General features: G+C 65.0%; 50 protein-coding genes (2 of these 50 running past the window's edge). 15 read left to right on the top strand and 35 right to left on the bottom strand.

Annotation, left to right across the window (positions count from 1 at the left end; genetic code table 11):
• Nucleotides 1–438: the 5' portion of an alpha-2-macroglobulin family protein gene (locus AC56DV_RS19395; RefSeq protein WP_496315877.1), read on the bottom strand. 5259 nt of this gene lie to the left of the window's left edge; only the first 438 of its 5697 coding nucleotides appear in the window; its start codon is at nt 436–438; its stop codon lies beyond the left edge, outside the window.
• A 160-nt stretch (nt 439–598) separates the two neighbouring features.
• Between AC56DV_RS19395 and AC56DV_RS19390 the strand changes: the two genes are divergently transcribed.
• Nucleotides 599–3289: a TonB-dependent receptor plug domain-containing protein gene (locus AC56DV_RS19390; RefSeq protein WP_496315876.1), complete on the top strand. Its 2691-nt coding sequence runs from the start codon at nt 599–601 to the stop codon at nt 3287–3289.
• A gap of 20 nt (nt 3290–3309) precedes the next feature.
• Here AC56DV_RS19390 and rlmD read toward each other — a convergent pair whose 3' ends face one another.
• The 7 genes from rlmD to AC56DV_RS19355 all read right to left on the bottom strand — a co-directional run bounded on the left by rlmD (nt 3310) and on the right by AC56DV_RS19355 (nt 11253).
• Nucleotides 3310–4743, bottom strand: coding sequence for a 23S rRNA (uracil(1939)-C(5))-methyltransferase RlmD (gene rlmD, locus AC56DV_RS19385; protein ID WP_496315875.1), 1434 nt, complete (start codon nt 4741–4743; stop codon nt 3310–3312).
• 115 nt (nt 4744–4858) lie between these two features.
• Nucleotides 4859–5893 (bottom strand): RNA polymerase sigma factor RpoS, encoded by a 1035-nt coding sequence (gene rpoS, locus AC56DV_RS19380; protein WP_496315874.1) that lies wholly within the window; start codon nt 5891–5893, stop codon nt 4859–4861.
• Between the two features lie 6 nt (nt 5894–5899).
• Complete coding sequence (locus AC56DV_RS19375; RefSeq protein ID WP_496316426.1) at nt 5900–6871, bottom strand: peptidoglycan DD-metalloendopeptidase family protein; 972 nt, start codon at nt 6869–6871, stop codon at nt 5900–5902.
• Between the two features lie 32 nt (nt 6872–6903).
• A complete protein-coding gene (locus tag AC56DV_RS19370) occupies nt 6904–7821 on the bottom strand; it encodes a protein-L-isoaspartate(D-aspartate) O-methyltransferase (RefSeq protein ID WP_496315873.1) in 918 nt (305 codons plus the stop codon).
• Nucleotides 7818–8555: a 5'/3'-nucleotidase SurE gene (gene surE, locus AC56DV_RS19365; protein ID WP_496315872.1), complete on the bottom strand. Its 738-nt coding sequence runs from the start codon at nt 8553–8555 to the stop codon at nt 7818–7820. The genes AC56DV_RS19370 and surE overlap by 4 nt, the downstream gene beginning before the upstream one ends.
• A gap of 128 nt (nt 8556–8683) precedes the next feature.
• Nucleotides 8684–10636 carry a KGGVGR-motif variant AAA ATPase gene (locus AC56DV_RS19360; protein WP_496315871.1) on the bottom strand — a complete coding sequence of 651 codons (1953 nt, stop codon included), beginning with the start codon at nt 10634–10636 and terminating at the stop codon, nt 8684–8686.
• An 8-nt stretch (nt 10637–10644) separates the two neighbouring features.
• A complete protein-coding gene (locus tag AC56DV_RS19355) occupies nt 10645–11253 on the bottom strand; it encodes a toll/interleukin-1 receptor domain-containing protein (RefSeq protein ID WP_496315870.1) in 609 nt (202 codons plus the stop codon).
• 199 nt (nt 11254–11452) lie between these two features.
• On the opposite strand from AC56DV_RS19355, the gene AC56DV_RS19350 reads away from it, so the two are divergent.
• Nucleotides 11453–12433, top strand: coding sequence for an NADPH:quinone oxidoreductase family protein (locus AC56DV_RS19350; protein WP_496315869.1), 981 nt, complete (start codon nt 11453–11455; stop codon nt 12431–12433).
• 72 nt (nt 12434–12505) lie between these two features.
• Here the strand turns inward: AC56DV_RS19350 and yoaA are convergent, their stop codons facing one another.
• Both yoaA and AC56DV_RS19340 read right to left on the bottom strand, forming a co-directional pair.
• Nucleotides 12506–14542, bottom strand: coding sequence for a DNA repair helicase YoaA (yoaA, locus tag AC56DV_RS19345; RefSeq protein ID WP_496315868.1), 2037 nt, complete (start codon nt 14540–14542; stop codon nt 12506–12508).
• Between the two features lie 41 nt (nt 14543–14583).
• On the bottom strand, nt 14584–14784 hold the full coding sequence (locus AC56DV_RS19340; RefSeq protein ID WP_056394845.1) for a YdcH family protein: 201 nt from the start codon (nt 14782–14784) through the stop codon (nt 14584–14586).
• Nucleotides 14785–14906: 122 nt separating this feature from the next.
• Between AC56DV_RS19340 and AC56DV_RS19335 the strand changes: the two genes are divergently transcribed.
• Nucleotides 14907–15713, top strand: coding sequence for a PP2C family protein-serine/threonine phosphatase (locus AC56DV_RS19335; RefSeq protein WP_496315867.1), 807 nt, complete (start codon nt 14907–14909; stop codon nt 15711–15713).
• Nucleotides 15714–15741: 28 nt separating this feature from the next.
• Here AC56DV_RS19335 and AC56DV_RS19330 read toward each other — a convergent pair whose 3' ends face one another.
• The 7 genes from AC56DV_RS19330 to AC56DV_RS19300 form a co-directional block, all read right to left on the bottom strand.
• The gene (locus tag AC56DV_RS19330; protein ID WP_496315866.1) at nt 15742–16458 is read right to left on the bottom strand and encodes a hypothetical protein; all 717 of its coding nucleotides are present in this window, start codon (nt 16456–16458) and stop codon (nt 15742–15744) included.
• 13 nt (nt 16459–16471) lie between these two features.
• On the bottom strand, nt 16472–17569 hold the full coding sequence (gene zapE, locus AC56DV_RS19325; RefSeq protein WP_496315865.1) for a cell division protein ZapE: 1098 nt from the start codon (nt 17567–17569) through the stop codon (nt 16472–16474).
• Nucleotides 17570–17665: 96 nt separating this feature from the next.
• Nucleotides 17666–19099, bottom strand: a complete 1434-nt coding sequence (lpdA, locus tag AC56DV_RS19320) for a dihydrolipoyl dehydrogenase (protein WP_496315864.1) — start codon at nt 19097–19099, stop codon at nt 17666–17668.
• Between the two features lie 29 nt (nt 19100–19128).
• Nucleotides 19129–19464, bottom strand: a complete 336-nt coding sequence (locus tag AC56DV_RS19315) for a PspC domain-containing protein (protein ID WP_496315863.1) — start codon at nt 19462–19464, stop codon at nt 19129–19131.
• Between the two features lie 60 nt (nt 19465–19524).
• Nucleotides 19525–20778 carry a 2-oxoglutarate dehydrogenase complex dihydrolipoyllysine-residue succinyltransferase gene (gene odhB / locus AC56DV_RS19310; protein WP_496315862.1) on the bottom strand — a complete coding sequence of 418 codons (1254 nt, stop codon included), beginning with the start codon at nt 20776–20778 and terminating at the stop codon, nt 19525–19527.
• A gap of 114 nt (nt 20779–20892) precedes the next feature.
• Nucleotides 20893–23748, bottom strand: coding sequence for a 2-oxoglutarate dehydrogenase E1 component (locus AC56DV_RS19305; protein ID WP_496315861.1), 2856 nt, complete (start codon nt 23746–23748; stop codon nt 20893–20895).
• 212 nt (nt 23749–23960) lie between these two features.
• Nucleotides 23961–24902: a LysR family transcriptional regulator gene (locus tag AC56DV_RS19300; protein ID WP_496315860.1), complete on the bottom strand. Its 942-nt coding sequence runs from the start codon at nt 24900–24902 to the stop codon at nt 23961–23963.
• Between the two features lie 103 nt (nt 24903–25005).
• Here AC56DV_RS19300 and AC56DV_RS19295 point away from each other — a divergent pair, with 103 nt between their 5' ends.
• The 5 genes from AC56DV_RS19295 (at nt 25006) to AC56DV_RS19275 (ending at nt 32402) form a co-directional block, all read left to right on the top strand.
• A complete protein-coding gene (locus AC56DV_RS19295) occupies nt 25006–25869 on the top strand; it encodes an MBL fold metallo-hydrolase (RefSeq protein ID WP_496316425.1) in 864 nt (287 codons plus the stop codon).
• Between the two features lie 114 nt (nt 25870–25983).
• Nucleotides 25984–27282 carry a leucine-rich repeat-containing protein kinase family protein gene (locus AC56DV_RS19290; RefSeq protein WP_496315859.1) on the top strand — a complete coding sequence of 433 codons (1299 nt, stop codon included), beginning with the start codon at nt 25984–25986 and terminating at the stop codon, nt 27280–27282.
• Between the two features lie 19 nt (nt 27283–27301).
• Nucleotides 27302–27682 (top strand): BlaI/MecI/CopY family transcriptional regulator, encoded by a 381-nt coding sequence (locus tag AC56DV_RS19285; RefSeq protein WP_496315858.1) that lies wholly within the window; start codon nt 27302–27304, stop codon nt 27680–27682.
• Nucleotides 27683–27804: 122 nt separating this feature from the next.
• Entirely contained in the window at nt 27805–30210 is a 2406-nt protein-coding gene (locus tag AC56DV_RS19280) for a sensor domain-containing protein (protein ID WP_496315857.1), read from the top strand.
• 125 nt (nt 30211–30335) lie between these two features.
• Nucleotides 30336–32402 (top strand): putative bifunctional diguanylate cyclase/phosphodiesterase, encoded by a 2067-nt coding sequence (locus tag AC56DV_RS19275; protein ID WP_496315856.1) that lies wholly within the window; start codon nt 30336–30338, stop codon nt 32400–32402.
• Nucleotides 32403–32454: 52 nt separating this feature from the next.
• On the opposite strand, the gene gltA is transcribed toward AC56DV_RS19275, so the two are convergent.
• From gltA to AC56DV_RS19235, 8 genes are all read right to left on the bottom strand, one after another.
• A complete protein-coding gene (gltA, locus tag AC56DV_RS19270) occupies nt 32455–33756 on the bottom strand; it encodes a citrate synthase (protein WP_496315855.1) in 1302 nt (433 codons plus the stop codon).
• Nucleotides 33757–33848: 92 nt separating this feature from the next.
• Nucleotides 33849–34130 carry an FAD assembly factor SdhE gene (locus tag AC56DV_RS19265; RefSeq protein WP_496315854.1) on the bottom strand — a complete coding sequence of 94 codons (282 nt, stop codon included), beginning with the start codon at nt 34128–34130 and terminating at the stop codon, nt 33849–33851.
• Nucleotides 34131–34141: 11 nt separating this feature from the next.
• The gene (locus AC56DV_RS19260; RefSeq protein ID WP_496315853.1) at nt 34142–34852 is read right to left on the bottom strand and encodes a succinate dehydrogenase iron-sulfur subunit; all 711 of its coding nucleotides are present in this window, start codon (nt 34850–34852) and stop codon (nt 34142–34144) included.
• A 16-nt stretch (nt 34853–34868) separates the two neighbouring features.
• Entirely contained in the window at nt 34869–36647 is a 1779-nt protein-coding gene (sdhA, locus tag AC56DV_RS19255; RefSeq protein ID WP_496315852.1) for a succinate dehydrogenase flavoprotein subunit, read from the bottom strand.
• Nucleotides 36648–36649: 2 nt separating this feature from the next.
• Nucleotides 36650–37015, bottom strand: a complete 366-nt coding sequence (gene sdhD / locus AC56DV_RS19250) for a succinate dehydrogenase, hydrophobic membrane anchor protein (protein WP_496315851.1) — start codon at nt 37013–37015, stop codon at nt 36650–36652.
• A 1-nt stretch (nt 37016) separates the two neighbouring features.
• Entirely contained in the window at nt 37017–37439 is a 423-nt protein-coding gene (gene sdhC, locus AC56DV_RS19245) for a succinate dehydrogenase, cytochrome b556 subunit (protein ID WP_057155976.1), read from the bottom strand.
• A 207-nt stretch (nt 37440–37646) separates the two neighbouring features.
• On the bottom strand, nt 37647–38504 hold the full coding sequence (locus tag AC56DV_RS19240) for a GntR family transcriptional regulator (protein ID WP_496315850.1): 858 nt from the start codon (nt 38502–38504) through the stop codon (nt 37647–37649).
• Nucleotides 38505–38609: 105 nt separating this feature from the next.
• Nucleotides 38610–38795, bottom strand: a complete 186-nt coding sequence (locus AC56DV_RS19235) for a hypothetical protein (RefSeq protein WP_496315849.1) — start codon at nt 38793–38795, stop codon at nt 38610–38612.
• Here AC56DV_RS19235 and AC56DV_RS19230 point away from each other — a divergent pair.
• The 5 genes from AC56DV_RS19230 to AC56DV_RS19210 all read left to right on the top strand — a co-directional run bounded on the left by AC56DV_RS19230 (nt 38794) and on the right by AC56DV_RS19210 (nt 45645).
• Nucleotides 38794–39783: a malate dehydrogenase gene (locus AC56DV_RS19230; RefSeq protein ID WP_496315848.1), complete on the top strand. Its 990-nt coding sequence runs from the start codon at nt 38794–38796 to the stop codon at nt 39781–39783. The genes AC56DV_RS19235 and AC56DV_RS19230 overlap by 2 nt on opposite strands.
• A gap of 159 nt (nt 39784–39942) precedes the next feature.
• Entirely contained in the window at nt 39943–40953 is a 1011-nt protein-coding gene (locus AC56DV_RS19225) for an HpcH/HpaI aldolase/citrate lyase family protein (RefSeq protein WP_496315847.1), read from the top strand.
• Nucleotides 40953–41489 carry a hypothetical protein gene (locus tag AC56DV_RS19220; RefSeq protein WP_496315846.1) on the top strand — a complete coding sequence of 179 codons (537 nt, stop codon included), beginning with the start codon at nt 40953–40955 and terminating at the stop codon, nt 41487–41489. Before AC56DV_RS19225 ends, AC56DV_RS19220 begins: the two co-directional genes overlap by 1 nt.
• Before the next feature lie 62 nt (nt 41490–41551).
• Nucleotides 41552–44260: an aconitate hydratase AcnA gene (gene acnA, locus AC56DV_RS19215; protein ID WP_496315845.1), complete on the top strand. Its 2709-nt coding sequence runs from the start codon at nt 41552–41554 to the stop codon at nt 44258–44260.
• A gap of 119 nt (nt 44261–44379) precedes the next feature.
• The gene (locus AC56DV_RS19210; protein WP_496315844.1) at nt 44380–45645 is read left to right on the top strand and encodes a DUF2863 family protein; all 1266 of its coding nucleotides are present in this window, start codon (nt 44380–44382) and stop codon (nt 45643–45645) included.
• 34 nt (nt 45646–45679) lie between these two features.
• On the opposite strand, the gene AC56DV_RS19205 is transcribed toward AC56DV_RS19210, so the two are convergent.
• The 5 genes from AC56DV_RS19205 to scpC form a co-directional block, all read right to left on the bottom strand.
• Nucleotides 45680–45967 carry a hypothetical protein gene (locus tag AC56DV_RS19205; RefSeq protein WP_496315843.1) on the bottom strand — a complete coding sequence of 96 codons (288 nt, stop codon included), beginning with the start codon at nt 45965–45967 and terminating at the stop codon, nt 45680–45682.
• 28 nt (nt 45968–45995) lie between these two features.
• Nucleotides 45996–46460 carry a CYTH domain-containing protein gene (locus AC56DV_RS19200; protein ID WP_496315842.1) on the bottom strand — a complete coding sequence of 155 codons (465 nt, stop codon included), beginning with the start codon at nt 46458–46460 and terminating at the stop codon, nt 45996–45998.
• Nucleotides 46461–46462: 2 nt separating this feature from the next.
• The gene (locus tag AC56DV_RS19195; RefSeq protein WP_496315841.1) at nt 46463–47587 is read right to left on the bottom strand and encodes a M14 family metallopeptidase; all 1125 of its coding nucleotides are present in this window, start codon (nt 47585–47587) and stop codon (nt 46463–46465) included.
• 78 nt (nt 47588–47665) lie between these two features.
• The gene (locus AC56DV_RS19190; protein ID WP_496315840.1) at nt 47666–49132 is read right to left on the bottom strand and encodes a catalase; all 1467 of its coding nucleotides are present in this window, start codon (nt 49130–49132) and stop codon (nt 47666–47668) included.
• An 84-nt stretch (nt 49133–49216) separates the two neighbouring features.
• A complete protein-coding gene (gene scpC, locus AC56DV_RS19185; protein WP_496315839.1) occupies nt 49217–50725 on the bottom strand; it encodes a succinyl-CoA:acetate CoA-transferase ScpC in 1509 nt (502 codons plus the stop codon).
• A 99-nt stretch (nt 50726–50824) separates the two neighbouring features.
• Between scpC and AC56DV_RS19180 the strand changes: the two genes are divergently transcribed.
• Nucleotides 50825–51736: a LysR family transcriptional regulator gene (locus AC56DV_RS19180; RefSeq protein ID WP_496315838.1), complete on the top strand. Its 912-nt coding sequence runs from the start codon at nt 50825–50827 to the stop codon at nt 51734–51736.
• A 54-nt stretch (nt 51737–51790) separates the two neighbouring features.
• Here the strand turns inward: AC56DV_RS19180 and AC56DV_RS19175 are convergent, their stop codons facing one another.
• From AC56DV_RS19175 to AC56DV_RS19155, 5 genes are all read right to left on the bottom strand, one after another.
• Complete coding sequence (locus AC56DV_RS19175) at nt 51791–52867, bottom strand: hypothetical protein (RefSeq protein WP_496315837.1); 1077 nt, start codon at nt 52865–52867, stop codon at nt 51791–51793.
• Between the two features lie 21 nt (nt 52868–52888).
• Entirely contained in the window at nt 52889–54508 is a 1620-nt protein-coding gene (locus AC56DV_RS19170) for a Ycf46 family AAA ATPase (RefSeq protein ID WP_496315836.1), read from the bottom strand.
• A gap of 6 nt (nt 54509–54514) precedes the next feature.
• A complete protein-coding gene (locus AC56DV_RS19165) occupies nt 54515–55036 on the bottom strand; it encodes a 4Fe-4S single cluster domain-containing protein (protein ID WP_496315835.1) in 522 nt (173 codons plus the stop codon).
• The gene (locus tag AC56DV_RS19160) at nt 55033–55662 is read right to left on the bottom strand and encodes a DUF2997 domain-containing protein (protein ID WP_496315834.1); all 630 of its coding nucleotides are present in this window, start codon (nt 55660–55662) and stop codon (nt 55033–55035) included. Before AC56DV_RS19160 ends, AC56DV_RS19165 begins: the two co-directional genes overlap by 4 nt.
• A 104-nt stretch (nt 55663–55766) precedes the next feature.
• A complete protein-coding gene (locus AC56DV_RS19155) occupies nt 55767–56831 on the bottom strand; it encodes a patatin-like phospholipase family protein (protein WP_496316424.1) in 1065 nt (354 codons plus the stop codon).
• A gap of 128 nt (nt 56832–56959) precedes the next feature.
• Between AC56DV_RS19155 and AC56DV_RS19150 the strand changes: the two genes are divergently transcribed.
• On the top strand, nt 56960–57060 hold the 5' portion of the coding sequence (locus AC56DV_RS19150; protein ID WP_496315833.1) for a hypothetical protein. Its footprint extends 79 nt past the window's final position; 101 of the gene's 180 nt are visible here — the first part of the coding sequence; it begins with the start codon at nt 56960–56962; its stop codon lies off the right edge, out of view.

Genomic DNA, 57060 nt, shown 5'->3' with positions numbered 1-57060 from the left:
GAACACCTGGTTCTCGTCGATATAGCCGGAGCCTGCGCGCGGCATGGATGCGGCGATGGACGGCCCGCCGGTGTTGAAGCTGTAGCTGCGTTCGCCACCCAGCGGCTTGCCCTCCACGTCGGCCAGCGCGGGCTTGAGCGTGAAGCGGCAGGCCACGCCGGCCGGCAGGTCGCGCTCGAAGTCATAGACCCAGTCGCGGCCGTCGACCCAGCGGCCCTTGCCCGCAGCGGCGGCGGGCGCCTCGCCGCCTTTGCAGTCGGCCTCGAAGGGGTCGCTCAGGCGCAGGTCGCCGAAGGGCACCATCTGCGCGCTGAAGCGCGCCTTCACCTGCCGCACGCCTTTCACCGCGCCTTCCGGCGAAAACGCTTCCACCGCCGTCTGCGCCTGCGCGGCAAACGGCAGCAGGCACAGTACCACTAAGGTCGACAAGACGCGCATATGGACTCCCAGGCTGGATGCAGCCAACAGTGTTGCAAAGACGCTAATGCATGTCAACCATACCAGTCACAAACCGCATATGAAAGCGTGAATCTATTCGTTCCCGGCATGAGGGTGCGCTTGCTATGGTGCCAACTCTTTCAAAAAAAGAGATAACTCAATGACCACCACCCGATGCAAATTGAAACCGCTGGCAGCCTGCATACTCGCAGCGCTGTGCAGCGCGTCCTGGCAGGCGAACGCGCAAAACACGGCGGCTGAACCGGCCGCCGTGATCGTTACCGGCTCGCGTATCCCGCGCGCCAGCCTGGAAGGACCGTCCGCCGTCACCGTCATCACGGGGGAAGACATTACGCGGCAAGGCTACAAGAACGTATTCGATGCGCTCAGCAACCAGGTGCAGAACAGCGGCTTCGTGCAGGGCGCGGACTTCGGCAACACCTTCACGCCGTCCGCCAACGCCCTCAGCCTGCGCGGCCTCGGCCCCAACCACACGCTGGTGCTGCTGAACGGCCGCCGCCTGGCCGACTTCCCCATCGCCTACGAAGGCACGGTGAACTTCACCAACCTGGCCAACATCCCGTCCTCCATCGTGGAACGGATCGAGATCCTGAACGGCGGCGCCTCCGCCATCTACGGCTCGGACGCGATCGCCGGCGTGATCAACGTGGTGCTGAAGAAGAAAAGCGACGGCTTCGACGTGAACCTGAAAGCAGGCAGCACCGAACGCGGAGGCGGCGGCGACAGGCGCGTGCAGTTCAGCGGCGGCAGCACCGGCGACAAGCTCAATACCGTGTTCAGCCTGGAGCTGAGCGAGCGCGATCCGCTGTGGAGCAAGCAGCGCGGCTTCATGGCCAGCAAGGCCGGCACGCCGTCCACCGTGCTGGCGCGCAAGGACGTCAAGACCGGCAATTACCTCGGCCTGGGCAGCGCCTGCAGCACGCTGGGCGACCTGTTCGACGGCAGCACCATCAACTACACGGTGAAGAAAGGCAGCTACTGCGCCAGCCCGGAAGTGGGCCCGACCCACTGGACCGTGCAGACCAAGAACGTCAGCAAGAACGCCTTCGGCAGCGCCACCTATGCGCTGACCGGCGACACTACGCTGTTCGGCGACGTGCTGCTGGGCCGTAACGACAGCGAGAACAACACGCGCGGCCCGTCGTGGACGGCCAACTCCACCGGCGTGTCCTACTTCGCAAACAAGCACACCGGCGCCTACGAGGCCTGGAGCAAATTCATCGCGCCGGAAGAATACGGCGGCGTGGAGCGCTTCAACCGCAGCTGGGAAGACACGGCCGTGGCCGCCACGCTGGGCCTGAAGGGCCGCCTGCCCGGCACGCAGTGGGACTATGAAGCCGCCTACAACGCCTCGCTCTACCAGAGCAAAAACCACGTGCCGCGCACGCTGGCCAATATCGACAGCTTCTTCCTCGGCCCCAGGCTGGGCGTGGACGCGGCCGGCGTGCCGATTTACGCACCCGATCCGGCGCGCCTGGCCAGGCGCCTCACGCCGGCGGAATTCGACAGCATCGTCGGCGCCTCGCACAGCGACGACGAGTCGTGGACCAACACGCTGAGCTTCACCGCCAACGGCGAACTGCTGCAGCTGCCGGCCGGCGCTGTGAAGATCGCCACCGTGGCCGAGGCGGGCCGCCAGGGCTACACCAACACGCCGGACGCCGGCATCAACGCGGGCGTGTTCAACACCGCCGCGCGCTCGGACCCGAACGGCGGCACGCGCACGCGCTACGCGCTGGGCGTGGAGGCCAGCATCCCGCTGCTCAAGCAGGTCACGTCGACCGTGGCGGGCCGCTATGACCGCTACACCTTCGCCGGCCGCAACGAGGGCAAGTTCACCTACAACGGCGGCCTGGAGATCCGCCCGGCGCGCGACGTCCTGGTACGCGGCAACTACGCCACCAGCTTCCGCGCGCCGGACATGAACTACATCTACAAGTCGCGCGGCACCGGCTACTACTCGTCCACCACCGACTACTACCGCTGCCAGCAGGCCGGCCAGAAGATCGAGGACTGCGACTACGCCAACGTGTCGCCGGGGGCGGACTATGTGCAGCTGGGCAGCAAGGACCTCAGCTCGGAGAAGGGCAAATCGTGGGGCGCGGGCGTGGTCTGGTCGCCCAGCGCCAGCTTCGACGCTTCGGCGGACTACTGGAACGTGAAGATCGACGACCTGGTGACCAACCTGAGCGCCAGCAAGCTGCTGCGCGACGAGGCGGCCTGCCGCCTGGGCGGCGCGGACATCAATTCGCCCAGCTGCGTGGACACCATCAGCCGCATCAAGCGCTATCCGCTGACGGCGCTGAACAAGCCGGGCGAGATCCGCGAGATCACGGTCAATCCGATCAACGCGGCGCACCAGAGCACCAGCGGCTTCGACCTGACGGCGCGCTATGCGCTGCGCGGCACGCGCTACGGCGACTTCGTGCTGCGCGGCAGCTACGCCAGGACGCTCACCAAGCGCTACAAGCAATTCGAGGGGGATGAGGTGCAGGACGAGCTGCACTCGCTGGACAACGCCGACTGGCCGGACAAGCTGAACGCCAGCCTTGCCTGGACCATCAGCGACTGGACCAACACGGTATCGGTGAACCGCTACGGCAAACTGCCGAACGGCGCGCAGGAAGCTTACCTGACGCCCACCGCGCTGGTGAACTTCAGCACCGTGTACCGGCTGAACAAGCGCACCACGCTGTCACTGATCGTCAACAACGTGTTCGACAAGATCAAGCACGACACCACGGGCGGCTGGCCGAACTACCCGGTGGGCAGCTACAGCCCGGCCGGACGCGCCGGCTGGGTGGAGCTGAACTACCACTTCGGCTCGTAGGCTTCGTCAGCTTCGTTAGCCTAAGCGGCGGCGCCGAGCGGGTTGACGGCGCCGTCCGGCTCCACGGCGGCCGGCATGTCGCGGCCGTCGGCCAGCTGGGTCACCAGCGCGTCGATGTCCAGGTCGAACACCGCCATCGATTCCACGTGCGAGGTGTGCGGGAACATGTTCACCACGCCGGCCTTGTTCAGCACATAGCCGCACAGGTGCACCAGCACGCCGGCGTCGCGCGCCAGCGTGGAGGGGCTGCACGAGACGTACACGATGCGCTTCGGCAGCAGCTCGGGATGGGTCTTCTTCAGTTCGGCCAGCGCCAGCGACAGGGCCAGCGCGCCGTCGCGCGGCGGGTCGATCAGCATGCGGTCGAACTTGCCGAGCGCGATCAGGTCTTCCTTGCTCACTTCGAACAGATTGCGCGTCATGAAGCTGGTCTTTTCCGACACGCCGTTGACCACCGCGTTCGACAGCGCGCGCTCGGTCAGGGCGGTGCTGCCCTCGATGCCCACCACTTCGCGCGCCTGGGTGGCCAGCGGCAGCGTGAAATTGCCCAGGCCGCAGAACAGGTCGGCCACGCGGTCTTGCGGCTGCACTTCCAGCAGGCGCAGCGCCTTCGACACCAGCACGCGGTTGATGTGGTGGTTCACCTGCGTGAAGTCGACCGGCTTGAACGGCATGCGCACGTTGAACTCGGGCAGCAGGTAGTGCAGCTGCTTGTCCAGCGGGTAGAACGGATAGGCGGTGTCCGGGCCTTTCGGCTGCAGCCACCACTGGATGTTGTACTGGTCCGCGAAGGCCTTCACCTTGGCCTCGTCGTCCGCCGTCAGCGGCTCCATATTGCGCAGCACCAGCACGGTGAGGTCTTCGCCGATGGCCAGCTCGATCTGCGGCACTTTGTCGAAGATGCTCAGCGAGCCGACCAGCGCGCGCAGCGGCATCATCATGTCCGACACGTGCGGCGGCAGGATCTGGCAGCTCTGGATGTCGGCCACGTAGGACGATTTCTTTTCGTGGAAGCCCACCAGCACCGTGTTCTTCTTGGCCACGTGGCGCACCGACAGGCGCGCGCGGTAGCGGTAGCCCCAGGTCGGGCCGTACATCGGGCGCATCACGTTGCCGGCCTTGACTTTGCTCAAGTGCCAGAGGTTGTCCTCCAGCGTGCGCTGCTTGATGGCCACTTGCGCGCTCGGCTCCAGGTGCTGCATGGAGCAGCCGCCGCAATAGTCGAAGTGCACGCACTTGGGCTTGATGCGCATGGCCGACTCCTTGCGGATCTCGACCAGGCGGGCCGCTTCCCAGTTTTTCTTTTTCTTGAACGTTTCGAAGGTAACGCGCTCGCCCGGCAGCGCGCCTTCCACGAATACCACCTTGCCCGGCGTACCGTCTTCGTTTTCGATGTGGCCGACGCCGCGGGCGTCCATGTCGAGCGATTTGATGTCGATGATAATGTCTTGCATAACGTTCAAGATTATTGGGGAAGCAAAGCAAGGCCGCCGGGCGCGTGGCCGGCAGCCGTTCGGAAGGGCGTTATGATATCAGATGCGGGGGGCGATAACAGGGAGTGGCAGTTAGTTACAGCAGCGAGTCGCGCACCACGCCGCGCGCGGCCATGGCGCGTTTCAGCTTGACCAGCGCTTCCTGCTGGATCTGGCGCACCCGCTCGCGCGTGACGCCCATCTCCTCGGCCAGGGTTTCCAGCGTGGCCGGGTCGTCGTTATCCAGCCCGAAGCGGCGCATGATGACGATGCGCTGCTTGTCCGGCAGCTTGGTGAGCCAGTCGCGCACCAGCACAGTCATTTCGTGGTGCTCGGCGCGCGCGTCCGGCGCGTCCTCGCTGTCGCCGGGCAGCATGTCCATCAGCGACGACTGCGGGTCGTTGTCGAGCGGGGCGTCGAGCGAGGTGGCGTGCTCGGACAAGGCCAGGATGTCCTGCACCTCCTCCACCGGCCGCCCCACCAGCTCCGCGATGTCCTCGGCGGTGGCGTCCTTGCCGTTGTGGTGCTGCGCCTCGAGATGGTATTTGCCGCGCAGGATCTGGTTCAGCTCCCGCACCATGTGCACCGGCAGGCGCACCGTGCGCGCCTGGTTCATGATGGCGCGCTCGATGCTCTGGCGTATCCACCAGGTGGCGTAGGTGGAGAAGCGGAAGCCGCGCTCAGGCTCGAACTTGTCGATGGCGCGCATCAGGCCGATGTTGCCCTCCTCGATCATGTCGAGCAGGACCACGCCCCGGTTGATGTAATGCTTGGCGATGGAAACGACCAGCCGCAGATTGTGCTCGATCATGGTCTGGCGGGCGGAGAAGTCGCCCTGCTTGGCCAGGGTGGCGAAGTGCACCTCTTGCGGCGCCGTCAGCAGCGGCCGGGTGCCGATCTGGTTCAGGTAATGCTGGGTGGTGTCGGTGGACAGCTCGGCGGCCAGCACCTTTTTCAGCTCATCGACGCTTTCCAGCACCGCGCCCACTTCCGGCGCGGCCACGCCCCGGCCTTCGCCGCCCTCGCCCTCACCCTCGCCATCACTTTCCACGGCTGCATCGTCGATCTGCTCGTCCGGAAAATCGTCCGGCAGGGCATCGTCATCCAGGCGGTCGTGCGGCGAGTGTGTCATGGGTCGCTAGCGGTTAGGCAAAAACTTCGATGGATCGACCGGTTTGCCCTGCTGCCTGATTTCAAAGTGCAGCTTGACGGCGTCCGTGTCCGAATCCCCCATTTCTGCAATCATCTGCCCCTTGTTCACGCTCTGCCCTTCCTTCACCAGGATGGTCCGGTTGTGCGCATAGGCCGACAGCAGGCTATTACTGTGCTTCACAATAACGAGATTACCATATCCGCGGATGCCGCTACCGGCATACATCACTTTTCCTGCACCTGCGGCCATCACCTGTTGCCCGGCTTTCCCGGCGATGTCGATGCCTTTGTTCTTGCCTTCGTCGAAGGTGGCGATGACGCGGCCTTCGGACGGCCAGGCCCAGCTCAGTTCACGGTCTTCGGCGCTCAGCTGCACGGCGGCGGGCGCCGCGGCGGCAACGGGTGCCGCCGCCGGACTGCCCCCGGCCGCCTGCACCGGGCGCTCGCTGCGCGCCGGCGCCGGCTTGCCCGCGCCGTTGCCGGCGATGCCCTCGTCGCCGCGCTGCAATTCGGCCAGCGCGCCCTCGCTCCACGGTTTTTTCTCGCCGCGCGGGCCGGTCTTCTTGGGCACCGGCTCGGGCTTGACCTCGGTGGTGCCCGGCTGGGGCACGGCCACCGTCTGCACGCCGCCCATCGATTCCGGCGGCTGCACGCGCAGCACCTGGTCCACCTTGATGTCGTTCGGGTTGGCCAGGTTGTTCCAGGTCACGAGGTCGCGGTAGTTCTGGCCGTGCTCGAGGGCGATGCGGATCAGGGTGTCGCCTTTTTTCACGGTGTACAGGCCGCGCTCCTCGCGCTCTTTCTGCGCATCCTCGCTGGGCGAAGGCGGCCTGGCGGGCGGCGCCGTCACCATCGGCGTGGTGCGGTCGATCACGGGCGCCTGGTTCGGCACGGTGGTACAAGCGCTCAGCACGCACAGGGAAATGCTCAGCAGTAACAGGGAACTCTTATTCGTCATACTCATCTTAGTTTGTCATCTTCAGCCGGACCTTATACGGTTCCGGGGCGCAGGGGCACGAAATGGCAGTCTTCCAGCGTCTGGCTGGTCCATTCGGCCTTGCCCAGCCGCGTCACCAGCTCCAGGTGCTGGGCGCGGGCGCCCACCGGGGCGACCAGGCGGCCGCCGATGGCGAGCTGTTCAAGCAGCGCTTGCGGCACTTCCAGGCCGGCAGCGGCCAGGATAATGCCGTCGAACGGGGCGGCCTGAGGCAGCCCTAGCATACCATCTCCGTAATGCAAGCGCAGATTCGCTAGCCGCAGCGGCCGCAAATTACTCTTGGCCAACTCGTGCAGCGGCTTGATGCGCTCGATGGAAAACACCTCCTGCGCCAGGCAGGACAGCACCACCGCCTGGTAGCCGCAGCCGGTGCCGATCTCCAGCACGCGCTTCAACTGTCCGCCATTGCGCATCACCTCGATCATGCGCGCCACGATGTAGGGCTGGGAAATGGTCTGGTGGTGGCCGATCGGCAGCGAGGCGTCGATATAGGCCTGCGAAGCGAGCGCCTCGTCCATGAACATATGGCGCGGCACCGCTTCCAGCGCGCCCAGCACCACCGCGTCCTTCACGCCCTGCCTGGCCACGCGCGCCACCATGGCGCGCCGCACCGCGTCCGACACCAGCGGATTCTGGCGCGGCGCGGCGGCCGGCGCCGCCTGCGCGCGCTCCAGCGCATAGGTGTGCGAGCGCGACGGCATGGCCGTCGGCGCGCTGCCGGGCCGCACCGCCGTGCCCGGCGCCGCCCCTACCCGCACGCCCGGATGCGTGCCGCCCAGCGCCGCGTTGCGGGCGGCGTTCTGCGTGGCCGTCTGCGGCGTGGCCACGGGCGAGAACACGGTCGGCTTTTTCTGCGCTTTGTCCACCACGGAAGACAGCGGCAGCGGGAAGGTGCGGTGTTTATCGGTCATGCCAGGCCCTTTGCCAGCGTCTCGAGTTGGGTACGGTGCGTCAGGTCCACCTGCAGCGGCGTCAGCGACACCCGGCCGTGGGCGACGGCATGGAAATCGGTGCCCTCGCCGGCGTCCTTGCAGGCGCCGGGCGGGCCGATCCAGAAAATTTCCCGGCCGCGCGGGTCCTGCGACCGTATCACCGGTTCGGCCTGGTGGCGGCGGCCGAGCCGGGTGGCCGTGAGCTGGCCCATGGCGGCGTAGGGCCGGTTCGGAATATTAACGTTAAGCAAATACGGCTTGGCCAGCAGGTCGGCGTAGCGCTGCACGATGTCGCGCGCCACCTTGGCCGCGTCGTCGATGTGCTCCCAGCCGTAGGCGCCCTGCGAGAACGCGATGGCCGGGATGCCGAACAGATAGCCCTCGGTGGCGGCCGCCACGGTGCCGGAATACAGGGTGTCGTCGCCCATATTGGGGCCGTTGTTAATGCCGGACACCACCAGGTCGGGCTTTTCCGCCAGCATGCCGGTGAGGGCGATGTGGACGCAGTCGGTCGGCGTTCCGTTGACAAAATAGAATCCATTGGCGGCCTTCTGCACCGACAGCGGCCGGTCCAGCGACAGCGAATTGGAAGCGCCGGAGCGGTTGCCTTCGGGCGCGACGACCACGATGTCGGCTATGGGCGCGAGCGCTTCCGCCAGGGCGTTGATGCCGGGCGCCAGATAGCCATCGTCATTACTAATTAGGATACGCATGGCTGGGATTTTACCCGAAGCAATGGCACGCCAGCACATGGCGGCCGCCGCCCCGGACAAATTTAATGGCCGCGCGGCGACGCCGGGGCAGCGTGACTGCGTGCCGCCCGCGCGCCGCCCTCCGGCCGCTAGCCGCGCGGTTCGGACGAAGCTTCCTGCAGCGGCTGTTCGCGCGGCGGTTCGGCCCGCTGCAGCGAGTACGGCTCCTCGTAATAGGCCTGCACTTGCTGCTCCACGCCGGGTGCGCGGGCCGCCGGGCCGGCCGCCGATTCCGCCGATTCCGCTGGCAAGGCGCCCGGCCGCGCCGCTTGGCGCCGGCGGACATGGCCCGGCGCCGGCGGCGGCAGCGGCGCCCCGTAATGGCCCTGCTCCTCCTGCGCCCCGCGCTGGCCAGGCAGGCCCGGCTGCAGCAGCGGCCCGGGCTGGCCGGTGGCGCGCGCCTGCGGCTGCCCCTCCTCCATCCTGGCCAGGGTCTGCCCCAGCGCCGCAGCCACGCGCAGCGTGTCCTCGTGTTCGGCGCCCAGCAGCCGCGCGCGCACCGCCAGCACCTGTTCCTGCGCCTGGCGCGCCAGCTCCAGTTCGCCGGACATATAGTGCATGCCCGCGCGCGCCTCCAGGCTCGCCAGGGTGAACAAATGCTCCGGCCCCAGCAGCCGCATCTGGATCTGCAGCACTTCCTCCTGGCGGTCCAGCGCGGCCTCGAAATAGCCCTGCCGCGCCAGCGCGCCGGCCTGCGCCGAGCACGCTTCCAGCACGTCCGGGTGCTGCCCGCCCAGCAGCCGCGTGCGCGTCTCGACCACGCAGCGCAGCAGGATGCGCGCCTGGTCCAGCTCGCCCTCCTGCAACAGCATGCGCGCCAGCTGCGCCTTCACGGCGGCCGTCTCCAGGTGCTCCTCTCCCACCACTTTCACATGCAACTGCAGGCTCTCGCGGAAAGCCAGCACGGCGGCGGCGCAGCGTCCCTCGTCCGCATACACCGAGCCCAGCCGGTACAAATCGCGCGCCAGCATCATGCTGTAGGCGCTGCCCGCCTCCACCGCCCGGCGCGACTGCGCCACCGCCGCCAGCAGCGGGATTTCGCGCCGCGACTGCCAGGGCGGGTGGCCGCCGGCCAGCCAGCCCAGCAAGGCCTCGTACGAACGGGTGACGGAAAAACGGTCGGCGAGCGGCTCGCCGCGCACCGCCAGCCGCTCGCCGCGCGCCAGGCTGCGCGACTGCGGCAGCTGCACCTCGTCGAAATAGCTTTCCAGCGACAGCTGCTGCAAACCATAGGCTTCGCCCAGCGCCTGCTCGAACACCGGCTGGTAGCCGGGCAAGCCGGTGGCCGGGTCGCCGCGCCGGCACAGAGCGCGCTGCGCGCTGTTTTCCATGTCGGTGCGGGTCGGCAAGGGATAGATCAGCAGCGGGCGCTGCTCGTCCTCGTGGCTGCGGCGGTAGGTGGTGGCGCGCTGCACCAGCGCCTGCAAGCCTTCCAGGCTCTGGCGGTTGGCTTCGAACAGCAGCACCAGCCGGGTCGGCAGCAAGGTGGTGCAGATGCCGGTGCTGTCGGTGCGGCCGCTGCGCGCGTCCACCAGCACGTGGCGGAACTGGCGCGCCAGCATGTCGGCAAAGCTGCGGAACAGCGCCGGACACAGGTGGAACAGCGCCTCCCAGTTGAACGCCGCCGCGCGTTCGGCGTAGCCAGCATCGAGCCGGCCGGCGCGCATCAGGTACAGCGGGCGGCTCTGGTCCACCCGCACCACGTAGCGTTCCCAGCCCACCGCGTCGAGCACCTGACTGGCCAGCGCCGCGTCGTCCGGCGCGGCGCTGCGGCGGCTGCGGCGCTGCAGCTGGTCGCGGCAGGCGGTGAACAGTTCGAGCAGGCCCGGCCCGTCGGCCGCTGGCGCGAAATACTGGTGCAGGCCGGGCGCTTCCAGGTCCCAGTCCACCATCAGCACCGGCACCGTCGACTGGTTGCGCCCGGCCAGCAAGGCGGCAAGATTGGCCACCGCCATGCTGCGGCCAACGCCGCCCTTATGCGAGTGGAATGTCATGACTTCGCCGGGCGTGGCCAGCGGCGGCAGCAGGTGTGGGAGTTCCATGGTTCACCTTAGCGAGGAAAATGGGGCGGTGGCGTGGCGCGCCACGCCTCCGGGATGGGCGGCAATACGAAATGGCTGCAGTCATGCCCGGGCGGGATGCTGGACTTCAGATAGTGGTAATGGGCAGCGATGCGCTGCACGATTTTCTCGATGTCCGGCAGGAAGTCGGGATTGGTCTTCAGGTCGCCGCTGGCCAGCGTGTAGCGCGAAAAGTCCACGTACATGCCGGGATCGGTGATCTGCGGCGGCAGGCTGAATGGATGGCGCGTCATGATGACCGGGATGATCAGGTGGCTGGGCAGCGGATACCACTGGCGGCGCTCGTTCTCGATCTGCTGCATGGCGGCGAATTCGCGCCGGGTGTAGCCGTGCGCTTCGTATTTCGGCGTATAAATGACGATCATGCACACGCTTTCGCACAGCGCGGTGGCGATGCGCCGGTCCAGGTCGTCCCCGCCGCCGAGTTGTTCGGTGTCGATGAACAGTTCGCTTTCATTGTCAAAATGGGGTTCCAGATAGCACTTGAGCGCCTCGGCCAGGTCATTCTTGAACTTGATCATATGGGGGTGGCGCCCGTGCGCATAACTGAAGAAACAGCCGTAGCGGATAGTCGACATGGCAGCCTCCTGCTTGCTCATTGAATCCACTGTAGCGCTCTGGCCGCACGGCGCTTTGCGAAATCGCAAACGGGCAGGCGGCAGCGTCAGCATCAAGTAAGCAAGGCAGTCAGCAATAAAGTAAGCAACCCAGCCGTCCAGAACCGGCGTAAAATAAAACGACCGTACTATTTAATAATGAATAAACACTGGAGACCGCATGAAAGCCATCGTATGCAAAGCCTGGGGCCTGCCCGACACCCTCACCGTGGAAGAGCTGCCGGACCTGGAAGCGGCGCCCGGCCACGTGGTGCTGGACGTGAAAGCGGCCGGCGTCAACTTCCCGGACGTGCTCATCATCCAGGGCAAGTACCAGTACAAGCCGGCCCTGCCCTTCACGCCCGGCAATGAAGTGTCCGGCGTGGTGCGCGCCGTGGGCGAAGGCGTGACCGGCTACAAGGTGGGCGACAAGGTGATCGCCTTCTCGGCGCACGGCGCCTTCGCCGAGCAGCTGGCGGTGCCGGCGCAGGCGCTGATGCCGATGCCGCCCGGCATGGACTTCGACACGGCGGCCGCCATCACCCTCACCTACGGCACCTCGCACCACGCGGTGGTGGACCGCGCCGCGCTCAAACCCGGCGAAACCATGCTGGTGCTGGGCGCGGCCGGCGGCGTGGGGCTGGCGGCGATCGAGATCGGCAAGGCGCTGGGTGCGCGCGTGATCGCCGCCGCCTCCACCGACGACAAGCTGGCCGTGTGCAAGGCGCACGGCGCCGACGCGCTGATCAACTACAGCAAGGAAGATCTACGCGAAGCGGTCAAGGCCGCCACCGGCGGCAAGGGCCCGGACGTGGTGTACGACCCGGTGGGCGGCGACTACGCCGAGGCCGCGTTCCGCGCCATCGCGTGGCGCGGGCGCTATCTGGTGGTGGGCTTCGCCAACGGCGAGATCCCCAAGCTGCCGCTCAACCTGGCGCTGTTGAAAGGCGCCTCGCTGGTGGGCGTGTTCTGGGGCGAGTTCGCCAAGCGCGAGCCGAAGGCCAACCTGGCCGGCATGATGCAGCTGCTGGGCTGGCTGGCCGAAGGCAAGATCAAGCCCCACATCTCCGCCCGCTACGCCTTGGCCGACACCCCGCAGGCGCTGAACGACATGGCCGCCCGCAAAGTCACCGGCAAGGTCGTCATCAATCCGCAAGCCTAAGCGAGCTGAGCCGCATTCGGGGTCTGACCCCGAATGCGGCTCAGGCCGCTTGTAGGAAGTGCGGAATGGGCGTCATGGGCTGACTTCGGGCTCGGATGGGGGCTCGCCTTTGAAGAAGTCGATCACGACTTGCGCTTCGCGGGTGCGCTTGAACGGCGGCAGGCTTTGCCAGACGCGGCGGCCGTAGGGCTTGGTGATCACGCGCGGGTCGCACAGCATCAGCACGCCGCGGTCGCCTTCGTCGCGGATCAGGCGGCCGGCGCCCTGCTTCAGGTTGATGATCGCTTCCGGCAGCGTGTGGTTCATGAAGCCGTTCAGCCCCTGCTTTTCCATCACCTCGATGCGCGCGGCCAGCACCGGGTCGTCCGGCGGGGCGAACGGCATCTTGTCGATAATCACCAGCGACAGCGCTTCGCCGCGCACGTCGACGCCTTCCCAGAAGCTCTGGCTGCCGATCAGCACGCCGTTGCCGGACTTGCGGAACTGGTCCAGCAGCTCGGTGCGGCCCTTGTCGCCCTGCACGAACAGCGGATACGGCAGGCCGCGCTGCTCGAACTCGTTGCGCAGCCGCTCGGCGGCGCGCTTGACCGCGCGCAAGGTGGTGCACAGCAGGAAGGCGCGCCCCTGCGACGCTTCGATCACCGGCAGCGCCGCGTCCAGCACGGCGTCGGTGTAGCCCATGGAGTTCGGGTCCGGCAAGCCCTGCGGCACGTACAGGATGCCCTGCTGCTCGTAGTTGAACGGGCTGGGCCAGGTGCGCGCCGGCTCGCCGGTCAAGCCCATCTGCTCGGCGAAGTGCTTGAAGTCGTTCTTCACGGCCAGGGTGGCCGAGGTGAAGATCCAGCTGCGCGGCACGCCTTCGCGCTGGCCGTTGAAGATGGGCGCGATGGACAGCGGCGTCTTGTGCAGCTGCAGCGAGCTGGTGTAGGCCTCCACCCAGAACACGGCTTCCTCGCCCTTGTCCACCTTGGCCTTGGGGTCGAATTTCCAGTCGCGCAGCGCCGTCATCAGCTCGATGCCGCGCATGCGGCACTGGTCCAGCGTCTCGGCGCGCTCGCCCTGCTTTTCCAGCACGGCCAGCATGCCGTCCAGCTCGTCCTTCAGGGTTTCCAGCGCCGGGAAGAAGCCGCTCGACGGCGCGATCTGCGGCAAGGACAGGCGCACGATGTCCTGCGGGAAGGTCAGGCGCAGGTCGCGCGCGGCCTTTTCCACCACGGTCACCACCTTGCCCCAGTCGGCGCCGTCGCGCGCGTGCGCCAGGCCTTCGGCCAGCACGTCGCGGCACAGTTCCAGCACTTGCGAGGTGGAAAACGTGTCGCCGAAGAACAGGGTGGCGGTGTCGGGCAGCTGGTGCGCCTCGTCGAAGATGATGGTGTTGGCCGACGGCAGCAGCTCGGCCACGCCGGTGTCCTTCAGCGCCACGTCGGCGAAGAACAGGTGGTGGTTGACCACCACCACGTCGGCCTGCTGCGCTTCCTTGCGCGCCTTCATCACGAAGCAGTCCTGGTAGTACTGGCACTCGGCGCCCATGCAGTTGTCGCGGGTGGAGGTGACCAGGTTCCAGATGGTGGCGTTCTCCGGCACCCGGGCCAGCTCGGCCTTGTCGCCGGACGAGGTCATCTTCAGGAAGCGCGAAATCTCGCGCAGGTAGCCCACGTCCTCGCGCGAGGTCATGCGCCCGTTCTGCAGCGTGCGTTCCAGGTGGTAGTGGCACAGGTAGTTGCCGCGCCCCTTGAGCAGCGCCACCGACACCGGCGCCTGCAGCGCCGCGCGCACCGTGGGGATGTCGCGCAGGAACAGCTGGTCCTGCAGGTTCTTGGTGCCGGTCGAGACGATGGTCTTGCCGCCCCACAGCAGCGCCGGCACCAGGTAGGCGAAGGTCTTGCCCGTGCCCGTGCCGGCCTCGGCCATCAAGGTGCTGCGCCCGTCGATGGCGGCCGCGATGGCTTTGGCCATCTCGGTTTGCGAACGGCGCGGCCGGAAGCCGCCCACTGCCGGGCTGAGCGGCCCGCCGGGACCGAACAGGCGGTCGATTTCGGCATCGTGCTTGCCGGGTTCGGGGAGTGGCTCGGGCGCGGCGGCGTCAGCCGTGAGTCGGGAATCGGTCAAAATAAGCTAAGATGGGGCTGCCGCACACGAGGTGGTGCGGCTTAAGCCGGTACGTCGGGCACCAGTTGCATTTTCAGCAAGGTGATGTAGTCTTTGAGTTGCAGCTTGCGTTTTTTCAGGCGGCGCAGCTGGAGCTGGTCGTGGTGGCCGTCCAGGGTCAGCATGTCGATCACGGCGTCCAGGTCGCGGTGTTCAACGTCGAGCTCGATAATGCGGCGCTTGATTTCTTCTACGTCTGTCATAGGGTCTCGGTTCTGTTATATTTCCCAACAGTTTCGCCTGGTCAACAACCCTACGCTTGCAACAAAACTGCTTACCGGTGCATAGTTTAACTCAGTGCACAGATGCAGGCTAGCCAGTCCATATGAGCAATTACAAAATCGAAGCCGGCACCGCCCAGCATCTGGGCAACCGGCCCCAACAGAACGACCGCGCCGCGCTCTACACGGCGCCGAAAGCGCCGGGCTATGTGATGGCGGTGCTGGCCGACGGCATGGGCAGCGGCAGCACGGCGCCGGAGCAGGTGCTGCACACCAGCAAGCAGCTGTTCGACGATTACCGCGCCGGCGACACGGCCAACCTGGCCCGGGTGCAGGAGCTGCTGCGCAGCATCGCGCAGGAAACCCACGAAGTGCTGACCATGAATCCGCTGGGCGCCAGCAGCGAACCGCAATCCACGCTGCTGCTGCTGGTGCTGACGCCGCAGGGCCAGGCCGTGTGGGCCTACGTGGGCGACTCGCGCCTGTACCGCTTCGCCGGCGCGCGGTGCGCCGAGCGCAGCAGCGACGCGTCCTATATCGCGCACCTGGTGAACGTGGACAAGCTGCCGCCCGAAGCGGCCAGGAAGCACCGCAGCGCACGCCTGCTGAACAATGTGCTGGGCAACCGGCAGAAGGCGCCGTTCGTGACGGTGGGCGTGCACGAGGGGCTGCAGCCGGGCGATGCCTTCCTGCTTTGCTCGGACGGGCTGTGGCAGTACTTCACCGAGACGGAAATGGCCACCGTGGTGGCGCGCGGCACGCCGCGCCAAGCTTCGGAAATGCTGATCAACAAGGCCATCGAACGGGCCAGGGGCCAGGGCGACAACTGCAGCATGGCCATTATCAAGCTGGTGGCGCCGCCCAAGGAGGCGCCTACCTACACGGTGCAGAAGATGGGCAAGGCGGTGTGAGCTTACTGAGCAAGCTTACGCTCTGAGCTTACTTCTTGGCAGCCTTGGCGGCGGCTTCGGCGGCATCCTTGGCGGCCTGGGCGGCGGCGGCGGCTTCGCGCTTGCGCGCCTTCTCTTCCTTGGCGGCCTTCTTGGCCGCGATCTCGGCCTGGCGCTTTTCGGACTCGGCCTTCTTCTTCTCGAACGCGGCCACGCTGGCGGCGCGCTTCGGCGCCTCGGCGGCGTCCTTCGCCGCCTGCGCTTTCACCTTGGCGTCGTGCTCGGCCTGGCGCTGCGCCTGGCTGGGGCCCGGCTTGGCGGCCGGCTTGGCCGGCTCGCGCTCGGCTTGCGGCGCGGGCGGGTTTTCCACGCGGCGCGCCAGTTCTTCCTCGTCCTTCCTCATGCGCTCGGCCAGCTCGGCGTCGCGCTTGTCCACCGCCGCCTTGCGCTTGTAATGGTTGGCTTCCACTTCGATGGCGCGCAGGCCGGCCAGCGCCACGCGGCGCTTTTCCTTGGCCGCGTCCAGGCAGTAATTGACGAAGAACTTGGCGTTGCAGACCTGCTCGGCGGCGTCGTACTCGGCCTGCACGGCGGCGCGGCCCTGCGCCACTTCGGCCAGGCGCGCGTCGGCCTGCTCGACCGAGTGCGATTGCGGAACGGCCGGCTCGCCCACCGGCGCCTGCCCGATTTTCTGGGCCTGCGCCGGCAGCGCCGCCGCCAGGGCCGCGCTTGCAAACAGCGCCGCCAGATTGAAGTACTTTGCCATGTTTATCCTGTTGTTACGCCAGCGCTTCGGCAGCGCCGCGCTGTTCCTTGTCCATATACTCGCGCGACTGCATTTCCACGATGCGCGACACGGTGCGGTGAAATTCGTTGGCCAGCATGCCGCTAGTGTACAGCTCCTCCGGCTCCACTTCGGCCGACATGATGAGCTTGACCTTCTGGTCGTAGAACACGTCGATCAGCCAGGTGAAGCGGCGCGCCTCGGACGACATGCCGGCCGACATCATCGGTATGCTGGACAATATCACGGTATGGAACTGGCTGGCGATCTCCAGGTAGTCGTTCTGCGAGCGCGGGCCGCCGCACAGGGTGGCAAAGTCGAACCAGATGATGGTGCCGGCGCGGCGCAGCGCGCGGATCTGGCGGCTTTCGATGGTCACGTGCGGATCGTCGTCGGCGGTCTCGGCGATGCGGGCGTAGGCGGCGCGCAGCGCGGCGTCGGTGTCGGCCCCCAGCGGCGTGTAATAGGAGTCGACCTGCTCCAGCGCGCGGCCGCGGTAGTCCACGCCGGCGTCCACGTTCATCACGTCCATCCTGGCCTTCAGCAGCGCGATGGTGGGCAGGATGCGGTCGCGGTGCAGGCCGTCCGGGTACAGCAGTTCCGGGTCGTAGTTGGAGGTCATGATGAAGGACACGCCGTTGTCGAACAGCGCCGACAGCAGGTTGTACATGATCATGGCGTCGGCCACGTCGGAGATGTGGAATTCGTCGAAGCAGATCAGGCGGTATTTCTTGGCCACCTTGCGGGCGACTTCCTCCAGCGGATTGGCCACGCCTTTGAGCTCGTCGAGCTGGCGGTGGATGTCGCGCATGAATTCGTGGAAGTGCAGGCGCGTCTTGCGCACCAGCGGCACCACCGAGTAGAAGCTGTCCATCAGGAAGGACTTGCCGCGCCCTACCCCGCCCCACATGTACACGCCGCGCGGCACGTCCGGACGGTTGATGAAGCGCTTGAAGCTGTTCGAGCGCTGGGCTTTGTAGTCCACCCACTCGTCGTAGCAAAGCTGCAGGCGGTCGACGGCGCGCTGCTGCGCGGCGTCGGCCTTGAAATCGCGCTGCGTCAGCGCGTGCTGGTAGAACTCTTGGACGTTCATGATGGTGTCGCTTGATGGTGTCACTTTAAGCGGCCGGTTTAAACGGCAAAAGGCCGGACGGCGCGTGCGCGCCCGTCCGGCCGTGGAAGCACTACCTTAGAAGTTCAGCGTGCGCTTGTCGATGGCCAGCGCGGCTTCTTTGGTTGCTTCGGACAGCGATGGGTGGGCGTGGCAGATACGGGCGATGTCTTCGGCCGATGCCTTGAACTCCATCGCCACCACGGCTTCGGAGATCAGCTCGGAAGCCATCGGTCCGATGATGTGGACGCCCAGGATTTCGTCGGTCTCGGCGTGCGCCAGGAACTTGACCATGCCCGAGGTGTCGCCCAGCGCGCGCGCGCGGCCGTTGGCCAGGAACGGGAAGGTGCCTGCCTTGTAGGGCGTGCCGTCGGCTTTGAGCTGCTGCTCGGTGCGGCCTACCCACGCGATTTCCGGCGAGGTGTAGATCACCCAGGGAATCGTGTCGAAGTTGGTGTGGCCGTGCTGGCCGGCGATACGCTCGGCAACCGCCACGCCTTCTTCTTCGGCTTTGTGCGCCAGCATCGGGCCGCGCACCACGTCGCCAATCGCCCATACGTTCGGCAGGTTGGTCTTGCAGTCGCCGTCGACGGCGATGAAGCCGCGCTCGTCCAGCGCCAGGCCGGCCTTGTCGGCGCCCAGGCCGTTGGTGTTCGGGGTGCGGCCGATCGACACGATCAGCTTGTCGAACACGGCGGTCACTGCTTCGCCCTTGGCGTCGTTGTACTCGACGGTGACGTTGTCGGCGCCCTTGGTGACGCTGTTGATCTTGCAGCCCAGCGAAATCTTCAGGCCCTGCTTGGTGAACAGCTTGTTGGCTTCCTTGGCGATCTGCTCGTCCACGGCGCCCAGGAAGGTCGGCAGGCCTTCCAGCACGGTCACTTCGGAACCCAGGCGGCGCCATACGGAACCCATTTCCAGGCCGATCACGCCGGCGCCGATCACGCCCAGCTTGGCCGGCACGGCGTCGATCGCCAGTGCGCCGGTGTTCGACAGGATCAGTTTTTCGTCGAAGTCCGCGCCCGGCAGCGCGCGCGCGTTGGAGCCGGTGGCCACGATGACTTGCTTGGCGTTGATGGTCTCAGGCGCCTTGCCGGTGATGGCGATCGGGTAGCCGTCGGCGGTCGCCGCGCCTTCGAAGGCTGCGCGGCCGTGGAAGAAGGTGACCTTGTTTTTCTTGAACAGGAACAGGATGCCGTCGTTGTTCTGCTTGACCACGGTGTCCTTGCGCTTGACCATCTGGCCCAGGTTCAGCGACAGGCCGGACACGTCGATGCCGTGTTCCTTGAAGGAGTGGCCGGCGTGCTCGTAGTGCTCGGACGACTGCAGCAGCGCTTTCGATGGGATGCAGCCGACGTTGGTGCAGGTGCCGCCGGGTGCAGGGCCGCCCTTTTCGTTGCTCCACTCGTCCACGCAGGCGACGGAGAAGCCCAGCTGCGCTGCGCGGATTGCGGCGATGTAGCCGCCAGGACCGGCGCCGATAACGACGACGTCAAATTGTTTGTTGCTCATTGTTTTGTATTCCTAGTGAATTTGGCTTGTTACGTTTCGTCCGGGACGAAAATCCATAGAAGCAGGTAAATCACCAGCCCGAAGCCGAAGCAGATCGTAAACAGCGTGAAGACCAGGCGCCAGATCCACGATTCCATGCCGGACACTTTGCCCAGGCCGCCGCACACGCCGCCCAGCCAGCGGTCGCTGCGCGAGCGGCGGAAGCGGTTGAATTCGCTGGCGAAGTCGCCGGAGCCGTTGTCCTTGCTGAGCGACACCGGCGTGGTGTCGAGCAGCTTCTGTTTGGCGCGGGCGAATTCTTCGTCGCTCAGCGCGCCAGCCTGGTTGAGTTCATGCAACCGCTTGATTTCTTCGGAAACGCTCATCAACACCTCGGGCTAAGGGCTGCCCGGCCTCGGAATCGAGGCCGGGGTATTACCGGTGAATTACAGGTCCAGCAGCAGGCGCGCTGGATCTTCCAGTGCTTCCTTCATGGCCACCAGGCCCAGCACGGCTTCGCGGCCGTCGATGATGCGGTGGTCGTAGGACATTGCCAGGTAGTTCATAGGACGGATCACGATCTGGCCGTTTTCCACCACAGCGCGGTCCTTGGTGGCGTGCACGCCCAGGATGGCCGATTGCGGCGGGTTGATGATCGGGGTCGACAGCATGGAGCCGAAGGTGCCGCCGTTCGAAATCGAGAAGGTGCCGCCGGTCAGGTCTTCCAGGGTCAGCTTGCCTTCTTTTGCTTTCGCGCCGAATTCGCCGATTTTCTTCTCGATGTCGGCAATGCTCATCTGGTCCGCGTTGCGCAGGATAGGCACCACCAGGCCGCGCGGCGAACCCACTGCGATACCGATGTCGAAGTAGCCGTGGTAGACGATGTCGTTGCCGTCAACCGACGCGTTGATGATCGGGTACTTTTTCAGGGCGGCCACGGCTGCCTTGACGAAGAAGGACATGAAGCCCAGCTTGACGCCGTGCTCTTTTTCGAACTTGTCTTTGTACTTGTTGCGCAGGTCCATCACAGGCGCCATGTTCACTTCGTTGAACGTGGTCAGGATGGCGTTGGTCGACTGCGATTCCACCAGGCGCTCGGCGATACGTGCGCGCAGACGGCTCATCGGCACGCGCTCTTCAGGACGCTCGCCCAGGTTAGGCGCGGCCGGCGCGGCGACTTTTTGCAGCGCCGGCTTGGCGGCGGCCGGGGCCAGCGGTGCTGGGGCGGCTGGCTTCGGTGCGGAGGCTGCTGCCAGGGCGTCGCCCTTGGTCACGCGGCCGTCTTTGCCGGAACCGGCAACGTCGGAAGCGGCCAGGCCGGCTTCGGACAGGATCTTGGCGGCGGCCGGCATGGCCACGTCGCCTTTCGAACCACCGGTAGCGGCGGCGGCAGCTGGTGCAGCGGCGGCAGGTGCAGCAGCAGCGGCGGCTGGAGCCGAAGGCGCGGCGCCTGCGGTGGCTTCGGTATCAATGATGGCAATAACCTGGTCGGCAACCACGGTGGCGCCGTCCGGCTGGATGATCTGAACGATCACGCCCGCTGCAGGCGCTGGCAGTTCCAGTACCACTTTGTCGGTTTCGATGTCGATCAGGTTCTCGTCGCGCGCGACGGCTTCGCCGACTTTCTTGTGCCAGGTGAGCATGGTCGCTTCAGCGACGGATTCCGACAGTTGTGGGACTTTAACTTCGATTTGTGCCATGAAAAAACTCCGTATTTTGTATTCTTTGATGCCCTTCGCCTGGGCCACATGCCTCGGCGAAGGGCGGACCTATTACTTGGTCAGGAGCCGTGCGGCTCGCACGGCGCCCTTGACTTATTTCGTCAGGATGAAGCCCTTCAGCTTCGAGAACGCGGTTTCCAGCAGGTCTTTTTGCTGCGCGTAGTGCTTGTCGTAGTAACCGACGGCTGGCGATGCCGAGGCCGGACGGCCTGCGTATGCCAGACGCTGGCCTGCGTCCATGCTTTCGAAGATGTTGTGCTGGATCTGGAACCAAGGGCCTTGATTCTGCGGCTCGTCCTGGGCCCATACCACTTCCGCCAGGTTCGGGAACTTCTTCAGTTCAGCAGCGAACGATTTGTGCGGGAACGGATACAGCTGCTCCACGCGCACGATGGCGGTGTCGGTCTGGCCGCGCGTTTTGCGCGCGTTGACCAGATCGTAGTAAACCTTGCCCGAGCAGGCGATCACGCGCTTGACCTTCTTGGCGTCGATCTTCTCGTCCACTTCGCCGATCACGGTCTGGAACGCGCCTTTCGACAGTTCGCTCAGCGGCGAGCCGGCGTCCTTGTTGCGCAGCAGCGATTTCGGGGTCAGGATGACCAGCGGTTTGCGGAACTGGCGCACCATCTGGCGGCGCAGCAGGTGGAAGATCTGCGACGCGGTGGTCGGCTGCACCACTTGCATGTTGTTGTCTGCGCACAGCTGCAGGAAACGCTCCGGACGCGCGGACGAGTGCTCAGGACCCTGGCCTTCGTAACCGTGCGGCAGCATCATCACCAGGCCGGAAGCGCGGCCCCACTTCACTTCGCCGGAGCTGATGAACTGGTCGATCACAACCTGCGCGCCGTTGACGAAGTCGCCGAACTGGGCTTCCCAGATGGTCAGCGTGTTTGGTTCTGCGGTCGAGTAGCCGTATTCGAAGCCCAGAACGGCTTCCTCGGACAGCACGGAGTCGATCACGGTGAACGGCGCCTGCGATTCGGACACGTTCTGCAGCGGCACGTAGGTGCCTGCGTCCCAACGCTCGCGGTTCTGGTCGTGCAGCACGGCGTGGCGGTGCACGAAGGTGCCGCGGCCGGCGTCCTGGCCGGTCAGGCGCACGGCGTAGCCGGACGATACCAGCGAGGCGTAGGCCAGGTGTTCGCCCATGCCCCAGTCCAGGTTCACTTCGCCACGGCCCATGGCGGCGCGGTCGGCCAGTACCTTCTCGACCAGCGAGTGCACCTTGAAGCCTTCCGGCACGGTGGTGATGCGGGTGGCCAGGCGTTTCAGTTCGGTCGACGGTACGGCGGTGTCGGCGGAGTCGGTCCACTTGCGGTTCAGGAACGGCAGCCAGTCGACGGCGTACTTGTTCTTGAAGTTGGAGATCACCGGATCGACGGTGTGCTTGCCGGCGTCCATGGCGTCGCGGTAGGCGGCCACCATCTTGTCGCCGCCATCGGCGGCGATCACGCCCTGCGCGCTCAGCTTGTCGGCGTACAGGCGGCGGGTGCCCGGGTGGGTGGCGATCTTCTTGTACATCAGCGGCTGGGTCAGCGCTGGCGTGTCCTGCTCGTTGTGGCCCAGTTTGCGGTAGCAGATGATGTCGACCACGATATCTTTCTGGAACTGCAGGCGGTAGTCCATGGCGATCTGCGATGCCAGCACCACGGCTTCAGGATCGTCGGCGTTCACGTGCAGCACCGGCGCTTCGATCATCTTGACGACGTCCGAGCAGTAGATGGTGGAGCGCGCGTCGCGCGGATCGGAGGTGGTGAAGCCGATCTGGTTGTTGATCACGATGTGAACCGTGCCGCCGGTGCCGTAGCCACGGGTCTGCGCCAGGTTCAGGGTTTCCATCACAACGCCCTGGCCTGCGAAGGCGGCGTCGCCGTGCACCAGGATAGGCAGCACTTGCGCGCCGGCTGCGTCGCCGCGGCGGTCCATGCGGGCCTTGACGGAACCTTCAACCACCGGGTTGACGATTTCCAGGTGCGACGGGTTGAACGCCAGCGACAGGTGGACCGGGCCGCCTGCGGTGGAGATGTCCGACGAGAAGCCCTGATGGTATTTCACGTCGCCGGCCGGCAGGTCGTCGCCATGCTTGCCTTCGAATTCTTCGAACAGGTCTTTAGGCGCCTTGCCCAGGGTGTTGACCAGTACGTTCAGGCGGCCGCGGTGGGCCATGCCGATAACGATCTCCTGCACGCCTTTTTCGCCGGCGCGCTGGATGATTTCGTCGATCGAGGCGATGAACGTTTCGCCGCCTTCCAGCGAGAAGCGCTTCTGGCCGACGTACTTGGTGTGCAGATAGCGTTCCAGGCCTTCAGCTGCCGTCAGGCGCTCAAGGATGTGCTTTTTCTTCTCTGCGGTGAAATTCGGGGTGGAGCGGATCGATTCCAGGCGCTCCTGCAGCCAGCGCTTTTCGGCCGGGTCGGAGATGTACATGTATTCCGCGCCGATGGAGCGGGTGTAGGTGTCGCGCAGGAAGTTGGTCAGGTCGCGCAGGGTCGCGGTTTCAGGACCGAAGTAGGTGTTGCTGATGTTGAAAACGGTGTCCAGGTCGGCATCGGTGAAGCCGTAGAAGCTCGGTTCCAGTTCCGGGATCGATGGACGTTCCTGGCGCTGCAGCGGGTCCAGGTTGGCCCAGCGCGAACCCAGGTAGCGGTAGGCGGCGATCAGCTGGGTGGCTGCCACGCGTTTGCGGCCCATTTCAGCGTCGGCGGAAGCGACCACGGTGCGGATCGGGCCGGCTTTGGCGCGTTCTGCGAAAGAGGCGATCACGGAGGCGTGGGCGACGTCCGGCTTGTTGGAGCCGTCGACTGCCGGCACGTGCTGCATGGAATCGAAGTACGCGCGCCAGTTATCGGGCACGGAACCTGGGTTGTCGAGATAGGCTTCGTACAGTTCTTCAACGTACGGTGCATTCCCACCGAACAGGTAGGAGTTGGACGACTGCTGCTGCATCATATTGCTCACCTTTCTTCGCGCTTCGCGAGATTAGCGGGTTAATCTAACCTTCCGCGACACGGCCTGACCGGTTAGCGGATTGCACATCAAGTTGTGGGGAAGGACTCGGTAATACGGTAGTCAAAAAAAAAACGGTCGCTAAGGATAGCACGCGGTATTGTGTTCGAACAACCATACAAACACGAAAAATTGCGGGATAGGCAGGGTGTCAATCATGTCTTTTCCATAATTGGCATGGTGGCGGCGAGCCAGGCGGGGTCGTGCGCGAACCAGTCCAGCAGGTGGTCCAGCATGGCGCGCAGGGCCGGCGGCATGTGCTCGCGCGAGGTGTAGATGCCGTAAATGCCCATCTGCTGCGGACGCCAGGCGGGCAGCAATTCCACCAGCTGGCCCGAGGCCAGCAGCGGCGCGGCGGCAAAGCGCGGCTGCAGGGCCACGCCGGCGCCCTCCACCGTGGCCGCCAGCAGCGCCATCGATTCGTTGGCCGACAGGTTGCCGCTGACCGGGATCTGCAGCTGCCCGCCGCCGCCGGCAGGCGGATCGAAACGCGGATCGAAACGCCAAATGCTCTTGCCGAAATAGCTATATGTCAGGCAGTTGTGCTGCGCCAGCCCGGCCGGCTGCCGCGGCGCGGGGCGCCCGGCCAGGTAGGACGGCGCGGCCACCACCACCGATTCGCAGTCGCCCAGGCGGCGCGCGATCATGTTCGGCTCCAGGCCGTTGGTGATGCGGATGGCCAGGTCGATGCGCTGCTCCACCAGGTTGACGGCGCGGTTGTCCACCTGCAGATCGATGGCGGTGCGCGGGTGGCGCCGCAGGAACTCCGCCACCGCGCCGGCCAGCGCGGTCTGCGCCAGCGAGTGCGAGCTGGCGATGCGCAGCAGGCCGTGCGGCGCGTCCGGGTCGCCGCCGGCATGCATGCCGGCCGCCAGGGCCAGCATTTCGCGGCAGCGCGCCAGCGTCACCTCCCCCGCCGCCGTCAGGCTGACGCGCCGCGTGGTGCGGTGCAGCAGGCGCGCCCCGCACCATTCTTCCATCTCGGCCAGGTAGCGCGTGACCATGGCGCGCGACATGTCCAGCGCGTCCGCCGCCGCGATCATGCTGCCCCGTTCCGCGATCTCCTTGAATACCTGCGCCGCCGTCAGCCTGTCCATGATTCGTCCGATTCATGCAATTGAGAGTTGCAATTTACACTGTTTTTCAGATGAATGGATCAGCCTACACTGGCTTCATCAACTTCTCATCAAGGACTTCACCATGATCAAGCAGACCATCGCCGCCGCAGCCCTCGCCGCCGCAACTTCCGCCGCTTCCGCCGCGCCGCTGACGCTGGAAGTATTCAATCCCGGCGAATCCGCCATTTTCCCGGTTGCCTCGGTGCTGGTAAAAGGCCAAAAGGACGCCGTATTAATCGACGCCCAATTCTCGCGCGGCGAAGCGCAAAAACTGGTGCAGCAGATTAAAGCCAGCGGCAAACGCCTGACCACGGTTTACGTCAGCCACGGCGATCCCGATTTCTATTTCGGCCTGGACGTGATTAAAAGCGCTTTCCCGGACGCGAAAATAGTCGCCACACCCGCCACCGTCGCAGCCATGGAGAAAAAGGCCGCGGCCAAGGTTGCCTACTGGGGTCCTATCCTGAAAGAGAATGCGCCGCAATCCATCGTCATGCCGCAAGCGCTGCAGGGCGACACCATTAAACTGGAAGGCGAAAGCCTGAAAATCGAAGGGTTGAATGGCGCGACGCCGGACCGGACTTTCGTCTGGATTCCTTCTATTAAAGCGGTAGCCGGCGGCGTTGTATTATTCAAGGGCCTGCACGTGTGGACTGCCGATACGCAAACCGTTGAATCGCGCCGGCAATGGCTGTCCACGCTGGACCGTATTGCCGCCCTGAAACCGATTACCGTGGTGCCCGGCCATTTCGCTCCCGGCGCAGCGATGACGCCGGACAGCATCAGCTACACCGCGGATTATCTGCGCAAGTTTGAAACCGCCATTCCGCAGTCGGCCGATTCCGCCGCCTTGCTCGCCGCCATGAAAACCGCCTACCCGGCCGCCGGCCTGGAAAGTGCACTGCAGATCAGCGCCAAGGTCGCAAAAGGCGAAATGAAGTGGTAATTCCGGGCACTTTATGCCAGCTTCTGGCTTGATCATGCCAGAGCCGTGCATGAATCGGCATGCTGGAGGCAGCGCGGAGTGATAGACTCTGCGTTTTCCCAGCACGAGCGCGACATGCAAACCCTGGAACAACTGCGCGCCGGCCAATTGCGCGGCGCGCGGCGCCTGAAACTGGCCTGCGGCCTGACTGAATTCCCCGGCGAGATTTTCGATCTGGCCGATACGCTGGAGATTCTCGATCTGTCCGGCAACTCCCTCGCTTCCCTGCCTGCCGAATTGCCGCGCCTTTCCCGGCTGCGGATTATCTTCTGTTCGGACAATCAATTTACCGAGCTGCCGGACATATTGGGCGCCTGCCCCGAACTGACCATGGTCGGTTTCAAAGCCAACCGCATTGCCGCCGTTTCCGGCCATGCCCTGCCCGAAAAACTGCGCTGGCTCATATTGACGGACAATCAGATCAGCGAATTGCCGCCCGAAATAGGCAGCCGGCCTTTGCAGAAACTGATGTTGGCCGGGAATAAGCTGAGCGCCCTGCCCGCCGAAATGGCGGCATGCGAAAAACTGGAGTTATTGCGCATTTCGGCTAATAAATTAACCAGCTTGCCGGCATGGCTGCTGAAATTGCCGCGCCTGAGCTGGCTGGCGTATGCCGGCAATCCGTTTTGCGCGGACGCTGAAACGCGGGCGGCTGAAAATCAGATTGCGCAAATACCGTGGAATCAGCTGGTTTTGCAAAATAAACTGGGCGAAGGCGCATCGGGCCAGATTTATCGCGCGCAACACCTCGGCGTTCCCGTCGCCGTGAAACTATACAAAGGCGCGGTGACCAGCGACGGCCTGCCCGATTGCGAAATGGCGGCCTGCATCAGCGCCGGCGCGCACGCCAGCCTGGTGCCGGTGCTGGGCAAAGTGCCCGACCACCCGCCAGCAACCCAGGCCCTGGTGATGCCGCTGATTTCACCCGAGTTCGTCAACCTGGCCGGCCCGCCCAGTCTGGACAGCTGCACGCGCGACGTCTACCCGGACGGCAAGCGCTTCCCGGCCGAAGCCGCGCTCGCCATCGCGCATGGTGTGGCCTCGGCGGCGCGCCATTTGCACGCGCGCGGCATCATGCACGGCGACCTGTACGGGCACAACGTGCTGCACTGCGGCGAAGGCCGGACCCTGCTGGGTGACTTCGGCGCGGCCTGCTTCCATGAGCCCGGCTCGCCCCAGGCCGCCGCCCTGGAACGCCTCGAAGTGCGCGCCTTCGGCTGCCTGCTGGAAGAACTGCTGGAACGCTGGGACGCGCCCGTGCCGGCGCAGTTGGCCCGGCTGCGCGACGACTGCCTGCAGGCCGACACCGCATCCCGGCCGCTGTTCCACGCCCTTGAGCAGCGGCTGCAATCATTCCTAGACAATCCGTTCTAGATATTTTATTCTAGATCCCATGACGACCACCGCCCCGCCCAAACCGACCGCCTCCGAACTGGAGATGCTGCGCCTGCTGTACGCGCTCGGCCCCGCCACCGCCAGGCAGGTGCATGCCGCCGCCGTGGAAACGCGGCCGGAGATGAACTACGCCACCGTGCTGCGCCTGCTGCAGGTGATGCACACCAAGGGCCTGCTGGCGCGCGACGAAAGCCAGCGCGCCCACGTCTACGCCCCGCTGCAGGAACAGGAATCGGTGCAGACCAGCCTGCTGAAAGAGCTGATCCACAAAGCTTTCTCCGGTTCCGGCAAGGCGCTGGTGCTGGCAGCCCTGCGCGGCGGCCATGTCACGCCCAAGGAACGCGCGGAAATCCAGGCCCTGCTGGATAAAGAGCAATAAGCGGGCAATAGGGGGGCAATAAGCGGCAATCAGCGGCAATCAGCTCCGTTTTCCGCCGAGCCCGGCGAACGCCTCAGCATTTCGGCGGTCTATCCAGTAGTTGTCCCTACTGGAGGATTCCCATGCGCACCAATCTGCCCACCGAACTGGCCGCCTTTCTCATTGGCGGCGGCGCCATCAAGAGCTGGAATCCCGGCTGCCAGCAACTGCTCGGCCACAGCGAGGCGGACGCGCTCGGCCAGCCGGCCGACCTCCTGCTGGCGCCGCCCGCCGAAGACGCCGCCACGCTGCGCAGCCCACCGGCCGAGGTGGCCCGGGCCGAGTTCGAGCTGGGCCGTGCCGACGGCAGCCGCGCGCGCTATGAAATCCGCCTGTTGCCCCAGCACTGCCACGCCGGCCAGGGCGACTGCGTGGCCCTGGTGGCGCCCGCGCCCACGCCGCCGAGCGAACGCCAGCTGGTGGGCGCGCTGGAGCTGGAATCGCTGATGAGCTTGGGCAGCAATAACTTCTGCGTCATCAACAGCAGCGGGCGCCTGGTGCTGTGGAACCGGCAGATCGAACAGACCACCCAGCTCACCGGCGAGGAACTGGCGGCCGCGCACGTCACCGACATGTTCGCCGAGCAACACCGGCCAATGGTGCTGCAACGCTTGCAGGAAGCCCTGGAGCAGGACTCCGAGCTGCAGCTCGAGTGCGACATGCTGGCCAAGGACGGCCGCACCACGCCCCACCTGTTCGCCGTCAACCGCTTCCGCCTGGCGAACCAGTACTACATCTTCTGCCTGGGCATGGACATTACCGCGCGCCGCCGCGACGAAGAAACGCTGCGCCTGCGCGAGCGCGCGCTGCACGCCACCAGCAACGGCGTGGTCATCACGCGCTGCGCCGGCGGCAACAACCCTATCGAGTACGTCAACCCCGCCTTCGAACAGATCACCGGCTACAGCGCCGCCGAGGCGATCGGCAACGATTCGCGCTTCATGGCCGCGCCCGGCCTGGACGAGGCCGAGCGCGCCCAGCTGCGCGCCGCCATCGCCGCCGAGCGCGAAATCAACGTGGTGTTCCGCAACCTGCGCAAGAACGGCGAGCTGTTCTGGAACGACCTGACCGTCACCCCGGTGCGCAACGAGCGCGGCCAGGTCACCCACTTCATCGGCGTGATCAACGACGTCACGGCCATGAAACAGCGCACTTCGCTGCTGGAACACGAGGTCAACCACGATCCGCTGACCGGCCTGGCCAACCGCAACCTGCTGTGGGACCGGCTAGAACAGGCGCTGCATGCGGCCCAGCGCAACAAGACGCTGGTGGCGGTGGTGCTGGTGGACTTGAACAAGTTCAAGCAGATCAACGACACGCTGGGCCACGAGGCGGGCGACGAGGTGCTCAAGCTGGTGGGACGGCGCCTGCAGGCGGCGGTGCGCGACAGCGACACGGTGGCGCGCCTGAGCGGCGACGAGTTCGTGCTGGTGCTGACCGAGCAACCCTCGCTGCGCTTCACGCTGCGCATGATCCAGCGCCTGCGCAGCAGCATGGACAAGCCTTTACTGTTCGACAACAAGGACGTCACGGTCGGCGCCGCCATGGGCGTGAGCATCTACCCGCACGACGGCGGCAGCGCGCTCGACCTGGTGCGCGCCGCCGACGTGGCCATGTACGACGCCAAGAGCGGCGGCATGGAAGACGTGCGCTTCTTTTCGGCCGAGATGCGTTCCAGCACCGAGGCCAAGCAGAGGCTGGAAACGGACATGCGCAACGCGGTCGCCAACAACGAGGTGTTTCTGGTTTACCAGCCGCGCTGGTCGCTGCGCAGCGGCCAGGTGGTGGGCATCGAGGCGCTGTTGCGCTGGCGACACCCGGAGATGGGCGTGCTGCTGCCGACCGCCTTCCTGGCCGACGCCGAGGAAAACGGCCTGATCCTGCCGCTGGGCACCTGGGTGCTGGAACATGCCTGCGCCATGCTGGCGCGGCTCGCCAGCCTCGGCCACGACGAGCTGCCGCTGTCGGTGAACGCGTCCTACCGCGAGTTCATCCAGGACGACTTTCTGGCCAACATAAGCGCCATGCTGCAGCGCCACGGCGTGGCGCCGCACAATTTCGAACTGGAACTGCGCGAGGAACACCTGATGCGCAATCCCCACTTGAGCAGCGACGTGGCCGACGGCTGCCGGGAGCTGGGCATCCGGCTGGCGGTGGACGACTTCGGCGCCGGCGCCAGCAATCTGACCTATCTGCAAAGCCTGCCGATCAGCCAGCTCAAGATGACGCGCTCGTCGGTGCACGCGATCTGCCCCCAGACGCGCACCGGCCGGCTGGCCAAGACCTTGATCGACATCGGCCACAACATGGGCCTGGAAATGGTGGGCGAAGGCGTGGAAACCGAGCTGCAGCGCAGCTTCCTGAAGCAGTCCGGCTGCGACCACGCCCAGGGCCATGTGCTGTGCGCGCCGCTGAGCGCAGGCAAGCTGGAGCAGTTGCTGGCCGGCAGCACGACCGCCGCCGTGTGTCATCCGCGCGACGAAGATTAAGCCAGGCCAGCACAACCGCGCGCCGCCGCGCCGTGCTTGCGATAAACTAGTCGATTGCAAGATACTATGCAATACCCAACAGTCAGGCCTTTCCTGCCGTCAACGGCAAGGTGATAGGGGGCAATATGCAAGGGAGCGAGCAGGTGGCGGCCCAACGGTTCGGTGCGGCTTCATTGAAGGACGTCATCGAGCTGCTGGCCGACGCGTTCTACGTGCTTGACGAAGCGGGTCAATTTGTCCTCTGGAATCACCGCGTTGAGCTGGCCACCGGGCTGGCGCCACAGCATCTGCGGGCCATCCACATGCTGGACCTGTTCCACCCCGACGACCGGCCCGCGGTCACGCGCGCCTTCTGCAGCGCTTTCCAGGACAACGCCCCGGTCCACATCGAAGCCCGCCTGCAGTGCGGGGCCGCCGCGGTTCCCTACCTGTTCTGCGCCGGGCGCATGCAAGCCGCCGGCGGCACCTACCTGCTCGGCACCGCCGTCAACCTGTCCAGCGTCCAGCACCGCGGCGAACTGGCCGAGCTGCGCGACCGGGCCCTGCACGCGGCCAGCAACGGCATCGTCATCACGCGCTGCAGCGGCAAGGACAATCTGATCGAGTACGTCAATCCGGCATTCGAACGCATCACCGGTTACAGCCGGCAGGAGATACTGGGCCACGACTCCCGTTTCATGGCGGCCGACGAGCAGGATGCGGCGCAACGCGCCGAGCTGGCTGCCGCGATTGCGGACAACCGGCCCGTCACCGTGGTGCTGCACAATGTGCGCAAGAACGGCGAGCGGTTCTGGAACCGCCTGTCGGTGACGCCGGTGTCCGACGCCCACGGCCATGTCACGCACTTCATCGGCATCATCGAGGACATCACCGAGCTGAAGGAGCGCACCGCCCAGCTCGAGCACCAGGTCACGCACGACCCGCTGACCGGCGTGGCCAACCGCACCCTGCTGCGCGACCGGCTGGAGCATGCGCTGCATGCGGCGCGGCGCAGCGGCCACCTGGTGGCGGTGGTGCTGCTGGACCTGAACAAGTTCAAGGAGATCAACGACAGCCTGGGGCACGACGCCGGCGACCACGTGCTGTGCATGGTGGCGCAGCGCCTGCAGTCCGCGCTGCGCGACAGCGACACCGTGGCCCGCCTGGGCGGCGACGAATTCGTGCTGGTGCTGGCCGAACAGCCCTCGCTGCGCTTCACGCTGCGCATGATAGAACGCATCCGCGCCGCCCTGGCCGACGAGCTGCAGTTCGAGAGCCAGAACCTGCCGGTCGGCGCCAGCATGGGCGTGGCGGTCTACCCCAACGATGGCGACAACTTCAGCGTGCTGCTGCGCGCAGCCGACGCCGCCATGTACAAGAGCAAGAGCGGCAGTCCCAACGCGGTGCACTTCCATTCGCCCGACATGGCCAGCGCCTCGGACGCGCGGCGCCGCATGGAGCAGGCGCTGCGCGAAGCGCTCGACGGCGACAGCCTGTACCTGAAATACCAGCCCAATGTCTGCCTGCGGACCGGGCGCATCGTCGGGGTGGAAGCGCTGCTGCGCTGGCGCCACCCGCAGCTGGGCGAACTGCTGCCGGCCATGTTCCTCAACGAAGCCGAGGAGAACGGCCTGATCGTGCCGCTCGGGCGGCGCGTGCTGGAGGACGTGTGCGGCACCATCAAGCGGCTAAGCCAGCTGGGTTACGCCGGCCTGCCGGTCACGATGAACGCCTCGTACCGCGAATTCGGCCAGTACGACTACCTGCCCCACATTGCGCGCACCGTGGCGCGCCACGGCATCGACCCGGCCTGCCTGGAACTGGAACTGCGCGAAACGCAGCTGATGCGCAACCCGGACGTGGCGCGGCGCCTGAGCGCCGGCGTGCACGAAATGGGCCTGCGGATGGCGATGGACGAGTTCGGCGGCGGCGCCTCCAACCTGACCTGCCTGCGCGCGCTGCGGCTGGACCAGCTGAAGATGGCGCCGGCGCCGGTGCGCGAAATCGGCGCGCAGGGCCTCAGCGGCGCGCTGGCCAAAACCATGCTCGACATCGGCCGCAACCTGGAGATCAAGGTGGTGGCCACAGGGGTCGAGACCCGCGCCCAGCGCGACTTCCTGGCCCACCACGGCTGCGCCAGCATGCAAGGGCACTACGTCAGCCAGCCGCTGACGCGCCCCAACTTCGAACACTGGCTGCGGCAGCGCGCATAAAAAAAAAGCGAGCCGAAGCTCGCTTTTTTGTTGTGCTGCCAAAGACCGGCGATTAACGCTTGTCCAGCGGCGGCACGTCGCGGGTGGTGGCGCCGACGAACAGCTGGCGCGGACGGCCGATCTTCTGTTCTGGATCGGCAATCATCTCGTTCCACTGGGCGATCCAGCCGATGGTGCGGGCCATGGCGAAGATACCGGTGAACAGCGACACTGGAATGCCCAGCGCGGACTGCACGATGCCCGAGTAGAAGTCCACGTTCGGGTACAGCTTGCGCGAGACGAAGTATTCGTCGTTCAGTGCAATCTTTTCCAGTTCCATGGCCAGCTTGAACAGCGGGTCGTCCTGCAGGCCCAGCTCTTCCAGCACTTCGTGGCAGGTTTCGCGCATCAGCTTGGCGCGCGGGTCGAAGTTCTTGTACACGCGGTGACCGAAGCCCATCAGCTTGACGCCGGAGTTCTTGTCTTTCACTTGCGCGATGAAGGCAGGGATGTTCTCGACCGAGCCGATTTCCTTCAGCATGGTCAGCGCCGCTTCGTTGGCGCCGCCGTGGGCAGGGCCCCACAGGCAGGCGATACCGGCAGCGATACAGGCGAACGGGTTGGCGCCCGACGAACCGGCCAGGCGGACGGTCGAGGTCGATGCGTTCTGCTCGTGGTCGGCGTGCAGGATCAGGATGCGGTCCAGCGCGCGCACCAGCACGTCGTTGACTTTGTATTCTTCGCACGGATTGCCGAACATCATGCGCATGAAGTTGGCGCTGTACGACAGGTCGTTGCGCGGGTACACGAACGGCTGGCCGATCGAGTACTTGTAGGCCATGGCGACCAGGGTCGGCATCTTGGCGATCAGGCGGATGGCCGACACTTCACGGTGCTTGGCATCGTTGATGTCCAGCGAATCGTGGTAGAACGAGGCCAGCGCGCCGACGGTGCCGACCAGCACCGACATCGGGTGCGCGTCGCGGCGGAAGCCGCGGAAGAAGAATTGCATCTGCTCGTGGACCATGGTGTGCTTGGTCACGGTGTCGACGAATTTGGCCTTCTGCTCGGCGTTCGGCAGTTCGCCGTTCAGCAGCAGGTAGCACGACTCCATGAAGTCGGCGTTCACGGCCAGCTGTTCGATCGGGTAGCCGCGGTACTGCAGCTCGCCCTTGTCGCCGTCGATGTAGGTGATCGACGAGTTGCACGCTGCGGTGGACATGAAGCCCGGATCGTAGGTGAACTTGCCGGTGCCGGCGTACAGTTTGCGGATGTCGATGACGTCCGGGCCGACCGTACCCTTGTAGATAGGGAACTCGACCGATTGGCTGCCGTCAGAGAACGACAGTGTAGCTTTGTTGTCAGAGATGTTCATGGACTCTTCCTTCTTGGAGAGATGCGGCTTATTAAAAAAACTTCTAAAACTTTCCGGCGGCGCGGGCGGCCCGGGGACCGCCCTTGCGCAGATCAGGCGAGACGCAATCGTTGCAGCAGTGCGTGCACATGCGGCAGATCGATCTCGCCTTCCGGCTCTGCGCGAGCCAGCACCAGATCCATCAGCGCATTGTCCGACAAGTCGAGGAGCCGCGTGAACGCGTCCACTTCCTCGTCGGTCAATTCGGTTTCATGCGCATCGAGGAAACGAGTCAGGATGATATCGTTTTCCAGCAATCCCCGGCGTGCGCGCCAGCGCAGGCGCGCACGGTTTGCCGGGTCGGCCTGATGCGCAGGCTTTTCCATTTCGGTCATGTCGGGCAGTATCAGATCGCGCGGCGAACCATCAGTTCCTTGATCTTGCCGATCGCCTTGTTCGGGTTCAGACCTTTAGGGCAGACGTCGACGCAGTTCATGATCGAGTGGCAGCGGAACAGGCGGTACGGGTCTTCCAGGTTGTCCAGGCGCTGGCCGGTGGCTTCGTCGCGCGAGTCGGCGATGAAGCGGTAGGCTTGAAGCAGGCCGGCAGGACCGACGAACTTGTCCGGATTCCACCAGAACGACGGGCACGAGGTCGAGCAGCACGCGCACAGGATGCACTCGTACAGGCCGTCGAGTTCTTCGCGTTCGGCAGGCGACTGCAGGCGCTCTTTCTCGGGCGGGATCGAATCGTTGATCAGGAACGGCTTGATCGAATCGTACTGCTTGAAGAACTGGGTCATGTCGACGATCAGGTCGCGGATCACCGGCAGCCCTGGCAGCGGACGCAGCACGATAGGCTCGGTCAGCTCGTTCAGGTTGGTGGTGCAGGCCAGGCCGTTCTTGCCGTTGATGTTCATCGCGTCCGAGCCGCACACGCCTTCGCGGCACGAGCGGCGCAGCGACAGCGAGTCGTCGACGTCGGACTTGATGCGCTGCAGCGCGTCCAGCAGCATCTTGTCGGTGTCTTTCAGTTCAACCGTCAGGTCCTGCATGTACGGCTTGGCGTCCTGGTCCGGATCGTAGCGGTAAATCTTGAATTTGAGAGTGCGTGGCATGGTAATGAGCCCTAGCTTAGAAAGTACGTGGTTTCGGCTTGAAGGTATCGACCGTCAGCGGCTTGGTGACGACAGCCTTGTATTCCAGGCGGTTGCCTTCCGAATACCACAGGGTGTGCTTCATCCAGTTGTCGTCGTCGCGGTTCGGGAAATCGCTGTGCGCGTGGGCGCCGCGCGATTCCTTGCGCGCTACTGCCGAGGTGATGGTCGCTTTCGCCGTTTCGATCAGGTTGTCCAGCTCCAGCGCTTCCACGCGGGCGGTGTTGAACACCTTGGACTTGTCCTTGAACGACACGTGCTTGCGGCGCTCGTCGAGCACCATGATTTCCTTGGCGCCCTGCACCAGCAGCTCGTCGGTGCGGAACACGCCGCAGTACTTCTGCATCGTGGCGCGGATGTCGTTGGCGACGTTCTGCACTTTTTCCGAGCCGGTCGAGGTTTCCAGCTTGTTCAGGCGCGACATGGCGTAGTCGGAGGCGTCCTTCGGCAGCGGCTTGTTCTCTTTCTGCTTCAGGTTCGACGCCACCACGTGGTTGCCGGCCGCGCGGCCGAACACCACCAGGTCGAGCAGCGAGTTGGTGCCCAGGCGGTTGGCGCCGTGCACCGATACGCAGGCGCATTCGCCGATGGCGTACAGGCCGTTGACCACTTTCTGGGTGCCGTCGCCGTTCGGCGTGACCACCTGGCCGTGGATGTTGGTCGGGATGCCGCCCATCTGGTAGTGGATGGTCGGAACCACAGGAATCGGTTCCTTGGTGGCGTCCACGTTGGCGAACTTGTGGCCGATTTCCAGGATCGACGGCAGGCGCTTGGCGATGGTGTCGGCGCCGATATGGCGCAGGTCCAGCATCACGTGGTCCTTGTTCGGACCGCAGCCGCGGCCTTCCTTGATTTCCTGGTCCATCGAGCGCGACACGAAGTCGCGCGGCGCCAGATCCTTTAGCGTCGGCGCGTAGCGCTCCATGAAGCGTTCGCCTTCCGAGTTGATCAGGATGCCGCCTTCGCCGCGCACGCCTTCGGTGATCAGCACGCCCGCGCCGGCCACGCCGGTCGGGTGGAACTGCCAGAATTCCATGTCCTGCAGCGGCAGGCCGGCGCGTGCCGCCATGCCCATGCCGTCGCCGGTGTTGATGAAGGCGTTGGTCGATGCGGCGAAGATGCGGCCTGCGCCGCCGGTGGCGAAGATGGTGGTCTTCGCTTCCAGGATCATCGTCTCGCCGGTTTCCATTTCCAGTGCCACCACGCCCACCACGTCGCCTTCGGCGTCGCGGATGATGTCGAGCGCCATCCACTCAACGAAGAAGTGGGTGCGGGCGCGCACATTCCGTTGATAGAGCGTATGCAGCAGCGCGTGGCCGGTGCGGTCGGCCGCGGCGCAGGCGCGCTGCACGGCTTTCTCGCCGAAGTTGGCGGTGTGGCCGCCGAACGGACGCTGGTAGATGGTGCCGTCCGGATTGCGGTCGAACGGCATGCCGAAGTGTTCCAGCTCGTAGACCACCTTCGGTGCTTCGCGGCACATGAACTCGATGGCGTCCTGGTCGCCCAGGTAGTCGCCGCCCTTGACGGTGTCGAACATGTGCCAGAACCAGTTGTCCTCGGCCATGTTGCCCAGCGAGGCGCCGATGCCGCCTTGCGCCGCCACGGTGTGCGAGCGGGTTGGGAACACTTTCGACAGCACGGCCACGTTCAGGCCGGCTTCCGCCAGTTGCAGGGAGGCGCGCATGCCGGAACCGCCGGCGCCAACGATGACCGCGTCAAAGCGGCGGGTAGGGATTGCAGTTTTGATAGCTGCCACGATTACACACTCCAGAGTATTTGTACCGACCACACGGCGCAGCCAACCAGCCAGCCGATGGTGATGATTTGCAGCGTCAGACGGAGGCCCACGGCTTTCACGTAGTCCATCCAGATGTCGCGCATGCCTACCCAGGCGTGGTAGAACAGGCCGAACAGGGTCACCGCGGTGAACAGCTTGAACCACTGCTGGGCGAACAGGCCGGCCCAGCCTTCGTACGAGAAGTTGCTGCCGGTGAGGAAGCAGATCAGCAGAACGGCGGTGTAGACCACCATCAGTACCGCGGTCACGCGCTGGGCCAGCCAGTCGCGCACGCCGTAGCCGGCGCCGACGACCAGGCGCTTAGGTCCGATATTGTTGTTTGCCATGTCAGAATACTCCAAACAGTTTCAGTGCGACCAGGGCGGTCAGCGCCAGGCTGATGACCAGCACGGTGGCTGCCGACTTGCGCGCCGAGTCTTTATCCAGGCCCACGTGGGTGTCCATGATCAGGTGGCGCACGCCGGCGCAGAAGTGCTGCATATAGCCCCACACCAGCGCCAGGATGACCAGCTTGACGAACCAATGCGAGGCGATGCCCTTGAAATGCTCGAAAGAGATCTCAGATAACAGGCTCTTCTCCAGCAGGTACAGCACCACTGGCAGCAGCGCGAACATCAGGAAACCGGAAATGCGGTGCAGGATGGACACTACGCCGGCGAGCGGCAGGCGGTAGTTGGACAATTCAGTGACGTGGATATTGCGAAATTGCGGCCGTTCTTTTTTTGGTGCTTCTCTTACGGCTTCTGACATGACGAGACCTCCCTATACGTAATGCTAAATTTGTGAGACTGCGATTTTCGCCGATTTTCGCAGTTCAGACCAATATGTATTGTTACATATAACCAAAATTATGTTTTGTCGTAGCCGACTTTTGCAAAATGTGCAAGGTGGCGTGTTATTAGCGCAACATCGCCCGGCAGGCGTCCGGGCAGCGCGTCTCCCTTATCTGGTTACTGCTTAGTTCAAATCGTTCTGGTAATGATGCCGTTCGGTCGAATAGAGGCCACGGCGCAGCTCCACCGGCTTGTCGCCGTAGGTGAAGGAGACGCGTTCGGCCATCAGCAAGGGAGTGCCTTGCGCGACCTGCAGCAGTGCGGCGGCGCCCTCGTCGGCGCAGCAGGCACGGATTTTCTCGGCGGCGCGTATCATGCGGGTGCCGAACTCGGATTCGAACAGGCCGTACATCGGCCCCTTGTACTCGACCAGCCGCTCGGCGGTCAGTCCCTTGAAGATCAGGCCGGGCAGCCACAGCTCCTCGACGATGGTGGGCATGCCGTCGAAGGACTGCACGCGCTTGATGAACACCACGGCGTCGCCGGACTTGAGCTCCAGCAGGCGCGCCACGTCGGCGGGCGCGCGGGTGCGCTTGACTTCGATGAACTTCGATTCCGGGTAGTGCGGCACGCCCTCGTCGGGCATCAGCCGCAGGAATCGGAAATGGGCGCGCGCCTCGTGGTGGGTGGACACGAAAGTGCCCTTGCCCTGCTTGCGCATCACCAGGTTTTCCGCCGCCAGTTCGTCGATGGCCTTGCGCACCGTGCCCTGGCTGACCTTGAAACGCGCCGCCAGCTCCACTTCGCTCGGTATCAGCTCGCCCGGCTTCCACTCGCCCGACTGCAGGCTTTGCGTGATCAGGGCCTTGATCTGCTGGTACAGCGGGGAAAAGGTGGGGGATGGGGCAACTGCGGGCGCTACTGCGGGCGCCGCTGAAGGCGCAACCGAAGAGGTGGCGGAGGCGGCGGGGGCCGGCGTCGGGCTGACCGTGCCGCTCGCGGCGGTGCCATTGTTGGTCAGGTTGGACGGGGCGGAATTCATAGACCCGGATTTCACCACAAAAGCCCGGCCCCGTCCAGCAAAACACGATAACTTATCTGTCTTATATAAGACATAAGATATGATTGACAGAAGCGGCAGACCGGCCTACACTCGGCGGCGGCGTTCCTCCTGGCCTTCGCGCGTCCGCGCGCGCAGGAACAAGAAGAGCATAGTCCCTGCACCGGTCAAAGGCAAACGATAAACCTTGCCGGTTTTGGTATCATTACAGTTTTCCGCAAGCGTAGGCCCAGCTTCAAGATCGTTTTCTATTCCACTTTGGAGATTCATCATGGCTAAAACCCCAATGCGTGTTGCCGTAACCGGCGCCGCCGGTCAGATCGGCTATTCCCTGCTGTTCCGCATCGCCAACGGCGACATGCTGGGCAAAGACCAGCCGGTCATCCTGCAACTGCTTGAAATCGCTGACGAAAAAGCGCAAAAGGCGCTCAAAGGCGTCATGATGGAAATCGACGATTGCGCGTTCCCGCTGCTGGCCGGCATGACCGCCCACTCCGACCCGCTGACCGCCTTCAAGGACGCCGACGTGGCCCTGCTGGTAGGCGCCCGTCCGCGCGGCCCGGGCATGGAACGCAAGGACCTGCTGGAAGCCAATGCCCAGATCTTCACCGTGCAGGGCAAGGCGCTGGACGCCGTCGCTTCGCGCAACGTGAAAGTACTGGTGGTCGGCAACCCGGCCAACACCAACGCCTACATCGCCATGAAATCGGCGCCGTCGCTGCCGGCCAAGAACTTCACCGCCATGCTGCGCCTGGACCACAACCGCGCGCTGTCGCAAGTGGCTGCCAAGACCGGCACCCAGGTGAAAGACATCGAGAAGCTGTGCGTATGGGGCAACCACTCGCCGACCATGTACGCCGACTACCGTTTCGCCACCGTTGACGGCAAATCCGTCAAGGACCTGATCAACGACCAGGAATGGAACGCCAACACCTTCCTGCCGACCGTGGGCAAGCGCGGCGCCGCCATCATCGAAGCGCGCGGCCTGTCGTCGGCCGCTTCGGCCGCCAACGCCGCCATCGACCACGTGCGCGACTGGGTACTGGGCACCAACGGCAAGTGGACCACCATGGGCATCCCTTCGGACGGCTCCTACGGCATCCCTGAAGGCACCATGTTCGGCTTCCCTGTCACCACCGCGAACGGCGAGTACACCATCGTTCAAGGCCTGGAAATCGACGCGTTCTCGCAAGAGCGCATCAACATCACGCTGAAGGAACTGACCGAAGAGCGTGAAGGCGTGAAACACCTGCTGCCATAACCGGCATACCTGGCTATGGAACCGGTTAAACCGACCATACGCCGCACCCGCCGCACTGCCGAGAGCAGTGCGGCGGTTCCGTCTGCGCCCGCCGCGGCATCCCCCGCATCAACATCCACCGCATCCACCGCCACCGCCTCAACATTTCCCCCTACCCGCATGCATCCATCCGAGGTTTTATTCCAGGGCACGCGCCAGCCGCTGCTTTTGCCGGCCTGCGACCACTACGCCGGCTCCGAAAAGCTGATGCGCAAATCGATTGCCTTGCAACAAGAACTTGGGCCCCTGTTCGACATCACGTTCGACTGTGAAGACGGCGCCTCCGCCGGCAACGAGGAAGCGCACGCGCGCCTGGTGGCCGAGCTGCTGCTCAGCGACGACAACAAGTTCAACCGCATCGGCGCGCGCATGCACGACCTGCACAGCCCGCACTTCGAGCGCGACGTGGAGATCATCTGCGGCAGCGCGGCGCACAAGCTGGCCTACGTGGTGCTGCCCAAGCCGGACAGCGTGCAGGAAGTGCTGCGCGCCATCGACATCATCAACACCCACGCGCAGAAGGCCGGCCGCGCCGGCGCCTCGCCGCTGCCGGTGCACGTGCTGATCGAAACCCACGGCGCGCTGCACGACGTGCACGCCATTGCCGCCCTGCCCCAGGTCGAGTGCCTGTCGTTCGGCATCATGGACTTCGTGTCCGGCCACTACGGCGCCGTGCCGGGCAACGCCATGCGCACGCCGGGCCAGTTCACGCACCCGCTGGTGGTGCGCGCCAAGCTGGAGATCGCCGCCGCCTGCCACGCGCACGGCAAGGTGCCGTCGCACAACGTGACCACCGAGATCAAGGATCCGGCCGTGGTGGCCAACGACGCCCAGCGCGCCGCCGCCGAGTTCGGCTTTACGCGCATGTGGAGCATCCACCCGAACCAGATCAAGCCGGTGATCAAAGCCTTCACGCCGCGCCTGTCCGAAGTCAACGAGGCGACCCATATCCTGCAGGACGCCGAGCGCGCGCAGTGGGGTCCGATCTCGCAAAACGGCCGCCTGCACGACCGCGCCAGCTACCGCTACTACTGGACCGTGCTGCAGCGCGCACGCCTGGCGGGCCTGGCGCTGCCGGAAGCGGCCGCCGCCCTGCTCACCCCTGTCGAACCCGCAACGGAAACAAACTGATGTCCATCTCCAAATTATTCATGGCCTGCAGCATGGCGCTGGCCTCGCTGACCCTGTGCCTGGCGCCGGCCGCGCAGGCCGCAATCGCCGAACCGAAGGCCGAAGCCAAGAAACCGGCCGCCAAGGCCAGGAAATCCACCGCCAGGAAAGGCGCCGCAGCAGCCGCTGCCGCCGCTCCTGTCGCCATGACGGCCGAGGAAGCCGAAGAAGCCAACGAGCCCGGCGTGGAAGGCTCCACCGTGGTCGACTTCGACTGCGAGCTGGGCAACAAGATCACCATCTACCAGAATGCCGGCGACGACAACTACATCGCCTTGCGCTGGAAGAAACGCCTGCACCGCCTGAAGCGCGTGGGCACCAGCACCGGCGCGCACCGTTTCGAGAACAAGCTGTACGGCCTGATCTGGATCGGCATTCCCGCCAAGGGCATGCTGCTCGATTCCAAGCTGAACCGCCAGCTGGCCAACGAATGCCGCAACGCGGAGCAGCTGAAGCCGGCGGCCGCAGCAGCACCGGAAACTGCAGTACAAGGTTAAGTTTTAGTCCAAGGCAGTACTCGTAATATCAATAACAGACGATACCCACCGAAGGAGAGGTCATGTCCCGCAACACACTGAACACGCTTAAGGATTTCAACATTGCCGGCAAAAAGGGAAAGTTCTACTCCCTGCCTGCGCTGGAAAAGAGCTTGGGCATCAACGTCTCCCGCCTGCCGGTATCGATCCGCGTGGTGCTGGAGTCCGTTCTGCGCAACTGCGACGGCAAAAAGGTCACTGAAGAACACGTGAAACAGCTGGCCGGCTGGAGCGCCACCGCCGAGCGCACCGACGAGATTCCATTCGTGGTGGCCCGCGTGGTGCTGCAGGACTTCACCGGCGTGCCGCTGCTGGCCGACCTGGCCGCCATGCGCAACGTGGCCTCCAAGATGGGCGTGAACCCGAAAAAGATCGAGCCGCTGGTGCCGGTCGACCTGGTGGTGGACCACTCGGTCACCATCGACCACTTCCGCGAGCCGAAAGCGCTGGACCTGAACATGAAGCTGGAATTCTCGCGCAACAACGAGCGCTACCAGTTCATGAAATGGGGCATGCAGGCCTTCGACACCTTCGGCGTGGTGCCGCCCGGCTTCGGCATCGTGCACCAGGTGAACCTGGAGTACTTGGCGCGCGGCGTGCACAAGGCCGCCGACGGCGTGTACTACCCTGACACCCTGGTGGGCACCGACTCGCACACCACCATGATCAACGGCATCGGCGTGGTGGGCTGGGGCGTGGGCGGCATCGAGGCGGAAGCCGGCATGCTGGGCCAGCCGGTCTACTTCCTGACCCCGGACGTGATCGGCGTGAACCTGACCGGCGCGCTGCGCGAAGGCTGCACCGCGACCGACCTGGTGCTGACCATCACCGAACTGCTGCGCAAGGAAAAAGTGGTGGGCAAGTTCGTCGAGTTCTTCGGCGAAGGCACCGAGACGCTGTCGCTGACCGACCGCGCCACCATCGCCAACATGGCCCCGGAATACGGCGCCACGATGGGCTTCTTCCCGGTCGACGACGCCACCATCGACTACTTCAAGGGCACCGGCCGCACCAAGGCCGAGATCGACGCCTTCGAAGCCTACTTCAAGGCCCAGAACCTGTTCGGCGTGCCGAAAGCGGGCGAAATCGACTACACCCGCGTGGTGGCGCTGGACCTGACCAGCGTGACGCCATCCCTGGCCGGCCCCAAGCGTCCGCAGGACCGCATCGAGATCGGCAACGTGAAGAACAACTTCACCGAACTGTTCTCGAAACCGACCACCGAAAACGGCTTCAACAAGAACCCGGCCGACCTGACCTGCGAATACACCACGTCGAACGGCGTCAAGGTGCATAACGGTGACGTGCTGATCGCCGCCATCACCTCCTGCACCAACACCTCGAACCCGTCGGTGCTGCTGGCCGCCGGCCTGCTGGCCAAGAAGGCCGTGGAAGCCGGCCTGACCGTGGCGCCGCACATCAAGACCTCGCTGGCCCCCGGCTCGCGCGTGGTGACCGAGTACCTGACCGCCGCCGGCCTGCTGCCCTACCTGGAACAGCTGGGCTTCGGCGTCACCGCCTACGGCTGCACCACCTGCATCGGCAACGCCGGCGACCTGACCCCGGAACTGAACGCAGCCATCGCCACCCACGACATCGTGGCCTCGGCCGTGCTGTCGGGCAACCGCAACTTCGAAGCGCGCATCCACCCGAACATCCGCTCCAACTTCCTGGCTTCGCCGCCGCTGGTGGTGGCCTACGCCATCGCCGGCAACATGACGCGCGACCTGATGACCGAGCCGGTCGGCAAGGGCAAGGACGGCAAGGACGTGTACCTGGGCGACATCTGGCCGACCTCGCAGGAAATCGGCAAGCTGATGAAGTTCGCCATGAATTCGAAGGTATTCAAGGACAACTACGCCGACGTCAAGGGCGCGCCCGGCAAGCTGTGGGAAGCCGTGTCGAGCACCGAAGGCCAGGTGTACAACTGGCCTGACTCGACCTACATCGCCGAGCCGCCGTTCTTCGACGGCTTCGAGATGACCCCGAAAGCGGCCGCCGCCGGCATCACCGGCGCGCGCGCGCTGGGCGTGTTCGGCGACTCGATCACCACCGACCACATCTCCCCGGCCGGTTCGATCAAGGAAGACGGTCCGGCCGGCAAATGGCTGAAGGACAACGGCGTGCTGAAAGCCGACTTCAACTCCTACGGCTCGCGCCGCGGCAACCACGAGATCATGATGCGCGGCACCTTCGCCAACGTGCGCATCAAGAACAAGATGATCCCTGCCAAGGCGGACGGCTCGGCGGTGGAAGGCGGCATCACCATCCACCAGCCGTCGGGCGAACAGCTGTCGATCTACGACGCGGCCATGAAGTACGTGGCCGAAGGCACCCCGACCATGATCTTCGGCGGCGAAGAATACGGCACCGGTTCCTCGCGCGACTGGGCCGCCAAGGGCACCCAGCTGCTGGGCGTGAAGGCCGTGATCACCCGCTCGTTCGAGCGCATCCACCGCTCCAACCTGGTGGGCATGGGCGTGCTGCCGCTGCAGTTCATCGGCAGCGACAGCGTGGAATCGCTGGGCATCACCGGCAAGGAGGTGTATGACCTGAAGGGCCTGGAAGGCGAGATCAAGCCTCAGCAACTGGCCACCCTGGTGATCCACCGCGCCGACGGTTCGTCGCAGGAAGTCAAAGTGCTGCTGCGCATCGACACCCCGATCGAAGTGGACTACTACAAGCACGGCGGCATCCTGCCGTTCGTCCTGCGCCAGCTGCTGGCCGCGTAACACGTCTTTGCGACACCAAAAACGCCGGATTCGTCCGGCGTTTTTTATTAGGCCCGCCTCCCCGGCCCGAATCCACTACAATACGGATAACAGAACTTTCCAGAGACTAGTACAGCGCTATGCGTCGCCCATCCAAAGAATCGCCACACAAACTCACTGCCGACAGCCAGCGCCTCGTCACCCTAGCCCAGGCCGTCGGCCAGGCCGCCAGCCGCCTCGAAGAGCGCAGCTGGGAGCACAGCCTGGACGCGCAGCTGCAGAAGCTGCTCAAGAGCGGCCACCAGGACACCATCGACGCCGCCTTGAACGGGCTGTTCCGTGAAGACTTGAACGCCTACGACGTGCTGATGGACGGCGTGGAAGCGGTCAGCGAGTCCAGCACCATCACCGTGGAAGCCGACGGAACCAGCACCCAGTACGACGTGCTGCTGGTGGCCGCGCCCATCCTGGCCTGGACCCGTTTCGCCATCGCCTCCGGGGCTATCCCGGCCGACGTGCTGAACACCCTGTCGGCGCATTTCTCGGCCCACCTGCTGGCCGACGGCACCCACATGGCCATGGCCTCGATGCTGTACTCCATCGACCAGCTGCCGCGCAGCCACGCCGAGGCCTACAGCAAGACCCACAAGCTGGCGCAGGCCGCGCTGAAGGGCGTGGCATTCAAATCGGAAGCCAAGGCGCCGGACACCGCGCCCTTCCTGGCCGACACGCGCTACCTGCTGGTGGCCGTGGTGGCGCCGCACGGCGGCCCGATGTTCCGCTGGCAGATGCCGGCGCTGCAGTCGAACTTCGCCGAAGAGCGCAAGGCCGCGCTGGAGCAATGGCGCATCCAGGCGCTGCCGACCGTGAACCGGCTGCTGCCGGGCTGCGGCGTGGAGCTGCTGCTGCCGGAAGCCTACTACATGGCCTGCCGCGAGGCGGACAAGCTGATCCGCCCGGTGTCGATCCGCGCGGCGGTGCACTACCTGACGCACACGCTGTCGGTCGAGCCGTCCGAGCTGCGCGCCGTGATCGCCGGCTTCGGCGAGGAAGCGGCCGACGGCCAGATCGACGAATACCGCGTCGCCTTCACCCCGCGCCAGAGCGCGGACGTGGTGTACGGCGTGGTGTGGCCGCTGTACGGCCAGGAGGACGAGGAAGGCACGCCGCCGGAAGGCCCGATCTCGGGCAGCATCGCCGAGCTGCTCAAGCCGCGCACGCCGGTGGAAGAGATTGTCGAGCACCTGAATGCGCTGGGCGTGACGCAGGTGAAGAAGCTGGGCGAGCGCTACGTGTCCGAGTACTGCGACGACTGCGGCGCGCCGCTGTTCGCCGACCCGACCGGCGAGCTGGTGCACGCCGAGATGCCGGAGGACACCCCGGCGGGCAACGAGCACTTCCACTAAGCATGCCCTACGAAAAAGCCCTCGCAAGAGGGCTTTATTTTTGCGGCTGAGGCTGGGGCCGCTGTTCCGGCGGCGCGGCCGGCACATAGATGACTATGGGCTGCTGAACCTGCTGCCCGCCCTGCGCGGCCGGCGGCGTAGCCGGTTTCAATGTATTCGTTATTCCCACGAACAACCCGCCAAAACCAATAAACAGGCCGATCACCGTTGCCAGCGTCCAGCGCGCGAAGTCAGCACGCAAGGCCTCAACGTCGGCCTTGGTCGCCAAGGTCGGCAATATCGCGTCGATGCGCGCGGCGAACGCTTTCCAGTCGTTTTCCATCCCTCCAGTTTAGGATGGAAAACGGCGCTTACCAAGCGGAGTACGGGTGCTTGATGAGGTTGGAGTTGAGGTAGCGCATATCGTGCGTCACTTCTTCCCCTGCCCAGTCCGGCTTGTCGAAGGGCTGGTCTTCGGACGGCAGCTCGATTTCGGCCACCACCAGCCCGGCGTTCACGCCGAGGAACTCGTCCACTTCCCACACGAAGCCCGCGTACGGAATGCGGCGGCGGTATTTTTCAATGATGGGCTGCTCGCACAGCTTCTCAAGAAACTCCTGCGCGTCCGCCATCGGGATCTCGTACTCCCACTCGCCCCGGCTGGCGCCCACGTTCTTGCCCTTGATGGTCATCACCGCGCGCTCGCCTTCGATGCGCACGCGCACCACGCGCTGCGCGTGCGAGGACAGGTAGCCCTGGCGCAGCAGCACGGGTTCGCCCTGATGCATCCAGGCGTCGCTGGTTACCAGGAACTTGCGTTCGATCTCGACGCCCATGATCAGTCGTCCAGCGACAGCAGGATGGGCTGCAGGATGGCGCGGCCCAGCGCGGCGCTGCGGGCGCCGTTCCAGCCCACGTAGGCGTCCGGCAGGTCGGCGTTGTCCTTGAACGGCATTTCCAGGGTCAGCGCCAGGCACTGGAAGTGGTGCCCGATGTACTTGGAGGCCAGGGTCAGCATGTCTTCCTTGTATTTGCTGGCGGCGTAGCCGTAGGTGTCCTGGAAGTCCGGGCTGGCGTTCTTGTAGCGCTCGATGAAGGCCTTCTGCGACGCGGCCTGTTCGGGCGTGAAGTTTTCCAGCATCTCGTTGCCGGCCACGAAGTTGTACGGCAGCGCCTCGTCGCCGTGGATGTCGAAGAACATGTCGACGCCGGTTTCGTGGATCTTGTTCTTCACGCACAGCACTTCCGGCGAGCGCTCCAGCGACGGCGTCATCCACTCGCGGTTCAGGTTGGCGCCGGCCGCGTTGGTGCGCAGGTTGCCGCGCACCGAGCCGTCCGGGTTCATGTTCGGCACGATGTAGAAGCAGCAGCGCTGCAGCAGCTTGCGCGAAATCGGATTGGCGTCGTCCAGCAGCGCATCGACCAGGCCTTCGACGAACCATTCGGCCATCGATTCACCCGGGTGCTGGCGCGCGATGACCCACACCTTCTTCTCCGCTTCCGGCGCGCCGATGACGACCAGGTTCATGTCGCGGCCGTCCACCGTGCTGCCCAGGTCCAGCACGCGCGCGGCCGGGTTCTCGGCCACTTCGCCCAGCAGGCGCAGGTGGCGTTCCCACGAATACGGCTCGAAGTAGGCGTAGTAGACGCTGTCCAGGTCCGGGGTGTGCTTGATGGTCATCACCTCGCCGTCGAAGGAGGTCGGCACGCGGAACCAGTTTTCGCTGTCGTAGCTGGCCACGGCGTTGTAGCCCTCGTAGCCCTTGGCGTAGGTGGCCTGGCCTGCGTTCAGGAAGCGCATGGTCACGGCCTGGCCGCGCGCGCCCTGCAGGCGGAAGTGGAACCACTGGCGGATGTCGGCCGCGTTGTCGTCGCGCAGGTTCAGTTCTATGGTGGCGGCGCTGTCGGCGCGCACCACGTCGATGGCGCCGGAGTCGAAGTTCTGGCTGATTTTGATGGTCATGGCGGTCCCGTGTAGATAGATCCAAGACCGCCATTTTAACCGCACCGGGGCCGGGGCGCAGCGGCCCCGTCCCTCCCTTTAGTCCACGTTGCGCCCGCGCGCCTTCAGGGCCGCGCGCACGCCTGCGCCGTAGGCCGGGTCGGCCTTGTCGAAATGCCCCAGCTGGCGCTGGATGATCTCGTCGCTGACCTGGCTCATGGGACCGGCCAGGTTGTCGAACAGGTTCTGCCGCTCCTGCGCCGGCATCAGGCGGAACAGGTTGCCGGCCTGGGTGTAGTCGTCCTCGTGTCCGCGGCCGTCGTAGCGCGCCGCCGCGCCCTGCAGCGCCAGCTCCGGTTCGCCGTTGCCCAGCCCCTTGCCATGGATGCCGCCCGCCTCCACCGCCGCGTAGTTCTGCGCCGAGCCGCCATTGCTGATGGCCATGGCGCCGTCGCGCTGCTGGTTGTGGAAGGGGCAGCGCGGCGCGTTCACCGGCAGGTGTTGGTGGTTGGTGCCCACGCGGTACAGCTGCGCGTCGTGGTAGGCGAACAGGCGCGCCTGCAGCATCTTGTCCGGCGAGTAGCCCAGGCCCGGCACCACGTTCGACGGCGACAGCGCGGCCTGCTCCACCTCGGCGTGGTAGTTGACCGGGTTGCGGTTCAACTCGAACACGCCCACCGGCTGCAACGGGAAATCGCCGTGCGGCCAGACCTTTGTCAGGTCGAACGGATTCCAGCCGGTGCGCTCGCCCCACGCCGCCAGTTCGGCGTCGGTGGCGACCTGGATCTTCACGTCCCACTGCGGGAACTCGCCGGCCGCGATGGCGCCGAACAGGTCGCGCTGCGCGTAGTCCGGGTCCGTGCCGGCGATGCGGGTGGCCTCGGCCGCGCCCAGATTCTTGATGCCCTGGCGCGTCTTGAAGTGCCACTTCACGTACACGCGCTCGCCCGCCTGGTTGATCAGGCTATAGGTATGGCTGCCGAAGCCGTCCATGTGGCGGTAGCCGTCGGGCGTTCCGCGGTCCGAGAACAGCATGGTCACCTGGTGCAGGCTTTCCGGCGCCTTGCTCCAGAAGTCGAACATCATGGTGGGCGATTTCAGGTTGGTCTGCGGGTCGCGCTTCTGGGTGTGGATGAAGTCCGGGAACTTGATGCCGTCCTTGATGAAGAACATGGGGGTGTTGTTGCCCACCAGGTCCCAGTTGCCTTCCTCGGTGTAGAAGCGCACCGCGAAGCCGCGCGGATCGCGCTCGGTGTCGGCGCTGCCCTTTTCGCCGCCCACGGTGGAGAAGCGCACGAAGGTCTCGGTCTGCTTGCCGATGGCCGAGAACAGCTTGGCCTTGGTATAGCGGCTGATGTCGTGCGTGACGGTGAAGGTGCCGTAGGCGCCGGAACCCTTGGCGTGCACCACGCGCTCTGGAATGCGCTCGCGGTTGAAGTGCTGCAGCTTCTCGATCAGGTGGAAATCCTGCAGCAGTACCGGGCCGCGCGGACCGGCGGTGATGGAGTTCTGGTTGTCGGCGACGGGGATGCCGGACGCGGTCGTGATTGGTGGCTGCTGGCTCATTGCTTGCTCCTCAAGAATGTTATTCGGTGTGAATTCATTCTAGAGAAGCCAACAACATTTACAAAGACAATTGATTTTATCGATTCAATAGCTTTCAGCAATCATGGTGCTTTGTTCGCGGTAGCGCGCGTGCCAGCTGTAGGCTTTTTCCAGCACGTGCGGGGTCTGCCCGCCGCGCAGCAGCGCTTCCTCCAGGTAGGCGCGCAATGGCGGGCGGTAGTCCGGGTGGGCGCAGCGCTCGATAATCAGGGGCGCGCGCTCGCGCGGCGCCAGGCCGCGCAGGTCGGCCAGGCCCCACTCGGTGACCAGCACGTCCACGTCGTGCTCGGTGTGGTCGACGTGCGGCGCCATCGGCACCACGCTGGAGATGGCGCCATCCTTGGCCACGGATTTGCTGACGAAGAAGGACAGCTGGCCATTGCGGGCAAAGTCGCCCGAGCCGCCGATGCCGTTCATCATGTGGGTGCCGCCCACGTGGGTGGAGTTCACGTTGCCGTAGATGTCGAACTCCAGCGCCGTATTCAGGGCAATCACGCCCAGGCGCTTGACCAGCTCCGGGTGGTTGCTGATCTCCTGCGGGCGCAGCACGATGCGGTCGCGGTAGCGCTCGATATCGCGCAGGAAGCGTTCGTGCATGGCTGCCGACAGGGTGATCGACGAGGCGGACGCCATGGCCAGCTGGCCCGAGTCCAGCAGCTCGATCGCGCTGTCCTGCAGCACTTCCGAGTACATGGACAGGTTGCGGAAGGAGGAGCCGGTGAGGCCGTGCAGCACGGCGTTGGCGATGGTGCCGATGCCCGCCTGCAGCGGCAGCAGCTCCGGCCCCATGCGCCCCGCCGCCACTTCGGCCTCCAGGAAGGCGATGATGTGGCCGGCGATGGCCTGGGTTTCCGCGTCCGGCGGCAGCACGTTGGAGGGGCTGTCCGGGCTGTCGGTGATGACGATGGCGGCGATGCGCGCCGGATCGATATTGATGGTGGAATCACCGATGCGCTGGCCGGTGCGCGTGAGCGGAATCGGCTCGCGGCCCGGGCGCTGCGCGGGCAGATAGATGTCGTGCAAGCCTTCCAGCGCCAGCGGCGCGCTCAGGTTGATTTCGATGATGACCTGCGCGGCCTGTTCGGCGAAGCTGGCCGAGTTCCCGACCGACATGGTGGGCACGATGCCGGCGGCATCGCCCTGCCGCGTGATGGCCACCGCCTCGATGACCGCGATGTCCACCGGCTTCAGGCTGCCGCCGCGCAGTTGCTCGGCGGTTTCGGACAGGTGCTGGTCGATGAACATCACCTCGCCGCCGTTGATCTTCCTGCGCAGCGCGGCGTCGGACTGGAACGGCATGCGGCGCGCCACCACGCCGGCGTTGGCCATCAGGCCGTCGCTGTCGCTGCCCAGCGAGGCGCCGGTGATCAGCGTGAGCGCCAGCGGCTCGCTGCGGGCGCGCTCCACCAGCGCCAGCGGCAGCGCCTTGGCGTCGCCGGCGCGGGTAAAGCCGCTCATGCCGACGGTCATGCCGCTGCGGAACAGCCGCGCGGCATCGGCCGCCGTCATTATCTTGTCCATCAGTACCGGCAGGCGGATACGGTCTTCATGCATGATGTGCTCCAGATCATTTATGGTTTTGGTGGGACCAGTATAGAATCTGGCATTCATGCATTGCATGACTTAAATTCTTCAATTCCAGTCGAGAAATTCATGGACATCCGCTCGCTGCGCTACTTCATCGAAACCGCCCGCCTGAGCAGCTTCACGCAAGCCGCCGAGGCGCTGCACGTCACCCAGTCGACCATCAGCAAGATGGTGCGCCAGCTGGAGGACGAAGTCGGCGCGCCGCTGCTGGTGCGCGACGGCCGCCGGCTGACGCTGACCGACACCGGCGCCGTGGTCTACGCGCGCGGCGAGGAAATGCTGGCCACCTTGCGCCAGCTGCAGCTGGAAGTGCGCGACACGCAGGCGCGCCAGCGCGGCACGCTGGCGATCGGCATTCCGCCCATGATCAACCTGCTGTTCACGCCGGTGCTGAAAGCATTCCGCGAGCGCCATCCCGGCATTGCGCTCGCGCTCAGCGAGGACACCGGCCAGGCCATCGAACGGCAGGTGGCGGCGGGCGAACTGGAGCTCGGCATGACGGTGCTGCCGGCCGACGCCACGCTGGCCCTGCAGGCCGAGCCCATCGCCAGCTATCCGCTGTACGCGCTGGCGGCCGCCGGCACCTTCCAGCGCAGCCGCCGCACGCTGCGGCTGAAGGAACTGGCCGCGCTGCCGCTGGTGCTGCTGAAGGACGATTTCGCCCTGACGCGCGCGCTGCGCAACGCCTTCGCGCAGGCCGGCATCAGCCCCGCTATCGCGGCGCAAAGCGGACAGTGGGACTGGCTGGTGGAAATGGCCTCGGTCGGCATCGGCGTGGCGCTGGTGCCGGAACCCTTCGTGCACCGGCTGGCCGGCGAGCGCCTGCACGCGGTGCGCATCGTGGAGCCGGCGCTGGCATGGGACGTGGCCCACGTGTGGAACGGCCGCTACCTGTCGCACGCGGCGCGCGCGTGGCTGGAAGTGTGCCGCGATGTGCTGGGCCTTAAAAGTCCTCGTGGATCGCCACGCCTTCGATAGGATCGACCACGCTGTCCCGGCACTTGGCGCCGCCCAGCATGTGAGACGCGTCCCTTACTTGCAGTTCAATTCCAGCGAACGCCCGGCGCCCAGCGGCATGGCTTGCTGTGCGGATTTGACAAACTGCCTATCCAGCTCCAAGTGGCGGCCGCCAGCGCTGGCTTCGGTTTCCGCTTGGGGTCGCGGCGTCGGCCGTACATGGACATCGCCATTGGCTGCAACGGGCGCCGCGACTCGGCGGCGCTGGGCCGGCGCGGCCTCGAGCGGCTGGCCGGTCAGCGAGGCGTCCAAGGCCGTCAGGAAGCGGCGAGTGAAGCTCATGATCTCCGTTCCAAACTTCTCTCCCGTGGCAATCTTGATCTTGTATTGGGTCCCGTCGAAGAAGCGCAGCAGATAATGCACCTGGAAGCCATCGCTGGAGATGCCGATGGCTGTGATGTCGTCAAACTGCTTGCGCACCTTGCTCCAGCGCCCATCCTGGACAAACAGCATGACAAAGCCATCCGCCAGCAGGCCAAACGACAGCAGATCGTTGACGGTGTTCTGGCGCTGGGTGGCATCAAAATTCTGGTAGGCGCCGTACACCTTTTCCTGGCCAAGCAAACCGGACTCCCTCAGGGTGCGGACCGCGACATAATCCACGTCTCCATGGACCGCTTTCGACGTGCTGCCGTGCAGGCCGATAGCCATCACCACGAAGGCTGAGATGCCGAATTTGACGGGCCCCTCCAAGGAGCCTGCCGTGGTGAAGCCATCGTAGATCGCATAGATCATGCATGCCAGCCCCCCCCAGATGGCAGCCCCGTAATACCACGCGATGCCCTGATCGCTCATGCGCCAGACCTTGAAGGTCTTGCCAGGACGATAGGCCGCCGGCTTAATCAGCCGAAAGCTCAACCAGCCGCTGGCGCCAGCGAAAGCCAGAACTCCGAGAAGGATCAAGTAACGCTCCACGGTTGCGTCATCGTGCGATGCGGTCAGAAGGACGTAGGCTATCACAACGAAAAACAGAGTGCCGGCGTGGATGGCTAACTCGGCTATCTTGCCGTATTGAACGGAAGGCGCCAGCAGGGCGTCGATGGACGGTCTTGGCCGCTGCTTGGCAGCTGTGACTGGTGAGGTTTCCAGCATGGATTTTCCTTGATGGTCGAATCAAAAATCGAGGATGCGTCCGCCGCTGACGCTAGCGGCCGATTGCGCTGCAGTGACCGGCGTGTCGCGCAGCGATGCGCTGACGGCGTTCTCGCCGGCCCAGCCGCGCAGCCGCGCGATATCGTTCTTGCGCATCTGCGCCATGGGCACGATGCGTTTGATGGATTGTTCGAAGTCAGCCATGGACAAGTCGGCCGCCGCATCGCCTGCAGCGCGACGGCGGAATGCTTCGAGCATGGCCTCCTGCACCCAGGCCTGCAGTTCCGCGCCGGACAGGCGATAGTCTTCGCCCAGGTTATGCTCGCCAGACAAGCGGGCCAGCTCGCGCATGTCGAAGCGCGCCGGGTCACGTTTGCAATTGCTGATCTGGATCTCCAGGATGGCGATGCGCTCCGCTTCGCCCGGCAGGTCAACGAAAAAGATTTCGTCGAAGCGCCCCTTGCGCAGCAACTCCGGCGGCAGACTGCTGATGTCATTAGCAGTGGCAAACACGAAAACCGGCGCCGATTTTTCCTGCATCCAGGTCAGGATGGTGCCAAACACCCGCACCGCCGTGCCGCTGTCGCCACCGCCGCCGCTGGCGCCCGCCAAGCCCTTCTCAATCTCATCGATCCACAGTACCGCCGGCGCCACCGCCTCGGCAGTCGCCAGCGCGGTGCGGATGTTGGCTTCGGAAGACCCGACCAGACCTTGGAACACCTTGCCCATGTCCAGCTTGAGCAGCGGCAGGTTCCAGGCAGAGGCGACGCACTTGGCTGTCAGCGATTTGCCGCAGCCGGGCACGCCCGTCAGCAGCACGCCCTTGGGTGCGGACAGCCCGAATTCCTTGGCAGCTGTGCTGAACAGCAGGCCGCGCATGCTCAACCAGCGCTTCAGGGTTTCCAGCCCGCCCACCTGGTCCAGCGCCAGCTGGGCGGCGTCGATGTAGTCGAGTACGCCACTCTTACGTATCGCCTGCTGCTTTTCGCGCAGCAGCAGGCGCACATCGCCGGCGTCCAGCTTGAGGTCTTCCACCAGCGCCTTGGAGAGGCAGTTTTCCAGCTCCGACAAGGTCAGGCCGAGCGCCGCCTCGGTCAGCAAGTCCAGCGTATCGGGCGATACGTCGATGGCAATGCGCGGGTTGCCGCGGTGCTGGTCGATGAAGCCGGCAATCGCACTGCGCATCAGTGCGCGGTCCGGCAGCGGAAAGTCGAGCAGGGTGATTTCCTTTTGCAGCTCGGGCGGCAATTCGGTGGAGTAGCCGACCAAGATACAGTTGGCGCGGTAGCCTTGGGTGCGGATGCTGGCGGCGAACTCGCGCAAGCGGCGCCGGTACAGGGGATTGCTATTCCCTTGCAGCAGAGCGTGCGCGTCCAGGAAGACGAACAATTGCGGCTCTTTGCTGCGGGCGCGTTCCTCGCAGAAATCGAGCGCGGCCTTCAGGTCGGTACATTTGTCGGCCACCACCGTGCCGTTCTTTGTTACGCCGGTGGCGGCACTCCACACGTACAGTTCATGGTTCAGCTCTTTGGCAACTGCGGCGACCATGGCCAGCGCGCGCTGCTCCTCATGGGTTGCCAGTTGAAGCAGCGAGTAGCGGGCGCGCAGGAAGTTGCGGAATTCGTCGGTAAAGGTGGTCATGGGATCCTAGCGGAGGGGGAAGCCAGTCAACGTCGCCGCGTTGCCGTGCACAAGGAATTCAATGCCGCGCCGGGGCAACAACTCCTCCGGCTGGATACGGCCAGTGCGTATCATGAGTTCTTTGCCCTGATAAGGATGGGGCTTACTGTGGTCGTAGCGCCCCATCAGGGCGGCGTCGCAGCGCAGCAGCACGGCGCGCCGGAGTGCGGCCTTGCGGCACTCGGCCAGCGTGTAGCCGGTGTAGAGAAGCACATCTTTGTCCGGCGAGAGGGCCGCGAGCAGCGCTCCCACTGCTTCGGCCTGCTGCAGAGGTTCGCCGCCGCTCAGCGTGAGACCGCGCGCAGGCAAGGCGTTGATCATTTGCGCCAGCTGTAGCGGATCACGCTCGCGGCCCGGCTTCTCGTGGGTGCCGGGATTGAAGCAGCCGACACAGCCAAGCGTGCAGCCTTGCAGCCAAAGCACTGCGCGCTCGCCAGGGCCATTGCCGCGTGAGGAGGCTTGAAATGAATGCACCAGGAGCGGTTTCATGACAGGCGCAGCACCTGCACGGTTTGCTCATCAAGGACTTGCGTATATTCGGCTTTCCAGGTCGTCTGCAGTTCAGCGTGCGACGACGAGATCAGGTTTTCCAGTTCAGCCGTGAGATCGGTGCACGCTGTGCCTTGCACACCGGAGACTTCCTCCTCGACAGTGCGCCCATCCAGAAGCGACACGCGGACTGAGCCGCTGTAGTCGACTCCGAATTCCAGCGTCAACGTGGCGCCGTCGGCAACCACGCGGGCCGGCTGGCCGGTATTCCGCAGGCGCCGACACTGCCGGTCCAGCGCTTCAGCGACATAAGCATGACGGAACTCGCGCTCCATGCAGCGGATGCGCTGTTCATCGGCTTGCGTGAGGCCACCTTCTTTTTCCAACAGCAGTTCGAAGCCATCTCCGGTCTTGACCATGAAGTACTGGTAAGGCCCACTGCCGGCGACTATCGCGCGGTAGACATTCTCTCCGGTATAGCCCAGTGGGGCGAGGTAGCGCTTTGCAAACTCGCTGCTGTATTCAATGACCGCATCCGTCGCCGGCTCCAGATTCAGGCGGTAGAAGGTGGCAACGGCCAGCTCTTCGTCAGCGTAAGAAAAGTCGAATCTGGTGCAATGCGACATTATTTCCTCTGTGAACTAAAACCCAGAGTGTCGCTTAAAATGTACTGAAAAGCAATTTTTTGCTCTCAGAGCATAGATTTTAGAATGCCAGGATGTGCTGGGCCTTAAAAGTCCTCGTGGATCGCCACGCCTTCGATAGGATCGACCACGCTGTCCCATGGCTTGGCCGCCAGCGCGCGCCGGGTGTCCTCGTAGCCGGCCTTCCAGCGGTGGTGGATGCCGCCGGCGGTGAAGTCGATGTCCTTGGTGTGGTCCTCGCTGTCCAGGCGCGGCGCCTTCAGCATCACGATGTGCATGCGGCTGCCGCAGCCCCAGCTGGACAGCTCGCGCGCTTCCGGGCTGCGCCGCACCTCGGCCGGCAGCTGCAGGGTAAGCTGGCGTATCACGTGCCGCAGGCGGTGCATGCGGCGCTGCTGCTCGATGTTGGCGACGCGGCTGGCGTACTGGATCTCCTTGTGCTTTTCCAGCACATCGAGCACGCTTTGCGGCTCCTTGCCGTCCGGGTTCCACACCTGCACCGAGAAGATCACCGAGTCGAGCCGGGGCTCGTCGTCCAGCACCGCTTCGATCGGCGTGTTCGAATAGATGCCGCCGTCCCAGTAAGGCTCGCCGTCGATGCGCACAGCCGGAAACGCGGGCGGGATCGCGCCGGAGGCCATCACGTGCTCCACGCACAGCGCCTCGTTCTTGCTGTCGAAGTAGCGCATCTCGCCGCTGCGCGCGTTCACCGCGCCCACCGTGAAGCGGGTGCCGTTGCTGTTCAGGTAGTCGAAATCGACCAGCATGCTTAACGTCTTGTGCAGCGGGCCGGTGCGGTAGAAGGACGCGTTTTCCACGCCCACCTTGGCGTTCGGATTCCACCACGTGGCCGGATTCAGCGCGAAAAAGGCCGGTATGCCCTGCGACATGGTGAGCGCATTGGCGAACTCGCGCGGCATGCCGGGATACAGGGCCGAGTGCTGCTCCATCATGGCCCAGAACTGGCGCAGCCGCTCCACGCGGCGCGCCGGCGGATTGCCGGCGATGATGGCGCCGTTGAGCGCGCCGATGGAGGTGCCGATCACCCAGTCCGGCTCAATGCCCGCTTCGTTCATGGCCTGGTACACGCCCAGCTGGTAGGCGCCCAGCGCGCCGCCGCCTTGCAGTACTAGCACAACTTGTCCCGGCATTGCCGCTGCGTTGGGTTTCACTTGCTCTCCGTGTGAGGGGGTATAAGCTGATTGTACCCAATGTCTACCGAACGCTGGTTCGCGGCGGAAATCGCTATCATTGCACTGCACAAAAAACAGGAGCCGCCATGCACACGCAACAGCCCCAGCGCAGCAACCAGACCCTGGCGCGCCACGTCGACGAAGGCCTGACCATCGACAGCCGCATCGGAGCCGCCAACGCCTGGGC

This window comes from Massilia sp. BGA-UO-ETr-WB1, assembly GCF_059567845.1.
Note: the sequence above shows the minus strand (reverse complement) of the source record. Positions and strands in the feature narration are given on the sequence as shown.

Excerpts from the sequence above, each read along its gene's own strand:
- AC56DV_RS19390 (WP_496315876.1), top strand. The coding sequence starts at position 599 with ATGACCACCACCCGATGCAAATTGAAACCGCTGGCAGCCTGCATACTC.
- rlmD (WP_496315875.1), bottom strand. The coding sequence starts at position 4,743 with ATGCAAGACATTATCATCGACATCAAATCGCTCGACATGGACGCCCGC.
- rpoS (WP_496315874.1), bottom strand. The coding sequence starts at position 5,893 with ATGACACACTCGCCGCACGACCGCCTGGATGACGATGCCCTGCCGGAC.
- AC56DV_RS19375 (WP_496316426.1), bottom strand. The coding sequence starts at position 6,871 with ATGACGAATAAGAGTTCCCTGTTACTGCTGAGCATTTCCCTGTGCGTG.
- AC56DV_RS19370 (WP_496315873.1), bottom strand. The coding sequence starts at position 7,821 with ATGACCGATAAACACCGCACCTTCCCGCTGCCGCTGTCTTCCGTGGTG.
- surE (WP_496315872.1), bottom strand. The coding sequence starts at position 8,555 with ATGCGTATCCTAATTAGTAATGACGATGGCTATCTGGCGCCCGGCATC.
- AC56DV_RS19360 (WP_496315871.1), bottom strand. The coding sequence starts at position 10,636 with ATGGAACTCCCACACCTGCTGCCGCCGCTGGCCACGCCCGGCGAAGTC.
- AC56DV_RS19355 (WP_496315870.1), bottom strand. The coding sequence starts at position 11,253 with ATGTCGACTATCCGCTACGGCTGTTTCTTCAGTTATGCGCACGGGCGC.
- AC56DV_RS19350 (WP_496315869.1), top strand. The coding sequence starts at position 11,453 with ATGAAAGCCATCGTATGCAAAGCCTGGGGCCTGCCCGACACCCTCACC.
- AC56DV_RS19340 (WP_056394845.1), bottom strand. The coding sequence starts at position 14,784 with ATGACAGACGTAGAAGAAATCAAGCGCCGCATTATCGAGCTCGACGTT.
- AC56DV_RS19335 (WP_496315867.1), top strand. The coding sequence starts at position 14,907 with ATGAGCAATTACAAAATCGAAGCCGGCACCGCCCAGCATCTGGGCAAC.
- AC56DV_RS19330 (WP_496315866.1), bottom strand. The coding sequence starts at position 16,458 with ATGGCAAAGTACTTCAATCTGGCGGCGCTGTTTGCAAGCGCGGCCCTG.
- zapE (WP_496315865.1), bottom strand. The coding sequence starts at position 17,569 with ATGAACGTCCAAGAGTTCTACCAGCACGCGCTGACGCAGCGCGATTTC.
- lpdA (WP_496315864.1), bottom strand. The coding sequence starts at position 19,099 with ATGAGCAACAAACAATTTGACGTCGTCGTTATCGGCGCCGGTCCTGGC.
- AC56DV_RS19315 (WP_496315863.1), bottom strand. The coding sequence starts at position 19,464 with ATGAGCGTTTCCGAAGAAATCAAGCGGTTGCATGAACTCAACCAGGCT.
- odhB (WP_496315862.1), bottom strand. The coding sequence starts at position 20,778 with ATGGCACAAATCGAAGTTAAAGTCCCACAACTGTCGGAATCCGTCGCT.
- AC56DV_RS19305 (WP_496315861.1), bottom strand. The coding sequence starts at position 23,748 with ATGATGCAGCAGCAGTCGTCCAACTCCTACCTGTTCGGTGGGAATGCA.
- AC56DV_RS19300 (WP_496315860.1), bottom strand. The coding sequence starts at position 24,902 with ATGGACAGGCTGACGGCGGCGCAGGTATTCAAGGAGATCGCGGAACGG.
- AC56DV_RS19295 (WP_496316425.1), top strand. The coding sequence starts at position 25,006 with ATGATCAAGCAGACCATCGCCGCCGCAGCCCTCGCCGCCGCAACTTCC.
- AC56DV_RS19290 (WP_496315859.1), top strand. The coding sequence starts at position 25,984 with ATGCAAACCCTGGAACAACTGCGCGCCGGCCAATTGCGCGGCGCGCGG.
- AC56DV_RS19285 (WP_496315858.1), top strand. The coding sequence starts at position 27,302 with ATGACGACCACCGCCCCGCCCAAACCGACCGCCTCCGAACTGGAGATG.
- AC56DV_RS19280 (WP_496315857.1), top strand. The coding sequence starts at position 27,805 with ATGCGCACCAATCTGCCCACCGAACTGGCCGCCTTTCTCATTGGCGGC.
- AC56DV_RS19275 (WP_496315856.1), top strand. The coding sequence starts at position 30,336 with ATGCAAGGGAGCGAGCAGGTGGCGGCCCAACGGTTCGGTGCGGCTTCA.
- gltA (WP_496315855.1), bottom strand. The coding sequence starts at position 33,756 with ATGAACATCTCTGACAACAAAGCTACACTGTCGTTCTCTGACGGCAGC.
- AC56DV_RS19265 (WP_496315854.1), bottom strand. The coding sequence starts at position 34,130 with ATGACCGAAATGGAAAAGCCTGCGCATCAGGCCGACCCGGCAAACCGT.
- AC56DV_RS19260 (WP_496315853.1), bottom strand. The coding sequence starts at position 34,852 with ATGCCACGCACTCTCAAATTCAAGATTTACCGCTACGATCCGGACCAG.
- sdhD (WP_496315851.1), bottom strand. The coding sequence starts at position 37,015 with ATGGCAAACAACAATATCGGACCTAAGCGCCTGGTCGTCGGCGCCGGC.
- sdhC (WP_057155976.1), bottom strand. The coding sequence starts at position 37,439 with ATGTCAGAAGCCGTAAGAGAAGCACCAAAAAAAGAACGGCCGCAATTT.
- AC56DV_RS19240 (WP_496315850.1), bottom strand. The coding sequence starts at position 38,504 with ATGAATTCCGCCCCGTCCAACCTGACCAACAATGGCACCGCCGCGAGC.
- AC56DV_RS19230 (WP_496315848.1), top strand. The coding sequence starts at position 38,794 with ATGGCTAAAACCCCAATGCGTGTTGCCGTAACCGGCGCCGCCGGTCAG.
- AC56DV_RS19235 (WP_496315849.1), bottom strand. The coding sequence starts at position 38,795 with ATGATGAATCTCCAAAGTGGAATAGAAAACGATCTTGAAGCTGGGCCT.
- AC56DV_RS19225 (WP_496315847.1), top strand. The coding sequence starts at position 39,943 with ATGCATCCATCCGAGGTTTTATTCCAGGGCACGCGCCAGCCGCTGCTT.
- AC56DV_RS19220 (WP_496315846.1), top strand. The coding sequence starts at position 40,953 with ATGTCCATCTCCAAATTATTCATGGCCTGCAGCATGGCGCTGGCCTCG.
- acnA (WP_496315845.1), top strand. The coding sequence starts at position 41,552 with ATGTCCCGCAACACACTGAACACGCTTAAGGATTTCAACATTGCCGGC.
- AC56DV_RS19210 (WP_496315844.1), top strand. The coding sequence starts at position 44,380 with ATGCGTCGCCCATCCAAAGAATCGCCACACAAACTCACTGCCGACAGC.
- AC56DV_RS19205 (WP_496315843.1), bottom strand. The coding sequence starts at position 45,967 with ATGGAAAACGACTGGAAAGCGTTCGCCGCGCGCATCGACGCGATATTG.
- AC56DV_RS19200 (WP_496315842.1), bottom strand. The coding sequence starts at position 46,460 with ATGGGCGTCGAGATCGAACGCAAGTTCCTGGTAACCAGCGACGCCTGG.
- AC56DV_RS19195 (WP_496315841.1), bottom strand. The coding sequence starts at position 47,587 with ATGACCATCAAAATCAGCCAGAACTTCGACTCCGGCGCCATCGACGTG.
- AC56DV_RS19190 (WP_496315840.1), bottom strand. The coding sequence starts at position 49,132 with ATGAGCCAGCAGCCACCAATCACGACCGCGTCCGGCATCCCCGTCGCC.
- scpC (WP_496315839.1), bottom strand. The coding sequence starts at position 50,725 with ATGCATGAAGACCGTATCCGCCTGCCGGTACTGATGGACAAGATAATG.
- AC56DV_RS19180 (WP_496315838.1), top strand. The coding sequence starts at position 50,825 with ATGGACATCCGCTCGCTGCGCTACTTCATCGAAACCGCCCGCCTGAGC.
- AC56DV_RS19175 (WP_496315837.1), bottom strand. The coding sequence starts at position 52,867 with ATGCTGGAAACCTCACCAGTCACAGCTGCCAAGCAGCGGCCAAGACCG.
- AC56DV_RS19170 (WP_496315836.1), bottom strand. The coding sequence starts at position 54,508 with ATGACCACCTTTACCGACGAATTCCGCAACTTCCTGCGCGCCCGCTAC.
- AC56DV_RS19165 (WP_496315835.1), bottom strand. The coding sequence starts at position 55,036 with ATGAAACCGCTCCTGGTGCATTCATTTCAAGCCTCCTCACGCGGCAAT.
- AC56DV_RS19160 (WP_496315834.1), bottom strand. The coding sequence starts at position 55,662 with ATGTCGCATTGCACCAGATTCGACTTTTCTTACGCTGACGAAGAGCTG.
- AC56DV_RS19155 (WP_496316424.1), bottom strand. The coding sequence starts at position 56,831 with ATGCCGGGACAAGTTGTGCTAGTACTGCAAGGCGGCGGCGCGCTGGGC.